Annotated in this window: 61 protein-coding genes and 1 tRNA gene (2 of these 62 cut by a window edge); 17 read left to right on the forward strand and 45 right to left on the reverse strand. The window is 47.4% G+C overall.

Annotated elements, in window-relative coordinates:
• The 9 genes from CP943_RS18995 to CP943_RS19035 all read right to left on the reverse strand — a co-directional run.
• Positions 1-894, reverse strand: partial view of a polysaccharide pyruvyl transferase family protein gene (locus CP943_RS18995; protein WP_020453024.1) — the 5' portion only. 186 nt of this gene lie to the left of the window's left edge; the window shows 894 of its 1080 coding nt (coding positions 1-894); it begins with the start codon at positions 892-894; the stop codon falls past the left edge of the window.
• Positions 895-905: 11 nt separating this feature from the next.
• A complete protein-coding gene (locus CP943_RS19000) occupies positions 906-1937 on the reverse strand; it encodes a glycosyltransferase family 2 protein (RefSeq protein WP_020453025.1) in 1032 nt (343 codons plus the stop codon).
• Between the two features lie 44 nt (positions 1938-1981).
• Entirely contained in the window at positions 1982-3085 is a 1104-nt protein-coding gene (locus tag CP943_RS19005; RefSeq protein WP_020453026.1) for a biofilm exopolysaccharide biosynthesis protein EpsG, read from the reverse strand.
• Positions 3086-3089: 4 nt separating this feature from the next.
• The gene (locus tag CP943_RS19010) at positions 3090-4250 is read right to left on the reverse strand and encodes a glycosyltransferase family 1 protein (protein ID WP_023856331.1); all 1161 of its coding nucleotides are present in this window, start codon (positions 4248-4250) and stop codon (positions 3090-3092) included.
• Complete coding sequence (locus CP943_RS19015) at positions 4243-5085, reverse strand: glycosyltransferase EpsE (RefSeq protein WP_023856332.1); 843 nt, start codon at positions 5083-5085, stop codon at positions 4243-4245. The genes CP943_RS19010 and CP943_RS19015 overlap by 8 nt, the downstream gene beginning before the upstream one ends.
• Positions 5082-6230: a glycosyltransferase family 4 protein gene (locus CP943_RS19020; protein ID WP_025810732.1), complete on the reverse strand. Its 1149-nt coding sequence runs from the start codon at positions 6228-6230 to the stop codon at positions 5082-5084. Before CP943_RS19020 ends, CP943_RS19015 begins: the two co-directional genes overlap by 4 nt.
• Positions 6231-6240: 10 nt before the next feature.
• Positions 6241-8058: a polysaccharide biosynthesis protein gene (locus CP943_RS19025; RefSeq protein WP_105981244.1), complete on the reverse strand. Its 1818-nt coding sequence runs from the start codon at positions 8056-8058 to the stop codon at positions 6241-6243.
• Between the two features lie 259 nt (positions 8059-8317).
• Positions 8318-9010 carry a CpsD/CapB family tyrosine-protein kinase gene (locus CP943_RS19030; RefSeq protein ID WP_020453031.1) on the reverse strand — a complete coding sequence of 231 codons (693 nt, stop codon included), beginning with the start codon at positions 9008-9010 and terminating at the stop codon, positions 8318-8320.
• Positions 9000-9752 carry a YveK family protein gene (locus CP943_RS19035; RefSeq protein ID WP_026580138.1) on the reverse strand — a complete coding sequence of 251 codons (753 nt, stop codon included), beginning with the start codon at positions 9750-9752 and terminating at the stop codon, positions 9000-9002. Before CP943_RS19035 ends, CP943_RS19030 begins: the two co-directional genes overlap by 11 nt.
• A gap of 236 nt (positions 9753-9988) precedes the next feature.
• Here CP943_RS19035 and slrR point away from each other — a divergent pair, with 236 nt between their 5' ends.
• A complete protein-coding gene (slrR, locus tag CP943_RS19040) occupies positions 9989-10447 on the forward strand; it encodes an HTH-type transcriptional regulator SlrR (protein WP_023856335.1) in 459 nt (152 codons plus the stop codon).
• Between the two features lie 412 nt (positions 10448-10859).
• Complete coding sequence (locus tag CP943_RS19045; RefSeq protein WP_026580139.1) at positions 10860-11384, forward strand: NAD(P)H-dependent oxidoreductase; 525 nt, start codon at positions 10860-10862, stop codon at positions 11382-11384.
• Between the two features lie 239 nt (positions 11385-11623).
• On the opposite strand, the gene CP943_RS19050 is transcribed toward CP943_RS19045, so the two are convergent.
• The 8 genes from CP943_RS19050 to CP943_RS19085 form a co-directional block, all read right to left on the reverse strand.
• Complete coding sequence (locus tag CP943_RS19050) at positions 11624-12907, reverse strand: MFS transporter (protein ID WP_105981245.1); 1284 nt, start codon at positions 12905-12907, stop codon at positions 11624-11626.
• 69 nt (positions 12908-12976) lie between these two features.
• Entirely contained in the window at positions 12977-13927 is a 951-nt protein-coding gene (locus tag CP943_RS19055; protein WP_050820772.1) for a phosphoglycerate dehydrogenase, read from the reverse strand.
• Between the two features lie 27 nt (positions 13928-13954).
• Complete coding sequence (pdxA, locus tag CP943_RS19060; protein WP_020453037.1) at positions 13955-14953, reverse strand: 4-hydroxythreonine-4-phosphate dehydrogenase PdxA; 999 nt, start codon at positions 14951-14953, stop codon at positions 13955-13957.
• A 3-nt stretch (positions 14954-14956) separates the two neighbouring features.
• Positions 14957-16228 (reverse strand): four-carbon acid sugar kinase family protein, encoded by a 1272-nt coding sequence (locus CP943_RS19065; RefSeq protein WP_105981246.1) that lies wholly within the window; start codon positions 16226-16228, stop codon positions 14957-14959.
• A 13-nt stretch (positions 16229-16241) separates the two neighbouring features.
• Positions 16242-17408 (reverse strand): iron-containing alcohol dehydrogenase, encoded by a 1167-nt coding sequence (locus CP943_RS19070; RefSeq protein ID WP_020453039.1) that lies wholly within the window; start codon positions 17406-17408, stop codon positions 16242-16244.
• 13 nt (positions 17409-17421) lie between these two features.
• On the reverse strand, positions 17422-18309 hold the full coding sequence (dapA, locus tag CP943_RS19075) for a 4-hydroxy-tetrahydrodipicolinate synthase (RefSeq protein ID WP_105981376.1): 888 nt from the start codon (positions 18307-18309) through the stop codon (positions 17422-17424).
• 145 nt (positions 18310-18454) lie between these two features.
• Entirely contained in the window at positions 18455-20173 is a 1719-nt protein-coding gene (locus CP943_RS19080; RefSeq protein WP_059260914.1) for a PrpR N-terminal domain-containing protein, read from the reverse strand.
• A 99-nt stretch (positions 20174-20272) separates the two neighbouring features.
• The gene (locus CP943_RS19085) at positions 20273-20596 is read right to left on the reverse strand and encodes a winged helix-turn-helix transcriptional regulator (protein ID WP_026580144.1); all 324 of its coding nucleotides are present in this window, start codon (positions 20594-20596) and stop codon (positions 20273-20275) included.
• 172 nt (positions 20597-20768) lie between these two features.
• Between CP943_RS19085 and CP943_RS19090 the strand changes: the two genes are divergently transcribed.
• From CP943_RS19090 to CP943_RS19100, 3 genes are all read left to right on the forward strand, one after another.
• Positions 20769-21863: an NADH-dependent flavin oxidoreductase gene (locus tag CP943_RS19090; RefSeq protein ID WP_026580145.1), complete on the forward strand. Its 1095-nt coding sequence runs from the start codon at positions 20769-20771 to the stop codon at positions 21861-21863.
• 348 nt (positions 21864-22211) lie between these two features.
• Positions 22212-23657 carry a glycoside hydrolase family 68 protein gene (locus CP943_RS19095; RefSeq protein WP_023856345.1) on the forward strand — a complete coding sequence of 482 codons (1446 nt, stop codon included), beginning with the start codon at positions 22212-22214 and terminating at the stop codon, positions 23655-23657.
• 79 nt (positions 23658-23736) lie between these two features.
• Positions 23737-25284 (forward strand): glycoside hydrolase family 32 protein, encoded by a 1548-nt coding sequence (locus CP943_RS19100; protein ID WP_026580146.1) that lies wholly within the window; start codon positions 23737-23739, stop codon positions 25282-25284.
• 64 nt (positions 25285-25348) lie between these two features.
• Here CP943_RS19100 and CP943_RS22525 read toward each other — a convergent pair whose 3' ends face one another.
• The 3 genes from CP943_RS22525 to CP943_RS22745 form a co-directional block, all read right to left on the reverse strand.
• Complete coding sequence (locus CP943_RS22525; RefSeq protein ID WP_164468296.1) at positions 25349-25501, reverse strand: hypothetical protein; 153 nt, start codon at positions 25499-25501, stop codon at positions 25349-25351.
• Between the two features lie 127 nt (positions 25502-25628).
• Positions 25629-25704: transfer RNA gene (locus CP943_RS19105), tRNA-Arg, on the reverse strand.
• A 144-nt stretch (positions 25705-25848) separates the two neighbouring features.
• On the reverse strand, positions 25849-25968 hold the full coding sequence (locus CP943_RS22745; protein WP_075212739.1) for an NINE protein: 120 nt from the start codon (positions 25966-25968) through the stop codon (positions 25849-25851).
• Positions 25969-26251: 283 nt separating this feature from the next.
• Between CP943_RS22745 and clpP the strand changes: the two genes are divergently transcribed.
• Positions 26252-26848: an ATP-dependent Clp endopeptidase proteolytic subunit ClpP gene (clpP, locus tag CP943_RS19115; RefSeq protein ID WP_003185550.1), complete on the forward strand. Its 597-nt coding sequence runs from the start codon at positions 26252-26254 to the stop codon at positions 26846-26848.
• Positions 26849-26922: 74 nt separating this feature from the next.
• Here the strand turns inward: clpP and CP943_RS19120 are convergent, their stop codons facing one another.
• Entirely contained in the window at positions 26923-27498 is a 576-nt protein-coding gene (locus CP943_RS19120) for an LOG family protein (RefSeq protein WP_026580147.1), read from the reverse strand.
• Positions 27499-27608: 110 nt separating this feature from the next.
• Between CP943_RS19120 and CP943_RS19125 the strand changes: the two genes are divergently transcribed.
• A complete protein-coding gene (locus CP943_RS19125; RefSeq protein ID WP_026580148.1) occupies positions 27609-27944 on the forward strand; it encodes a MazG nucleotide pyrophosphohydrolase domain-containing protein in 336 nt (111 codons plus the stop codon).
• Positions 27931-28908 (forward strand): HD domain-containing protein, encoded by a 978-nt coding sequence (locus CP943_RS19130; RefSeq protein WP_105981247.1) that lies wholly within the window; start codon positions 27931-27933, stop codon positions 28906-28908. The genes CP943_RS19125 and CP943_RS19130 overlap by 14 nt, the downstream gene beginning before the upstream one ends.
• 47 nt (positions 28909-28955) lie before the next feature.
• On the opposite strand, the gene CP943_RS19135 is transcribed toward CP943_RS19130, so the two are convergent.
• Positions 28956-30575 carry a SulP family inorganic anion transporter gene (locus CP943_RS19135; protein WP_020453049.1) on the reverse strand — a complete coding sequence of 540 codons (1620 nt, stop codon included), beginning with the start codon at positions 30573-30575 and terminating at the stop codon, positions 28956-28958.
• On the reverse strand, positions 30576-31175 hold the full coding sequence (locus CP943_RS19140) for a beta-class carbonic anhydrase (protein WP_020453050.1): 600 nt from the start codon (positions 31173-31175) through the stop codon (positions 30576-30578).
• A gap of 397 nt (positions 31176-31572) precedes the next feature.
• On the opposite strand from CP943_RS19140, the gene CP943_RS19145 reads away from it, so the two are divergent.
• The gene (locus CP943_RS19145; RefSeq protein WP_020453051.1) at positions 31573-32544 is read left to right on the forward strand and encodes a 2-hydroxyacid dehydrogenase; all 972 of its coding nucleotides are present in this window, start codon (positions 31573-31575) and stop codon (positions 32542-32544) included.
• Positions 32545-32559: 15 nt separating this feature from the next.
• On the opposite strand, the gene CP943_RS19150 is transcribed toward CP943_RS19145, so the two are convergent.
• On the reverse strand, positions 32560-33159 hold the full coding sequence (locus CP943_RS19150) for a flavin reductase family protein (RefSeq protein WP_020453052.1): 600 nt from the start codon (positions 33157-33159) through the stop codon (positions 32560-32562).
• Positions 33160-33247: 88 nt separating this feature from the next.
• On the opposite strand from CP943_RS19150, the gene CP943_RS19155 reads away from it, so the two are divergent.
• The 3 genes from CP943_RS19155 (at position 33248) to CP943_RS19165 (ending at position 34933) form a co-directional block, all read left to right on the forward strand.
• Positions 33248-33943: an ArsR/SmtB family transcription factor gene (locus tag CP943_RS19155; RefSeq protein ID WP_048350579.1), complete on the forward strand. Its 696-nt coding sequence runs from the start codon at positions 33248-33250 to the stop codon at positions 33941-33943.
• A 254-nt stretch (positions 33944-34197) separates the two neighbouring features.
• A complete protein-coding gene (locus CP943_RS19160; protein ID WP_026580150.1) occupies positions 34198-34653 on the forward strand; it encodes a ribonuclease in 456 nt (151 codons plus the stop codon).
• A gap of 4 nt (positions 34654-34657) precedes the next feature.
• Positions 34658-34933, forward strand: a complete 276-nt coding sequence (locus CP943_RS19165; RefSeq protein ID WP_020453055.1) for a barstar family protein — start codon at positions 34658-34660, stop codon at positions 34931-34933.
• 64 nt (positions 34934-34997) lie between these two features.
• Here the strand turns inward: CP943_RS19165 and CP943_RS19170 are convergent, their stop codons facing one another.
• The 8 genes from CP943_RS19170 to CP943_RS19210 form a co-directional block, all read right to left on the reverse strand.
• Positions 34998-35756: an arylamine N-acetyltransferase family protein gene (locus CP943_RS19170; protein WP_075212701.1), complete on the reverse strand. Its 759-nt coding sequence runs from the start codon at positions 35754-35756 to the stop codon at positions 34998-35000.
• Positions 35757-35801: 45 nt separating this feature from the next.
• The gene (locus CP943_RS19175; protein WP_020453057.1) at positions 35802-36071 is read right to left on the reverse strand and encodes an HPr family phosphocarrier protein; all 270 of its coding nucleotides are present in this window, start codon (positions 36069-36071) and stop codon (positions 35802-35804) included.
• Between the two features lie 17 nt (positions 36072-36088).
• The gene (gene whiA, locus CP943_RS19180) at positions 36089-37039 is read right to left on the reverse strand and encodes a DNA-binding protein WhiA (RefSeq protein ID WP_020453058.1); all 951 of its coding nucleotides are present in this window, start codon (positions 37037-37039) and stop codon (positions 36089-36091) included.
• 28 nt (positions 37040-37067) lie between these two features.
• The gene (locus tag CP943_RS19185; protein ID WP_023856351.1) at positions 37068-38021 is read right to left on the reverse strand and encodes a gluconeogenesis factor YvcK family protein; all 954 of its coding nucleotides are present in this window, start codon (positions 38019-38021) and stop codon (positions 37068-37070) included.
• 1 nt (position 38022) lies between these two features.
• Positions 38023-38910 carry an RNase adapter RapZ gene (rapZ, locus tag CP943_RS19190; RefSeq protein WP_020453060.1) on the reverse strand — a complete coding sequence of 296 codons (888 nt, stop codon included), beginning with the start codon at positions 38908-38910 and terminating at the stop codon, positions 38023-38025.
• 21 nt (positions 38911-38931) lie between these two features.
• A complete protein-coding gene (locus CP943_RS19195) occupies positions 38932-39396 on the reverse strand; it encodes an 8-oxo-dGTP diphosphatase (protein WP_026580154.1) in 465 nt (154 codons plus the stop codon).
• Positions 39397-39815: 419 nt separating this feature from the next.
• A complete protein-coding gene (gene trxB, locus CP943_RS19205; protein WP_020453061.1) occupies positions 39816-40766 on the reverse strand; it encodes a thioredoxin-disulfide reductase in 951 nt (316 codons plus the stop codon).
• A 166-nt stretch (positions 40767-40932) separates the two neighbouring features.
• The gene (locus CP943_RS19210; protein WP_105981248.1) at positions 40933-42393 is read right to left on the reverse strand and encodes a tetratricopeptide repeat protein; all 1461 of its coding nucleotides are present in this window, start codon (positions 42391-42393) and stop codon (positions 40933-40935) included.
• Between the two features lie 293 nt (positions 42394-42686).
• Between CP943_RS19210 and CP943_RS19215 the strand changes: the two genes are divergently transcribed.
• On the forward strand, positions 42687-43184 hold the full coding sequence (locus tag CP943_RS19215; RefSeq protein ID WP_105981249.1) for a GNAT family N-acetyltransferase: 498 nt from the start codon (positions 42687-42689) through the stop codon (positions 43182-43184).
• Positions 43185-43207: 23 nt separating this feature from the next.
• Here CP943_RS19215 and hisIE read toward each other — a convergent pair whose 3' ends face one another.
• Genes hisIE through CP943_RS19255 form a run of 8 tightly spaced genes read right to left on the reverse strand, consistent with a single transcriptional unit; the run spans position 43208 to position 49635 of the window.
• Positions 43208-43840 (reverse strand): bifunctional phosphoribosyl-AMP cyclohydrolase/phosphoribosyl-ATP diphosphatase HisIE, encoded by a 633-nt coding sequence (hisIE, locus tag CP943_RS19220; protein WP_095292126.1) that lies wholly within the window; start codon positions 43838-43840, stop codon positions 43208-43210.
• Complete coding sequence (gene hisF, locus CP943_RS19225) at positions 43837-44595, reverse strand: imidazole glycerol phosphate synthase subunit HisF (RefSeq protein WP_095292124.1); 759 nt, start codon at positions 44593-44595, stop codon at positions 43837-43839. Before hisF ends, hisIE begins: the two co-directional genes overlap by 4 nt.
• Positions 44592-45329 carry a 1-(5-phosphoribosyl)-5-[(5-phosphoribosylamino)methylideneamino]imidazole-4-carboxamide isomerase gene (gene hisA / locus CP943_RS19230; RefSeq protein WP_023856357.1) on the reverse strand — a complete coding sequence of 246 codons (738 nt, stop codon included), beginning with the start codon at positions 45327-45329 and terminating at the stop codon, positions 44592-44594. The genes hisF and hisA overlap by 4 nt, the downstream gene beginning before the upstream one ends.
• The gene (gene hisH, locus CP943_RS19235; RefSeq protein ID WP_105981250.1) at positions 45326-45964 is read right to left on the reverse strand and encodes an imidazole glycerol phosphate synthase subunit HisH; all 639 of its coding nucleotides are present in this window, start codon (positions 45962-45964) and stop codon (positions 45326-45328) included. Before hisH ends, hisA begins: the two co-directional genes overlap by 4 nt.
• Complete coding sequence (hisB, locus tag CP943_RS19240; RefSeq protein WP_023856359.1) at positions 45965-46549, reverse strand: imidazoleglycerol-phosphate dehydratase HisB; 585 nt, start codon at positions 46547-46549, stop codon at positions 45965-45967.
• A complete protein-coding gene (gene hisD / locus CP943_RS19245; protein ID WP_023856360.1) occupies positions 46549-47829 on the reverse strand; it encodes a histidinol dehydrogenase in 1281 nt (426 codons plus the stop codon). Before hisD ends, hisB begins: the two co-directional genes overlap by 1 nt.
• Positions 47826-48467: an ATP phosphoribosyltransferase gene (hisG, locus tag CP943_RS19250; RefSeq protein ID WP_095292118.1), complete on the reverse strand. Its 642-nt coding sequence runs from the start codon at positions 48465-48467 to the stop codon at positions 47826-47828. The genes hisD and hisG overlap by 4 nt, the downstream gene beginning before the upstream one ends.
• Positions 48460-49635, reverse strand: a complete 1176-nt coding sequence (locus CP943_RS19255) for an ATP phosphoribosyltransferase regulatory subunit (protein ID WP_023856362.1) — start codon at positions 49633-49635, stop codon at positions 48460-48462. Before CP943_RS19255 ends, hisG begins: the two co-directional genes overlap by 8 nt.
• A 232-nt stretch (positions 49636-49867) precedes the next feature.
• On the opposite strand from CP943_RS19255, the gene CP943_RS19260 reads away from it, so the two are divergent.
• The gene (locus tag CP943_RS19260) at positions 49868-50593 is read left to right on the forward strand and encodes a C39 family peptidase (RefSeq protein ID WP_095292114.1); all 726 of its coding nucleotides are present in this window, start codon (positions 49868-49870) and stop codon (positions 50591-50593) included.
• 278 nt (positions 50594-50871) lie between these two features.
• A complete protein-coding gene (locus tag CP943_RS19265; protein WP_095292111.1) occupies positions 50872-51540 on the forward strand; it encodes a pectate lyase in 669 nt (222 codons plus the stop codon).
• A gap of 29 nt (positions 51541-51569) precedes the next feature.
• Here the strand turns inward: CP943_RS19265 and CP943_RS19270 are convergent, their stop codons facing one another.
• The 5 genes from CP943_RS19270 to hprK are packed head-to-tail and all read right to left on the reverse strand — an operon-like array spanning position 51570 to position 55450.
• Positions 51570-52088, reverse strand: a complete 519-nt coding sequence (locus CP943_RS19270; protein WP_095292106.1) for an acyltransferase — start codon at positions 52086-52088, stop codon at positions 51570-51572.
• A complete protein-coding gene (gene ppaX / locus CP943_RS19275; RefSeq protein ID WP_025810719.1) occupies positions 52085-52732 on the reverse strand; it encodes a pyrophosphatase PpaX in 648 nt (215 codons plus the stop codon). Before ppaX ends, CP943_RS19270 begins: the two co-directional genes overlap by 4 nt.
• Positions 52722-53669, reverse strand: coding sequence for a nucleoside recognition domain-containing protein (locus tag CP943_RS19280; RefSeq protein WP_026580159.1), 948 nt, complete (start codon positions 53667-53669; stop codon positions 52722-52724). Before CP943_RS19280 ends, ppaX begins: the two co-directional genes overlap by 11 nt.
• A 24-nt stretch (positions 53670-53693) precedes the next feature.
• Complete coding sequence (gene lgt, locus CP943_RS19285) at positions 53694-54506, reverse strand: prolipoprotein diacylglyceryl transferase (protein WP_020453077.1); 813 nt, start codon at positions 54504-54506, stop codon at positions 53694-53696.
• 11 nt (positions 54507-54517) lie between these two features.
• Positions 54518-55450: an HPr(Ser) kinase/phosphatase gene (hprK, locus tag CP943_RS19290; protein WP_020453078.1), complete on the reverse strand. Its 933-nt coding sequence runs from the start codon at positions 55448-55450 to the stop codon at positions 54518-54520.
• Between the two features lie 196 nt (positions 55451-55646).
• Between hprK and CP943_RS19295 the strand changes: the two genes are divergently transcribed.
• Positions 55647-56126, forward strand: coding sequence for a MarR family transcriptional regulator (locus tag CP943_RS19295; protein ID WP_020453079.1), 480 nt, complete (start codon positions 55647-55649; stop codon positions 56124-56126).
• A gap of 184 nt (positions 56127-56310) precedes the next feature.
• Positions 56311-57485, forward strand: the 5' portion of a protein-coding gene (locus tag CP943_RS19300; protein ID WP_234026584.1) for an MFS transporter. 340 nt of this gene lie beyond the right edge of the window; 1175 of the gene's 1515 nt are visible here — the first part of the coding sequence; its start codon is at positions 56311-56313; the stop codon falls past the right edge of the window.

Here is a 57485-nt window from a genome sequence, read left to right on the forward strand (position 1 = left end):
CTTATGATCAAAAGAGCGGATCACAACGCACGGAGTCCCTGTAATCGCACAAAAAATCATGCCGTGCAGCCTGTCTGTCACAACGACCTCCGCACCTCTCAGCTGATCCCAAAGCCGATTCAGCTCCTTCTCGCGGGACATGCGGCTGACCCTCCTGCCGATCGTCGTTGTAAAAGTTTGCACGCCGCCGTATTCGTCGCCGACAGCCTTCATCAGTTTTTCACGCTCTTCCGGTCTGAGAAAGCTTTCTTTATCCTCTCTTAAACAAACCAGCACACCGTCTCTTTCAGACTGCTGTTCTTTCTTTAAATAAAGCACCATATCAGGCTGCTTCACAATCGTTTGCTTTGAAAAATGCTGTTTCATAAATTGATAGGTTGTATCATCGCGCGCCATCATAAACAGCCGGCGATGGGAGTTGTAGACTTTTTTCGCTCTTTTCAGCTCCTTTTTGCCGCGGGGCGTCTCGGAAAAGTGCGCGGTGGCTGGGAGCTGGACAATTTTATAATGCTTGAATGTTTTGATAATAAAGCGCCTCGTCCATTCCTCATTGCGGTACAAATCCCCCATGTTTCCTCCGCCGATGATGAACACCATATCCTCGGGGTGGCGGATGCGCATGAGGGCTTTTGCATGTTTGTAAATATCGTTGATGCCGATTTCAATTAATTCAAAATCGGGAAACTCGTTTTCTATGAATGTCCGGCTTGCCAGGGCAATCGCGTGATCTCCCAAATTATCATGGGACGGAATTAAAGTCAGAATGATTTTTTTCTTGCCTTTGTATTGATCAAAACGCTTCAAACCCGGCGTTCCCATCACATATTCAGAAGGATATTTCACCTTGAGCAAAAGCCATTCTGCAAGATTGATCTTCAGTTCCTGAAAGGTCATTTCCTCACCGCCTATTTCTTCATTCTGTGCTCGATCATTTTCTGGTAAATGGCCGCAAATCCATACACTGCCGGCATAAACCGCAAGCGAATCAGCATAAGGAGAAGCTTCTTCTTCGAATCGAATGCCGACATGTCCACCGCGGGAATTTTCCCCCTGAATTCCGGACAGGCGCATATGCTGCGGATATTTTTATATTTTTCTATTGAAGGATTTTGGTTTCGGCTCTTGCATTCATTTAAAATACTGATGCAGCCGTGGTTGACGATAAAGACGTGCAGCGCCTCCTTTAAAGCCGGAAGCTCTCCGTGCTTTGTCAGGCAGTCAAGGTTCGCTTCATAAAGAGCGAGCCCGTCTTCAAACAGCCCCGCCTGATACTTTTGGACGATGGACGACAGGTGGACCCTGTAATGATAAAGCGGCTTAGTCACGAACGCCGCCGTATTCGCATATAGAAGGCATCTGAAGCTGAAGTATTGATCTTCGATGTTTTCCAGCTCGTCGCGCAGCGGGAAAACGAGCTTATGCTGCTCAATCAGGCTCCGCCTGTAGAGCTTGTTCCAGGAAAAGCCGCTTACTTGACCCTTTAATAAAGCTTTTATGAATGCCTCTTTCGGCTTTCCTTCATAGTTTTTCCCGATGTCCGGGCAGACCGTTTTTCCGGTATCCTGAATTTCGACGGCATAATCACAGATGACAAGGTCGGCATCCTCATCCTTTGCTTTTTCATACATAGATTGGCAATAGTCCGGCTCAATCCAGTCGTCGGAGTCGATGAATGCCAAGAACTCGCCTGACGCCGCTTCGATCCCTTTATTGCGGACAGCGCCGAGGCCCTGATTCTCCTGCCGAATCGTTTTGATGCGTCCGTCCTTTCGGGCGTAATGATCAATGATCTTCTGGCTTCCGTCTGTTGAACCGTCATTAACGATAATGATTTCGATATTTTTTAAGGTCTGGCTGATCAGCGATTGCAAACAATTCGGCAAAAAAGCTTCTGTATTATAAACAGCGACCAGTAGACTAACTGCTGGATTTTCCAATGTGATGACTCCTTTGTCGAAATTTTCACAAGATATTCCGCTATTCAACGTTCAAAAATCGTTCTGTAAGGCAATACCGACGAGTCGAACGGCATGAGCATAAAGCTGTATAAGAAGTAACAGATCAAAATCAAAACATACAGAAGCGCGTTCGATTTCGGTTCGAAAATCCGTACAAAATAAGGAACGAGAATCAGCTGATAGAGCCCGAAATAAATGTTGAACCTCGCAAAAATGACATCCTTTGTCGCCAAAATTCCGAACAGGAAACCGATCAGACAAAGGTTGACGATATAATCGACTTCGGGCCAGCGTTTTCTGAGCTGCTCCCTGAAGCAGAATGCAAGTACGAGCGGGAGAAGAAGAACGATGATTTTAATGGCGTTCATGCCGTTCGTATTTTTCATCAGCCATTCTTCGTAATGTCCGTATTGACTGTTTTCAAGCACGACAAGGAATACGGACAAAAATTTTTGATACAGAAAAGTTCCCGCCAAAAATAAGAGCATGAGGCACCAGAGGACAGGCGACCACGCTTTTCTTCTGACGATGAAATAGACAGGAATCATGATCAAAGCCGAAGAATGAAAAAGCGAACAGATCAGCACGACGATCATATAGCGCACCAGCTTCCCATCGATCAGATACCGGACCGCCCAAAACAGAATGGCCGCCGCCATGTATTGGCGAATACCGTTAAACGAAGCGTAATAGTGAAACATGCCGATAAAGAGAAACATGCTCAACTCAAACGGCCTTCCATACACATATAGCGTCTTGACGATATAGATATAGGTAATCGCGGCAACGACGGCAAACATGAGCGCCGGATCGGCTGAAATCTGGTTTAATATCCATAAGAGTGCGGTAAATCCGGGATCTGTCGACGACTTATCTGTTCCGAAACCGAAGATCTCCCAAATGTTGTTGTATTTTCCGGCTAATTCGTAAAGCAGCATATAGGTGTGGTAATCCGTTCCGACCTTGTATCTTAAGCCGGCAACGATAATCAAAGACGCGAGCGGAACGACGGTGAGGATCGCATTCGGACGGTAGCCCGTCGGCAGCCTGTGATCTTCCCTGCCGTACATTTTCGCAAACCATGACCAGATGAAAACAATCCCCATATTCAACATGTAAACAGACATACACTCACTGTCCTTCTGCCGCGGAGATTGAATAGATGTCCATCAGTCTCGCCAAATTTGCTTTTGCATCATAGCCTCTCTCTGCCAGGCTTCTCTCAATCTCCGGCCATGCAGGCTTTTTCGCCTGAGCGGCACGGCTGATATCCTCAGCCCACCGTTCAAAGCCGGCATTTAAGCTGAGACGGGTCAGCAGGCCGAGTCCCAAATCGGTTTCCTCTGTAATATGGTCTGATACAATACAAGGAAGCCCTGACGCCTGCGCTTCGACGAGTACGAGAGGGAGCCCTTCAAACAAAGACGGCATGGCAAATACATCAAACGTCTGCATGAGAGCCGGGATATCTTCGACGACGCCGAGAAACAGAATGTCGTCTTTTACACCGAGAGCGGCGGCTTTTTCTTCCATCTGTCTGCGCAGCGGACCATCACCTGCGAACACCGCTTGAAAAGGCGTGCCCGATTTCTTGAAATGAGCGGCAAGCCCGAGCAGAAACGCGTGGTTTTTCTGTTCAAAAAAACGGCCGACATGTCCGATAACCAATGCGTCTTCCTTGATGCCGAAGCTCTTTTTTGCATCCGTCTTTGAAAAGCCGTTCGCTTCTTTGAAGCGGTCAAGTTCAATCCCGTTTTGCAAAAGATGGACCGCGTTTTCGCCCATCTTTTTTCCGCCGAATAAAAAACGCCCGGCATCTTTGCCGCAAGCGCACAGATCCGTAGCACTGGAGAAAATCAAACGGCGGAATGCGAGGAGCTGCCATGTATCCCAAAACCGGGGGTTAGGCTTCCAGGCCGTGTTGTGGGAATGGCAGACCCTCACCGGAACGCCGGCGAGCTTGGCCGCCAATGCGGCAAACCCCGTCTGAAAATCCGTATGGGCGTGCACGGCGGCATACGGCCCTTTCTCAACCAAAATCCTTCTGATGTTTTTGATGTAGGCGAGAGGCCCCGACCGCCCGATGCTTGGTACATAAAACACCCGGCCGCCGCGCGTGATGATCTCCGGATCATAATCGCACGTTTCTTCCCGGTGGGAAATAAAATCAAATTGAATATGCCGCCTGTCTGTATGGCGGTATATATTCATAATCATCGTCTCCGCTCCGCCGCGGTTCATTCCGCTTACGATGTGAAGCACCCGTTCTGGTCTCACGCTTCCGTCACTCATGTTTTACGACCCCTCCGCCTTCATTCATCAATCTTCTTTTATGGTATTTGTTCATGATAAAAGGAGGCATGAGCCCCCTGATGATGGGTTTCATCATATAAATGTAGTCTGAGAGCGGCAGCTTCAGCCGTCTGCAGGCGGCAAAGACGATAAACGCATTGTCAATCGAGTAGCTGAACTTTCTCCTTTTAAACGCCGATTCGTCTTCCCTTACTTTGTATAAAGCTTCCTGAAGGTTATAGCCCGTGTAGCCCGCTTCAAAAAAACGGAGCCACAAATCGATATCTTCCATCCTTCTTGTTCTCCGGCCGACCCGATAGCCGTCCAGCGCCTCGTACACTTCCGCTCTCATCATGATCGTCGCATGGCAAAACGGCGTTCCTTTCGCCATGATTCTCGGCCCGGGAGAGGGAGGAAGCATTCTGACGCCTCTGATCCCGTTTTCGTCGAAGGCCATCATTCCGCTGCCGACGACATGATAATGAGATTGTGATTCAAGAAACGCGACCTGTTTTTCAAAACGCCTTGGCAAAGAGATGTCATCTCCGTCCTGGCGCGCGATATATTTCCCGCCGGCGTACCGGAGACAGTGGTTTAGCGAAGCAGCCAGCCGCTGATTCTTCTCGTTTTTAATCAGCTTGATCCTATCTGCGTAATGATCGGCATACCGCCTGGCAACAGCATATGTCCCATCTGTTGATGCATCGTCGCATATAATCAGTTCCCAATTTTTATAGGTTTGATTTAAAATCGACTCGATGCTCTCTGCGATCGTGTCCTCACAATTGTAGACTCCCATAATGACAGAAACTTTCGGCTTTTGACCCCCTGTCATCCTTTCAGCCTCCTTTCAACTGTTTCATGATCCATAAAGGAAGAGTAAATGCCCGCCATTTCTTTGACGGTGCGCTGCTGGGAAAAAGCGGCGGCCGTTCGTCTCCCCGCGTCCCCCATCTTTTTTCGCAAAGAAGGCAGACGGTACAGCTGCAAAATTCGGTCGCTGAACGTTCCGGCGTCTCCCTGCGGAATCAAAAATCCGTTCACGCCCTCTTGAATAACTTCCCGGTGTCCGCGGTTGTCCGCTGCAACGGCGGGCTTTCCTGCCGCCATTCCTTCCAGGAGGTTCATGCCGAGCCCTTCCCTGATGCTTGAAGCGACAGACACATCGGCAAGCTGAATCCATTCGTGGATGTTTTTTTGAAAACCTGCAAACGTGACGGTCGAAGAAACGCCTTTTTGTTCAGCGAGACTTCGGTATTTTTCTTCCATCTGCCCTTTTCCTGCAAACACGAGCTTTAAGTTTGGGGCTCTATCTTTTAAAGCAGCCGCCGTTTCGATGAGCAGCGCCTGGTTTTTATTCGCGTTCAGTTCCGCGGGATATATGAGAATAAAGTCGTCTTCTTTGAAACCGTATGTTTTCCTGAGCAGCATTTTCTCTGTTTCGCTGACAGGATGAAAGCGCTCGGTATCGACGCCGATGCCATGAATTTTTTCTGTTCGCAGCGCCTTGCGCAAGCCTTTTGCAAGGACGAAATCTTCTTCATTGATCGTGATTAGGCAATCGGTCAAAGCGGACAGCCCTTTTTCAATCGGATAGTATAGCAGCCAATTCTTTAAAGGTGCACCTTGGCAAAAGTGAAAACCGTGAGCGGTATAGATCACTTTCGTTCCCTCTTTTCTCTGTTTCCGGGCCGCAAGCCTTGCCAGCACGCCTCCCATCGGCGTATGGCAATGAATGATGCTGTACCGGTTTTCGTCAATGATGCGCGCCAGCTCCCGATAGGCTGCGATATTGCTTGCATTCAGAGGAGAACGCCTGATGTCGATATCAAATTTTTTGTCTGTATAAGGCAGTGCCATATCTCCTTTTGCGGCGATATGAACGTTCCACCCCTGCTCTTTAAACCATTTTAAATATGGGAGGTGGAAGGCCTTGAAATGGTAATCCACAGTAGCGCAAAACAAAACCGTTCTTGTCATGTTCTTCCCCCTAGTGCGCTGTCACCAGCTTTTTCTCATGCTGGCCGATCGCTTGGAACAAGCGTTCTCTCAGCTCGCGGTCTGACAAATACATAAATTCCTCCATGAATGTCTTCAGCACCGTTAGCTCGACGTCGACCGCCTTGCCGATATGAATCTTCGGAAAAACCTGCTCTGCCAGCACTTCATTTTGATTCAGCAGCTCTTCGTACATTTTTTCTCCCGGGCGGATGCCTGTAAATTCAATTTTGATCTGGTCTGTCGTATAGCCGGAGAGCTGGATGAGATTTTTGGCGAGATCGACGATTTTGACCGGTTCGCCCATATCGAGCACGAAAATCTGTCTTCCTTTGGCAAGCGCCCCCGCCTGAATAACCAGCCTTGAAGCTTCCGGAATCGTCATAAAGTACCTCGTCATGTCCTGGTGTGTGACAGTGACCGGACCGCCTCTAGCGATTTGTTTTTTGAAAATCGGAATGACGCTTCCCCTGCTGCCGAGAACATTTCCGAAGCGGACGGCGACAAATTTGGTTTTGCTCGTTTTGCCGAGATTCATGATCAGCATTTCTGCGAACCGCTTCGTCGCCCCCATGATATTGGCAGGGTTGACCGCTTTGTCTGACGAGATCAGGACAAAAGTTTCCACTCCGGTTTCGTCGGCGGCTTCAGCGACGTTTTTCGTACCGAGGATATTGTTTTTGACAGCTTCTTTCGGGCATTTTTCCATCAGCGGCACATGCTTGTGTGCAGCTGCATGATAAATGACATTCGGTTTGTAGTGTTCCATCAGCAAAAACATTTTCTCTCTGTCCTGTATGTCGGCGATTTCCGGATAATAGGCGACATGCTTTCCGAACTTCTCCTGCAGTTCCAGCAGAATCGAATGAATGCTGTTTTCTCCGTGCCCGACTAAAACAATCGATTTCGGTTTAAATTTGCTGATTTGCCGGCAGATTTCCGAGCCGATTGAACCTCCGGCTCCCGTCACAAGAACGACGCGGTCCTTGACCGTATTGGAGATTTCGCTTGTATCAAGCTGGACAGGCTCCCTTCCGAGCAAATCTTCCACTTTGACATCGCGAAGCTGGCCGACAGGATGTCTGCCGAGCAAAATTTCGTCTATTTTCGGCATGATTTGCGTTTTGATCCCCGTTTGCGCACACGCCTTGTACATGTCCTGCATCTGAGTGACGCTTAAAGATGGAATGGCGATGATGATCCGGTCAATATTCCACTGCCGAACCGCCTGCATGATCTGCTCTTTTCCGCCTAAAACGGGCAAACCCATGATTTCAAGCCGGTATTTCGTTTTGTCATCATCGATAAATGCGACAGGCTTAATGTTCAATTCCGGCTTTTGCACAAGCTGTTTTGCGATCAAACTGCCGGCAGAGCCGGCTCCGATAATCAGCGCTTTTAAGGATCCTTTGCTTTCTTTGTTCACCTGTTCCCTGATGATGCGCCACATCATCCGCGACCCGCCGATCAAGATCAGCTGGAACAGCCAGCTTAAACATAAAAGGCGAACCGGAACGTTTTGAAAGAAAAACAGTTCGAGGACCGCCGTCACAAGATGGGACAAGGTAATCGATTTAAGCAGCACATATAATTCACCGATGCTTGCGTACTCCCACACTTTTTTGTAAAGGTGGAAGCAATGGGCGAATAAATGCTGAGCCCCAAGCAGTATCAGTGAAGTCATCAGCAGCATTTCCGAAGGGTATAAATCATATGATGGCGAAATCAGCTGATATCCGATAAAGATGGACAGCAAAACCAAGTACGAATCGAGTGCGGTAATAATGGAAAGCCTTCTCCGATATGTCAATTTCCTACCTCCTAATGTATCTTTCTAGCTGATAGGATCTTTTAGGGCAAAATCCCATGAGCTAAAAAGATACGGGCGATTTTCAAATTTAAACCGAGCACGTCAATTAAATAAAAATGGGCATTTAACCCGTCCTCACGCTCCGCCATCGACGACTTGCGTCTAAGGCAGACGGGTAGTCTGCCCACGGTAGAGCCGAGTGCCTCCATCGGTAAAGGCAAGGAGACATCACCTAAAGCGGCGCAGCCGCTTCAAAAGATTACATGGTTGCGTAATTATACTGACGCGCCTTCTTCACTTTCCGCCCGTTCAACACGGCGCCGAGCAGTTCGCTTTTTGAAGAATTCAGCGCGTCCCGCGACTTGATCGCGTTATCAAGCTTTGTTTTTCCGCTGAGGATGACAAGGATGCTTCCATCCACTTGGTTCGCCAATATTTGCGCGTCTGCGACCGGCAATAGCGGCGGTGAATCAAGGATGACTAAATCGTACTGGTTGTACGCTTCAGCAAGCAGATCCTCCATCGCCTGCGACGACAACAACTCGGACGGATTCGGAGGAATCGGACCGCTTGTCAGCACATGGAGATTTTCCGCCGGGCTTTGCTGCACGACATTTTCCAGCGTCGTTTTTTTCATCAATACATTTGTGACGCCAGAATGATTATCGAGCTCAAAAATTTTGTGAATCGTCGGCTTTCTTAAATCCGCGTCGATCAGAAGGACCTTTTTTTCCTGTTGCGAAAATACGACCGCCAAGTTTGAAGCCGAGAATGATTTGCCCTCTCCCGGGAGGCCCGATGTGATGAGCAATGATTTAAACGGCTTCTCAAAGGATGAGAACTCAATGTTGGTCCTGATCGTCCGATATTGTTCGACGATCGGCGCATTAGGCTGATGCAATGCAACAAGCGCCGATTGATATTTGCGAGAGCGTTTTTTTCTAATAGCCAAGCGGCTCACTCCTTCCTGCTTTCACACGGATATTCATATCGGGGTCTCCGCGAAACAGACTTTTTGTATGCTTCATTTGCTCAATACTTCCCAAATAAATAAATCCCGCTTCCTTTTCGACTTGAGACGGCCTTGCAACCGTATCATCGATAAAATCCAAAAAGAACGCCAAAGCGATTCCGGTCATTATTGCGGCGCCGAATGCCAGCAAAATATTCATTTTGTAATTCGGTCTGACAGGAGTCGGCGAATCGACGATGTCGGCTTTTGAAAGGACGGTTATCCGATCGGTGTTCATGATTTTCTTAATCTCTTTTTTGAGCACCGCTGTTAGCGTGTTCGCTATATCGGCTGCCCGTTTCTGATTTTCGTCTTGAACTGTAATGTTAATAATCTCTGATTCGCTTTCACTGCTCGTTGCGATTTTTTCACCCAACCGGCCGGCAGAGTAAGGTAAATCAAGCTCTCTCTTGACTTGCTCCAAAATCACCGGGTTCTTCAGAAGCGCTTGGAATGTCCGCGTGTATTGCAGGTTGATTTGAATATCGCTGTACGTGGCGCTCCCTTTTTTCTCTCCTACTTGATGCACCAAAATCTGCGTCGATGCCTGATAGACAGGTGTCAGCACATAGAACTGAATGATTCCGGTCGTCAATGTTACACCTATTGTCAAAACGAGAATAAGAACCGTTCTTTTTCGCAAGATTGCAATCAGTTCTCTAAAATCAATATTTTCTTTCATGCTTGACTGCCTCCTCAGGAATGCCGTTTGTTAATGATTGGATTATAAAAGAAAAAATTTGAATTGAAAAATGCTGAATTTAGCTATATAGTTCTTTTTAGAGAACAAATCCGTTCGTTTTCTTTTATTTTCTGTCGATATCTTAAATTTTTGAATTTTATAAAGAACAAATTATTTCTTATAATGAACAGGAAAGCGTTTTTATATGAATGGCAAGGGGAAGAGGAGGAATCAGTATGATCGGAAGAGTCATCCGAATGTACAGAAAAAGAAAAGGCTACTCCATTAACCAGCTTGCTGATATAGCAGGCGTATCAAAATCATATTTAAGCAAAATCGAACGCGGCGTTCACAGAAATCCGTCAGTCGAATTCCTAAAAAAAATCTCCCGTGCGCTGAAAGTGGAATTAAAGGAATTGTTTGATACCGAAGTGATCCTTTATCGCCGGACCGAGCATGAAGACGAGTGGAGAACCCACCTTGTACAGGCCGTGCAGGCGGGGATGAACCAGGAAGAACTGTTTCAATTCACACACCGTCTCAAACAGAAAAAGAAAGAACGGACGCTTTATCGAAACAGGGAGCTGACCCAAGCCAATATCGACGAATGGAGAGCCCTTATGTTGGAGGCCAAAGAAATGGGATTAACCGTCAAAGAAGTAGAAGCGTTTTTGATGAGAACAAAAAACCATTAATTCATCCTGCATTCATATTTAATTTTTTAGAAGATAACGGGAGCTTTTGACTTGAACCATTCATCCGGATATAAATCCACATTTCCATTTCAACTTGCCTAAAATTCGGAATAATCGCATTAATAGATATCGCCCGATCATGAAGATCCATGTCTATAGCTCCGTTTTCACCTGTTTGCCTTATTTTTTCATGGCAGTCTTTAAGAGACTTTTTACTTATGTTTATATATAAATGAAGAAACTCGGATTTTGACCTTTCGCATCTTCCTCCAAGGCATGCAAATTCTGTGTCTTGCGGCTTATATCAAGACCTTTGTCACGGCCCGATTCCTTGAATAGGGATGAAGCGTTTTTGTTGAATCCAAGCTGGCTGTTCGTTAAGATGAATAAAATGGAAGAAGGAGATGGAATCATGAAAGTATTGGTACTCGCATTTCATCCGAATATGGAGCAGTCAGTTGTGAACAGAGCATTTGCAGACACATTGAAAGATGTACCCGGCATTACATTCCGCGACCTTTATCAGGAATATCCTGATGAGGCCATTGATGTGGAAAAAGAACAAAAACTTTGTGAAGAACACGATCGGATCGTCTTCCAGTTTCCGCTTTATTGGTACAGCTCGCCGCCACTTTTAAAAAAATGGCTGGACCACGTTTTTCTCTACGGCTGGGCATACGGAACAAACGGCACAGCGCTTCACGGCAAAGAATTCATGGTCGCTGTATCGGCGGGCGCTCCCGAAGAAGCCTATCAGGCCGGCGGGTCAAATCACTATACGATCAGCGAACTGTTACGCCCTTTTCAGGCGACAAGCAACTTCATCGGTACTACATACCTTCCGCCGTACGTCTTCTATCAAGCAGGCACGGCCGGAAAAAGCGAGCTTGCTGAAGGTGCAACACAATACAGGGAACATGTGCTGAAGTCATTTTAAATGAGAAAAGCCCGGCTTATGAGCCGGGCTTGCAGATTGTTGACAAAATCCCAAAACGACTTTTTGTTTTGGGATTTTGTCATCCTTTCAGCGTGATTGAAAACCCTTGCAGTCTAGGAAGACCGAGCATCGGAGCGGAGCGAATGTTGGAATTCGTGAGCACCGACGCGCAGGCCTGACAACGAATGCGAGGGTTTGTCGACACGCTGAAAGCCCGGCTTATGAGCCGGGCTTGTTCCTTATACTTGAATCTGTTTCACTTTTCCCAATAGGAATAAATAATTTAAAATGGCAATGACGATCAAGGCAGCTGAAAAAAGGAGCGCCGGCACGAAAGAACCCGTTGCGCCAACGATGAAGCCGGTAATGATGGGCCCGACCACTCCGCCCATATTAGAGACTGTATTTTGAATACCGGCAACCATCGACGTCATATTTTTCGGAGCCACATCCCCCGGAAGCGCCCAGACTTGGGACGCGGCGACAGTCGTTCCCGATTTCGCTACACAAAGAAGGATGACAGCCAGGATAGCAGAATCTGCAAAAGCGGCAAAACCGATGCACGAAGCCATGGCAAGCCCGATAATTAAAAACAGTTTCCGGACGGCTGTCAGCGACAGTTTTCCCTTTGCATATATCCGGTCGGACATCCACCCGGCTCCGACTTCAACGACCATTGCAGTCAAAAGCGGCAGAGACGCTATAATCCCCATCTCGATTAAATCCATGCCCCTTTCTTTGACAAGGTATGTCGGCAGCCATGTGATAAAGAAGTAAGAATTATAATTGATCATGAAAAATCCGATGCACATCGCCCATATGTTTCGATATTTGAATAGCTGAAACCACTTCAGCGGCTGGCCGCCGCCCGTTTCTTCCATGTGAGCCTGCCCTTCCCGAATATGAGCCAGTTCCGCCTCATTAACGCGCTTATGATCTGCGGGATTCTCCTTAAAGAAAATCATCCAGACAATTCCCCACACGACACCGACAAGTCCGATCAAAAGAAACGTCAGTTTCCAGTCAAAGACCGCTATCATCCAGGCAATCAAAGGCATGGCAACAGCTCCGCCAAACTTTGACCCGCTGTCAAAAATTCCGGCTACTGTCGCCCTTTCTTTTTTCGGAAACCATTTGGCGGCGATCCCCGCATTGCTCGGATATGCAGCAGCCTCTCCGACTCCCAGTGCGACCCGCAGCCCGAGCAGGGATTTGAAGCCTGTCGCAAGACCCGTCAGCGCCGTAGCAACAGACCACCAGACGACCGCAAAACCGAGCGTTTTTTTCTGGCCATACTTGTCGGCCGCCCAGCCTGAAGGCAGCTGCAGCAAAGCGTACGACCAGAAGAAACCGGACATGATGATTCCCATTTGGCCGGCTGTCAAGTTGAATTCCTCGGTAATATAAGGAGCGGCAGCCGAGAGCACTGTCCGGTCAATATAATTGATGGCAATCGCAGCCCACATCATAAACGCGACAACCCAGCGTACATTTGACTTTTTTTGATTCGGGTGATTCAACATGTTATCCACCTCATCCCATTTATAGAAAACGCTTTCAAATCATGATGCAGGGCATGAATGAAAACACATTCACAACCCGTTGACGACAAACTCCGGTTTTTGTTTGTCGATCAGTACACTAGCGATGTTTTTGACGCATATCATCCCAAGGTTCTGTACGGCATCTCGGGTGTACCCCGCGATATGCGGCATGGCGATAAAACGGTCCAGCTCAAAGAGAGGGTGCTGCTTCAGCGGTTCGGTTTGATACACGTCAAGCGCAGCCCCTGCGATGCTCCCGTTCGCCAAGGCATCATATAACGCACACTCAGACACGATGCCTCCCCTTGAAGCATTGATCAGATAAGCCGTTTCTTTCATAGCGGCTAATTCTTTTTCACCGATCATGTTTTCCGTTTCGGCTGTGAGCGGCATATGAAGGGTGATAAAGTCGCTTTCTTTCAAGAGGTGATCAAGCTCCGTAAATTGGATGTGATGATCGGCTGCGAATGCACGATCGGGAAACACATCATAGGCTAAAACAGTCATATTGAAGCCTTGCGCCCGTTTGGCGACTTCTTTTCCGATCATGCCAAGTCCGACGATGCCGAGTGTTTTGCCGTAAACGTCAGATCCAAAAATCCTCGGCCATTTTCCCAGCTTTGTCTCCCTGTCGGCTGCAGGAATCTGTCTTGCAGCCGATAGCATGAGGCCGAATACAAAATCGGCGACTGCATGCTTGTTGGCGTTGGGAGCATTCGTCACCCAGACATTGCGCTCTTTCGCAGCGTGCAGATCAATATTGTCGACACCGACGCCATGTTTGCAGACAATTTTTAAAGAAGGGAGACGATCCAGGACATACGGCGTAATCTGGTTAAACGCCACGATCGCGGCATCCGCTCCGCCTGCTGCTTCTATGAACTGCTCCTCGGTTATATCTGCAGGAAGGCGTTCCAGCGATATGCCTTTTTTCTTCAAAAACAAGACGGGATTGTCTGAGTATTTCGCAAATGACGGTGATGTACATACGACTTTCATAAGATGCACCAACCTTCTTTCATTTTTCTACGATTTGGGCGCCAGCTCAGCGGCTGACCGCAAAGCAGCGAGCATGCTTCTTTCATCGGCTTTGTTCTGCCCCGCAATGTCAAATGCGGTTCCGTGGTCGACAGAGGTGCGTATGATCCCGCCGTTTAATCCGACCGTAATGTTGACGCCCTCTTCCAACCCGAGGACTTTGACCGGTATATGCCCCTGGTCGTGGTAGCAGGCTACGACCAGGTCAACATCTCCTCTGACAGCTTTGTAAAACAGCGTGTCTGCGGGGTATGGGCCGCCGGCATCGATTCCCTCAGCTGCCGCCTGCTCAATCCCCGGAAGCAATTGCCGTTCTTCCTCGCCGCTTCCAAACAGGCCGTTTTCCCCTGCATGGGGGTTGATTCCGCAAACAGCAATTTTCGGCTGTTCGAATCCGGCTCTTGTCAATGTATCATGTGCGAGACGGATGACTTTATAGGTCCGCTCCGGCGTAATCGACTGAATCGCCTCGATCAGCCCTTGATGCGTTGTCAGGTGAATCACCTTCAGCTTTGGCGAAGCCAGCATCATGCTGTAGTCTGTCGTATTCGTTAAATGAGCGAGAATTTCCGTATGCCCCGGGTATCGGTGTCCGCCTTTATGCAGCGCCTCCTTATTTAAAGGCGCTGTGCAAATCGCTTGAATGCAGCCTTTTTTAGCGAGCTCAACCGCTTTTTTCACGAAATGGAAAGCGGCGTTTCCAGCTTCAGCCGATACCTTTCCGACAGGCAGGTTTTCAGGGAGCAGATCGATATCGAGGCAATCGATCTTTCCATGTACAAAACCGCCCTCGTCCGGATGCCCGACCTTGTTAATGACAACCTTTGATCCGATTTGGAAAGCGGCTTTTTTCAGCATTTTCATATCGCCGATGACGAGCGGCCTGCACATGTCATACACTTCACGGGACTTGAGGGCTTTTACGATAATTTCCGGACCGACGCCTGCCGCGTCGCCCATTGTAATGCCGATAACCGGTTTCTTCATTGTTTATCCTCCTTGTAGCTTGATTGCCGCACTTGCCATCACCGAACGCGAGCCAAAATTTCCGGCCTTTGTCACAATGTACAATTCTTCACCGGCTGCTCCCAGCGGAATGCCGGGCTCTACTTCGTCCAGCAATCGTATCTCATGAATCCGAAGCTGATGCAGCACTTGGTATGCCGTGTCACCTCCGGTTAAAAACAGACGTCTCACATGAAAGGCCTGAATCAGCTCGCCCGCCAATTCGCCTAGTGCACCGGACACCGCATTGCTCGTTTGAACCGGGGTGAGTCCGCGGCTTTCACCAATCTTCTGTGTCTCTGCCGCATTGTCCGAGGTGCAGAGGACGATGTGTTTCGAACGGCGGCGGACGTCCGCCGCCCTCTCCTTCAGCCGTTCGAACTCGTTTCTTTTCTCAGCTCCGCCGCACAGCACGCGCTCTGATCTCATTTCAATTTTTTCAGCCGCACGTCCGGCGAATAGTTCGTGAAGCTGTTCCCTCCCCTTCCGACTCATGCTTCCGACGACAAACATGATCGGCTGGTCGGAAAACGGAACGGTTTGACCGAGCTCCCTTTCTTTCAGATTGAACGCTTTGGGCAGGCAGCTCATCAAGCCTGCCGAACCGGCTAAAATGATAGAATACGGCAAACTCTCCAAAATAAGCGCCAGATCCTGCAGATCGGATTCGTGAACCGAATCGGCCGTCACATATGAAATCCCTTCCGTCCGAAAGCGTTCCAGTTTGTTGCGAACATGCCCGTGTCCGCGGCGGATGTCTTCATATGATAAATGCCCGCTCTTATTTCGAGTCTGCTTTTCTATTAATCTTTGAATATTCGACTCGGCTACAGGCGTTTTCGGATCGTTTGCCGCTTCGGTTTCTTCAAGCTTTACGCCGTTCACATAATGGACGCCGCCGATAACCTGACGTCCGTTTTGAGGGTAGCCGGGAGCGATCAGCACAAAATCCGGCTGAAACACTTCGTGCATCGCTTGAAGCTCGGCTCCGATATTTCCCCTCATCGTGCTGTCGATTTTTTTGTAGACGATATCAAACGATTGCCGGGAGATGTGTTCACTGATGTTTTTCACTGTCGCCTTCGCCTCTGCGGCTGACAGCGATCTGCTGTCCGTATTGAAAATAACGACGCCTTCCGTTTCCCGTCTGGTGAATTCGGCGTCGAGTTTGACGGAAACATCCATCCCGTAATGAACAAGCTGACCGCCGCAGTCGTTCGCTCCCGTCAAATCATCCGCGATGATTGCAATTTTCAAATGTCTTCATCCTTTAGTTGATTAGTTTTCGATAGATGTCTTTTATATTTTCCAGACTGAGCGGTTTCGGATTGTTATGAAGCAGGCGCGTCACTTTTGAAGCTGAGTCGGCTAAATCGTCCACGTCGCTCGCGGTTACGCCGAACGCTTTCAAATCCTGAGGAATATTCAGCCGCTTCGTCCACTCTCTTATTTTCTGCACAACGGCCTCAGCCGCTTGTTCGGCGGTCAAATCAGATGCAGCGATTCCCATCGTTTCTGCCGCAAGAGACAGCCGTTTTGTAATGGCATCCATATTAAACTCCATCACATGCGGAAGGAGCATCGAATTGGCGACACCGTGGGGAATTCGGTATTTCCCCCCAAGCGGATAGGCGAGGGCATGAACGGCAGCAGTACCGGCAGCCGTCAGCGCCATTCCGCCATACGTCGAACCGAGCAGCATGTTTTCTCTCGCTTGTATCGATGAACCGTTTTCATACGCTTCCACAATACTTGCCGAAATCAATCTGATGGATTCTAAAGCGAACATATCGCTGATCGGGTTTGCTTTCGTCGAAATGAACGATTCAAGCGAATGGGTGAATGCATCCATTCCGGTAGCCGCCGTAATTGATTTTGGCAATCCAAGGGTGATGATCGGGTCAAGAATGACAAGTTTCGGCAAAAGAAGCGGACTGACGATGCCGACTTTCAATTCCTCTTCGGGAAGCGTAACGATCGCGTTCGGCGTCACCTCTGCGCCTGTCCCCGAGGTACTCGGAATCAGCACGGTCGGGATTCCCGGCTTTTCGACCAAATCTGTCCCGAGCAGCTCCTCGACCTTTTTTGAATTCGTTTGCAGCACGGACAATATTTTCGTTCCGTCCAGCACGCTGCCTCCGCCGATTCCGATGAGAATGTCGTATCGTTTATCACGGATCCCCCTAAATACGTCTTCAATATTTTGTGCGGTCGGTTCCGGCAATATGGCTGTGCAAACATCTGACTGAATGCCAATCTCTGTAAGCTGAGCCTGTACTTCTCCGATCGCGCCAAGTTTGACAATCGACGGCTGGGTAATAATCAGCGCCCTGTCCGCCTTCGGTACAATCGTTCGTACATGATCTTTGAGCCTGCGGATGGAATGTTCGCCCGCAACGATATGATCGGCTGTCCGAAATTGATAATTCGCTGGCATTCTTGAAACCTCCCTATTTTGATTGATAGTAAGCGACCATTTTTTCGACCTCCAAGAGCGCCGAACCGGCCAGCTCTTGGACGGGCGCTTTCGGCGGGCCTACAGGGATTGAATAAAGCCCAACCGCTTTTTTCAGTGCCGACGGGATCGTACCTAAACGAAATGTATCGCGAAGCGGCTGAAGCTCCATCTGGGCAGCCTCCGCCTTTTCAGTCTCACCCTCTGACCAATGGTGGTAAATCGATGTTACGATATCAGGGAGCATATTTGCTGTTGCTGCGACTGCTCCCGCTCCTCCCGCTTGAAGCGTTTTAAATATGAGCGAATCGGTGCCTGCAAAAACGGAAAAGTCCTCATTTTTCGTCTGCTCGATATACTGCTGTATGTTTTCAAAGTTTCCGCTGCTGTCCTTAATTCCAACGATATTATCCACTTTCGCAAGCTCTGCCACTGTTTCTGGATCTAAATGGAAACCTGTTTTTGAAGGGATATTGTACAAAAGGACCGGAAGTGAAACGGATGCCGCGATTGTTTTATAATGCACCGCCGCTTCTTCCTGTGTCGGTGGAATAAAGAATGGCGTGATGACCGACAGTGCATCTGCGCCAAGTCTCTCCATTTCCTTAGAAAGCCAGATCGCTTCTTCTGTGCTGTTTCCTCCGCTCCCTACCATGACGGGAACGCGTCCTGCCGTCTCTTGAATGATGATTTCTGCAACTTTCAGCTTGTCTTCGGTGTTGAACATATGAAATTCCCCGTTGGTACCCAACGCAAAAAGCCCGTGTACATGAGCATCGATCAAATGGTTTGTCAGCTGTTTCAACGCCGATTCATCAATGCTTTGATCTTCTGTGAGCGGTGTCAGCATAGCAGGATAAATCCCCTTTGGTACGAATCCCATGATTGCCTCCCCTTCCTGTAAAGCGTTTTCAAAAATGATTATATACATAAATGTTTCAATAATCAACGGTATTTATCTAAATTATTTTTATTTACTGTTGCATATTAAAACAAAAAAATAAGACACCGGTTTAGCCGGTGTCTTATCAATGTGACGATTTCAATTTTCTCCAAAGCGTCGTTCTGTTGATGCCGAGCCTTTCCGCTGTTCTTGTTTGATTGTTCCCTTCTTCGGCATAGATTTTTTGAATGATCCTTTTTTCGATCTCTTCGAGCGTTCCGGATAAATCGATGTCTTCTCTTTCTTCCTCGTTCAAGCGGCTCAGGACCCGTTCGGCGTCAGCCTTCTCGATATAAACGCCCTGCGCTTCAAGGACACAGTTTTGGACTGTTTTTCTCAATTGGCTGAGGTTGCCCGGCCATTTCGCTTCTTCAAGCAGAACACCAGCTTCGCTTCGAAAGCCGACGATTTGTTTGCCGAATGCCTCATTGCTTTCCGCAATAAACAGATAAGCCAGATGCAAAATATCCTCTTTTCTTTCGGAAAGAGGGGGAACGTCCAGCTCCAAATGACAAAGCGCATCATATAAATCGCTTAAAAATTCCCCGGCGCGCCTGCGGGAAGAAGAAACGATCAGCCTCGGCCCGTCATACGGTTCGCTGATCCGCCTGAGTAAAAGCCGTTGCGAGGACGGCGGCATGCGATCGACTTGTTTGATGTATAGCGTTCCTCTCCCTGAAAAGAATTCTTCGCTTTCACACGCCTGTTCCCATTCTGCTTCAGACAGCAAACCGGCATCGATTTTTCGAAACGGCTCATGCTTGTCCTCCCCCTTCATATGGATCAGCCCGGCCAAGCTCTCTTTCCCTGAGCCGGGCGCTCCGTTGATCCATATGGGTTCCCGCCTTGCCGCGAACAACTCCGCTTTTTTCAGCACCTGCTGCATCGTTTCGTTCCTCGATGTTTCCATATAACTCATCCGTAAAGGAGAAAGAATCGCTGCTCCAGGCAAAGAAGAAACGTGAACATCTTTTGCATTTTCCGCGGTAAATACGGTCAATGCCTCGTCTGATGCGAAAAACCTGCGTCCCGTGATATTCCATGTCCGCCCATGCTTTCGGAATCTAAAATGGATGACTCCCTTCTTTTCCGCTTCCCCGATCAGCTCTTCCAGATGATCCATTAAGCCGATTTGTTCGGCAAATACGCCGTTTTGAAAAACCGGCCGCAATGTCTTGTTGTATACTGCATAACCGGTCTCGGCCTTTTGTAAAATGTGATACGGCACAGCGTACTTCTGCTTGATGCTCTCTAAAAAGGAATACAGTTTTTTAGCGTATGCAAAAGCTTTGGCAATGCTTTCTTTTCCGGATGTCAAAAGCAGTCCGTTTAAACCGAGCTGCTCTGCTTTCTCAATTGTGATCACATCGCCGATAATGATCTGATAGCCCTGTTCTTTGAGCTGAAGAAGCACCGGTTCAACATCGCGTTCGTCTGATACGGTGCAGGCGTCGATCCGGATATCCAAAATTTCGCACACTGCTGACGCGCCGTCGGCAATCATCGGAAATCCGACAATTGCCGCTTTGCCGGGATAGCCCTTGGCAAGCGTAAGCACACGCAGCATATCGTATCCCGACACTTCGATATCCACCACCGGAATGGAAACTTCTTGCTGGATCAGCTCAGCGGTTCCACCTCTGCTGATAATCAAATCAGTCCCGTTTGCTTCCGCTTGTTTCGCCAGCTCCACGCCCTTCTCTAAATCTCCGGAAGCCGCCTCGAATTCAAAATCCTCGCCGCCTGCCACTTGAATCATCAGCTCTTTTAATCCTTCATATGGAGCAATTGCCATCACTTTCATATTCGATCACCTTTTGTTGCAAATTTAAACACATTATCACTATACCAAAAGGCAGAAATATTTGGAACCGCAAAACGAAGGCAAAATAAAAAGGCTCCATTACGGAAGCCATTTTTCCCCCCACGCGGCCATCTCTTTAAAAATGCCGTGGAACTCTTTACCTTTTTCTGTTAATTCATATTCTACAGTAACAGGAACCGTCGGGAACACCTTCCGGGAAATCATACCGCTTTCTTCAAGATGTCTTAATGTGTCAGTTAATCCTTTAGTGTTGACGTTTCCCAAGTTCCTTCTGAGCTCGTTGAATCGCCGCTTGCCCTGAATGAGCTCGGCGAGAACCAAAAATGACCATTTACCGGAGAAAATTTTCAATACACCCTGTATTAAAGAAGAGCATTGTTTATGATCGACAGCTGAATTCATAGCAATTCCTCCATTGCCTCATTCGCCAATTTTGACTTGATCCTACCATATGGACACCAGAGCATTCAAGAGAACGATCTTACGGTTTATTTTTATAAAGCATATATAAAAAAATTGCGTTCTTGTGGAGCCTCACGGTGGTTGCTATGGTTATATCAAAAGGAGGAAAAACATGAAAAAACAATACGATTCTTTATTCACACCCTTTACTTTTAAAAACGGCATCCAATTGAAAAATAGAATCATCATGCCGCCAATGGGGCATTCATCCTCTATGCCGGGAGGATTCATTTCTGACGACGAACTCGTCTATTATGCCGCGCGGGCGACAGATGTCGGGATGGTCATCACATCTGCGACAACCGTACAGCCCGGAACCGGATTTCCCGGCATTCCCGGAGCTGAGAACGATGATCAAATCCCGGGACTAACCCGGCTTGCAGCCACTTTAAAGAAACATGGAGCAAAAGCAATCCTGCAGCTCTTTCATCCTGGAGCCAAAGGTATAGAGCAGACGGTCAGTGCCAGCGCCGTCGCTCCGAATCAACCGAATGCACCGGTGCCAAGGGCACTGTCTGAGCAAGACATTCAAGACCTTATCCATTCTTTCGGCCAGGCGGCGCGAAGAGCGATAGAGGCCGGGTTTGACGGAGTCGAAATTCACGGCGCAAACGGGTTTCTCATCCATCAGTTCTTCTCTCCTTATTACAACCGGCGCAATGACAGCTGGGGCGGCACTTTAGAGAAACGGATGAGATTTCCGCTTCAGATTATAGAAGAAATCAGACGCGTAGCGGATAGCTACCATAAACCATCTTTTATCATCGGCTACAAATTTTCGCCCGAAGAGCCGGAAACGCCCGGAATCACAATGGCTGAAACGTTGCCTTTCGTCAATGTACTGCGGGAACAAGCATTGGATTACCTGCACGTTTCTCTCATTGATTTCCGGTCCTTGCCGCGCCGTGGTGCAGACAAATCCCGCACGCGGATGGAACTGATCAAAGAAGCGGTCGGGGACCGTCTTCCTCTGATCGGAGCCGGGAAAGTACACACACCGGAAGATGCCGTTCAAGCGCTGAAAACAGGTGCCGATCTCGTCGGAATCGGTCGGGGACTTCTGATGGATCCGGAATGGCTTCAAAAAGTTCAAGCCGGAAAAGAGGACGATATTCAAACAACCCTGTCAAGACATGATCAACGAAAGCTCGCAATTCCAGATGCCTTTTGGGAAAGTATACCGATGTATATTGATTTCAACGATTGACGATTCCTCCTTATACGGACTATAGATTCATTAAAAAAGGTGCCTTTTAGCTTAAAATTGATGTCATTTGCAAAAAAATGTATGAGAAAAGAGGAACTTAGACCAGTTGAGTCCCGGAGATGAGTATATTAGAATGATGGTAATTCAATATTGTCGGGATTGTTACTGTCTAAGCAGGCAAGACCTAAAATGTGTGAAGGGCGAAGTCTATCTTTTGCCTATATGACCTTGCACATTTTAGGTCTTTTTTCTGTTCTTCAGGACAATGCCGCAGTTAGGAGGGATGATTGGAAACGTTCATGTTGTCAGGAGCAATCTGTTACATATTGAAAAAGGGAGGAAATATTGATGAACATCAAAAACATCGCTAAAAAAGCGTCAGCCTTAACCGTCGCAGCAGCTCTGCTTGCGGGAGGCGCGCCGCAAACCTTTGCAAAAGAAACGCAAGATTACAAGAAGAGTTACGGATTTTCTCATATCACAAGACATGACATGCTGAAAATTCCCGAACAGCAAAAGAGCGAACAATTTAAAGTTCCTCAATTCGATCCGAAAACCATCAAAAACATCCCTTCAGCAAAAGGTTATAACAAAAATGGAGAACTGATCGATTTAGACGTATGGGACAGCTGGCCGCTGCAAAATGCCGACGGAACAGTCGCTACATACCACGGCTACAATCTTGTTTTCGCGTTGGCGGGCGACCCGAAAGACGTCGATGACACATCCATCTACTTGTTCTATCAAAAGAAAGGCGAAACTTCCATCGACAGCTGGAAAAACGCCGGCAGAGTGTTTAAAGACAGCGACAAATTCACTCCTGACGATCCGTACCTTAAGTATCAAACACAAGAGTGGTCAGGTTCCGCCACGCTGACAAAAGACGGAAAAGTCCGACTGTTTTACACAGCTTTCTCCGGCACGCAATACGGCAAACAGACGCTGACAACGGCTCAGGTCAACTTCACTCAGCCGGATTCGGACACACTGAAAATTGATGGTGTAGAAGATCATAAATCGGTCTTTGACGGCGCCGACGGTTCAGTGTACCAAAATGTTCAGCAATTCATTGACGAAGGAAACTACAGCTCCGGCGACAACCATACGCTGAGAGACCCGCATTATGTGGAAGATCACGGCCGCAAATATCTCGTATTTGAAGCCAATACGGGAACAAAAACCGGCTATCAGGGAGAAGACTCTCTATTCAACAGAGCTTACTACGGAGGCAGCAAGCAGTTCTTTAGAGGAGAAAGCAGCAAGCTGCTTCAAGGAGCGAACAAAAAGAACGCTTCATTGGCTAACGGCGCACTCGGAATCATCGAATTAAATAAAGATTATACGCTGAAAAAAGTCATGAAGCCTTTGATCGCCTCCAATACGGTGACTGATGAAATCGAACGGGCCAACCTCTTCAAAATGAACGGAAAATGGTATCTGTTCACAGATTCAAGAGGATCAAAAATGACAATTGACGGCATTGGTGCAAAAGACATTTATATGCTCGGCTATGTATCAGATTCACTAACCGGGCCATTCAAGCCTTTAAACAAATCCGGACTTGTTTTGCACATGGACCTTGATTACAATGACATCACATTTACTTATTCACACTTTGCCGTACCGCAGAAAAAAGGCGACAAAGTCGTCATCACGAGCTACATCACAAACAGAGGAATTTCAAACGAGCATCACGCCACATTTGCACCAAGCTTTTTGCTGAAAGTCAAAGGATCAAAAACATCCGTTGTCAAAAACAGCATTCTTGAACAGGGACAATTAACGGTAAACTAATAAAACGAACGAAAGAAAATGCCGGTGAACATCGGCATTTTCTTTCGTGTGTCATCTTAGAATAAAGCGGGGAATTTTCTTGAAGAAGACAGTATATAAGCGGATTAGCATTTTAACTGTTTGTCTTGGAATCTTCATCATGATATTGGTTTCAGACCGGGAAACAGAAAAAAAGGGAGAATCCCCGGAAACACCGGAATATCGCGCGGCTTTCCATTTGACAACCCCTGACAAGTGGAAAAACGACCCTCAAAAGCCCGTCTATTTCAATGGAAAATATCATTACTACTATCTCTATAACCGGGACTATCCGGACGGCAATGGGACAGAGTGGCGCCACGCGGTGTCAGATGATCTCGTCCACTGGCAGGATCAAGGGGTTGCCATTCCGAAATATACGAATAAAAACGGCGATCCTTGGTCCGGTTCTGTCGTTGTCGACTCACAAAACACAGCCGGCTTCGGCAAAGGGGCGATCGTGGCGATAATGACGCAGCCTTCGGCCAATGACGGGAAGGAAGAACAATTTTTATGGTACAGCCAAAATGGTGGAAAAACATTTAAACCTTACGGTGAAGAGCCGGTATTGCCTAATCCGGACACCGTCGATTTCAGAGACCCGAAAGTGATCTGGGATGAAGAGGATGATAAATGGGTGATGGCGCTGGCTGAAGGAACGAAAATCGGCTTTTACGAATCACAAAATCTGAAGGAATGGCGTTATACAAGTAGTTTTCAAACAGAAAATATCGGCATCATCGAATGTCCGGATCTATTCAAAATGCGGGCGGATGACGGAACATATAAATGGGTTCTCGGAGCAAGCGCAAATGGAAAAGGTGCCGGCAAGCCGAATACTTATGCATACTGGACAGGCAGCTTCAACGGCAACGAATTTACCGCGGACGAAGCGGAACCTCAGTGGCTTGATCACGGCTTTGACTGGTATGCGGGCGTGACATTTGAGGACGGCGAAACAGACGATTCGTACGAGAAACGCTATGCTTTGGCGTGGATGAATAACTGGGATTATGCAAACCGGACGCCGACATGGAAAGACGGCTTTAACGGAACCGATTCGATCGTCCGGCAAATTCAGCTTAAACATAAAGGCGGAAATCAATACAGCCTTGCCTCTCATCCAATCGATCAATTGGATGAATTAACCGAATCGACAGATGAGTTTGAGCGCATCGAAGTAAACGGATCAAAAACGCTTCAGATTAAGGCAAATACCTATCAGCTTGAGGCGGATATCTCGTGGGCCGATCTTAAAAACGTGGGATTCAGGCTAAGAGAATCCGCGGATCGAAAACGCCATATCGATGTAGGAATTTCGGCTGAAGGCGGTTATTCTTTTGTGAACAGAGGATTTACGGGACAGCCTGACAGCACCCGCACCTATTTGGAAAGCAAAGCACCGTTTGATCCGGAAAAAAAGCGGGTGCATTTCACAATCATCGTAGATCAAAACACTGTCGAAGCGTTTATTGATGACGGCGAAACGACGCACTCAAACCTTGCATTTCCAGACCTGAATGATACGGGTATCACGCTCTTTACCGAAAATGGAACGGCCGTCTTTGAAAATCTAAAGATCAAACATATGCGTTCAATCCACGATTAAACAACAACGGGCGGCCAAGCGGCCGCCCGTTGTTGTAAAAGCGCAAAAAAGCGAGCCTTCCAGCTCACTTTCCGTTTCGTTTCGGCACAACAGCAGACAACAAAATCCCCGCCCCGAGGCCGATCAAAAGCCCCGGTGCCGGATGGTCGAATACTATCCCGATGCCTAATCCAATCAACAGTCCTGACGGTATAAAATAATTGTGTTTTTTGTCCATTTAACCCCGCCCCTTCGTCTAGTCATCACGAGTAACCCCAATTGATATATGCTTCCGGGGAGTCAAATACGACTAAAAGTGCACAAAAAAAACAAGGGCGGCTAATGCCAAACCCTTGTCTTGAAAACGCGCTCGGAGGGATTCGAACCCCCGGCAGACGTGGTACCGGAAACCACCGCTCTATCCAGCTGAGCTACGAGCGCACAATATAATTTTTTAACGTCAGCAATTTATATTATAAGGTCTGTCCTTTAAAAAGTCAATCACAATCTCTTGCTCGAAACAATGCAGGTTTAGATTATACTCGATTTCTTTATTTAATTCGTCCGTTGTTTTCACAAGGCAGATCATACCGTCAATAAAAGACCAAATCTAATCCAGTTGAGAAGCAGCATGGCTACAGCGTAGCCTGTTCTCTCGTCGAGATAAAATCTATGAGCGGCAACAACGCCGAGAAACCCGATCAGCTTTGGTTTCTTCTTATTTGAAGCTCTGAGCGCTCTTGTCTGCGTTCACATATATAACCGGCTTCCTTTTTTCCTATAAATTAAATTGAAGATCAATGGACTTAGACCCCATTTTTCTATACTTTCCTCTGTAAAGTTGATCTTTTGTTTGAATGTCCTTTAAAATGGGAAAAATAAACCCCAGTATGTCTTTTTAATGAAGGCGGCTTTTTGTTTGACCTTTATTGACCAAAAATGTATGATTAAACTACATACTTACCTTTTAAGGTGAAGGAGGAGCATTATGAATTTAATACCTACAGTCATTGAACAGACGAACCGCGGGGAAAGAGCGTATGACATTTACTCACGCTTGTTGAAAGACCGTATCATTATGCTGGGATCAGCAATCGATGACAATGTTGCGAACTCCATCGTATCTCAGCTTCTATTCCTTGAAGCCGAAGATCCAGAAAAAGATATCAGCATCTATATTAACAGCCCTGGCGGCTCTATCACAGCCGGCATGGCGATTTATGACACCATGCAGTTCATTAAACCTCAAGTCTCTACGATTTGTACGGGAATGGCGGCATCTATGGGTGCGTTCCTTCTCGCAGCCGGCGAGAAAGGGAAGCGCTACGCTCTTCCAAACAGTGAAGTCATGATCCACCAGCCGCTTGGCGGAGCGCAAGGTCAGGCAACAGAAATCGAAATTGCCGCGAAGCGCATTCTTTCATTGCGTGACAAACTGAACAAAATTCTTGCAGAGCGCACTGGACAACCGCTTGAAGTGATCGAGCGCGATACAGACCGTGACAACTTCAAAACGGCTGAAGAAGCAAAAGAATACGGCCTGATTGATAAAGTGCTCACACGCAATATCGACGCACAGAAGTAAACAGCAAAAAAAGCTGCCGAAGTCATCGGCAGCTTTTTTATGTTACCGTACCTCCGCTCATTATGTAAGAGTTTCTATAAATCCTTCCACTTTTTCTCGAGGACAGGGTAGCGATAATCATACATGTTCCCGATCAATTCCGCGGGGCTCGCCGAAGCATGAATCAGCTGAAGGTGCGATTCATTCGAAAAGCCCTCTTGAACGCTGTATTCGAGCATTTTAAGAAGTGGGTCAAAATAGCCGTTCACATTGTAAAGTCCGATCGGCTTTTGATGAATGCCGATCTGGGCCCAGCAAAGCACTTCAAACAGCTCTTCAAACGTACCGAAGCCTCCGGGCATCGCGATAAAGCCGTCAGCTAATTCACTCATTTTCGCTTTGCGCTCATGCATGCCGCTCACTTCGATCAGCTCTGTCAGCTGCTGATGAACGATTTCCCCTGTAAAAAGTCCTTTCGGCATAACGCCGACAACTTCCCCGCCGTTTTTCAATACGGTATCCGCAATCACGCCCATCAATCCCATTCTCGATCCTCCATAAACAAGGCGAAGCCCCTTCTCGGCAATATAAACACCAAGCTCTGCAGCTTTCTTCTTGTACGCCGGGTCCGTCCCCATATTTGATCCTGAATATACGCATACCGTTTTCACTTTCGCTCACTCCAACTCCATATATTGATAAAAGCAATTAACATTGTACTATATATTGTTTGTTCCGTGTGCGATAATATAATTGAATTTCTAAATGGGAGTGTAGACTTATGACAATCACAGACGCGGAGCAATGGACAAAGACATTTTATCGGAAAAGGGGATGGAGCGAATACGGACCTTTCATCCGGATGGGATTTTTAATGGAAGAGGCCGGTGAACTGGCGAGAGCGGTCAGGGCATACGAAATCGGAAGAGACCGTCCTGATGAAGCCAAACGGCCGGCTGCTGAACTGAAAAAGGAACTGCTCGAAGAAATGGGCGATGTGATGGGGAATTTGATTATGCTTGCTGGCATATACGATGTTTCATTGGAAGACATGATGGATGCCCACCGCCGCAAACTGACGAAAAGATTTGCAGGAGAGCATCATGAAGATCAATGACCGCCTTTACGGCGAGGCAGATTTGGAGCCTGTGCTGACAGACCTCATTCATTCAAAAGCCGTTCAGCGTCTAAATGGGATTCACCAAGGCGGAGCATGCTTTCTCGTCAATCCCGCATGGAACATCAGCCGCTGCGAACACAGCATCGGGGTTATGCTTTTGATCCGCAGGCTTGGCGGAAGCCTTGAAGAACAAATTGCAGGTTTGCTTCACGATGTTTCCCATACGGCATTTTCCCATGTGGCTGATGATGTATTTAACATGGAAAACGAAGATTACCATGAACAGATGTTTCGGCAATGGGTCAAGCAATCTGATATCCCCTGGATTCTGGATACATACGGATTCAAAGATGAAGATATCTTATACGATGAAAAAAAATGGACGCTGCTGGAGCAGCCGGCTCCTTCATTATGTGCGGATCGCATCGATTACACGCTTCGCGACTCTTTAGCCTACGGGTTTGGCGACCAAGAAGAGATTCGACGATTTTTAGAAACCGGACTGACCGTTGTCGAAGGCGAAATCTGCTGCACTTCGACAGAGCACGCCGAATGGTTCACCCGCCTTTACTATCAAGAGGTGATTGACTTCTTTATGAATCCCCTCAATGTATATGCGCTCTGTACACTCAGCCAAATGCTGAAAAAGGCGCTTGACATGCGTATCATCACGGGACGCGATTTTTTCAAAACCGACACGGAACTGCTTGCGATGCTAAAGCAAAAAGCGTGCTTCCGGGAAACGCTTGAAAGGCTCAGTACAGCGAGCCAGAGCGTTAAGCAAGGAGACGAAGACGATTTTACTTTTCATCAAACTTTAAAGGTAAGATGGATCGATCCAAAAGTCGCCGTTAACGGAAGAAAAGTCCCCGCCTCCACACTTTCAAAAGACGTCCTTTTGATGAAAGAAACGGCAATAGCCGCAATGAAAAACGGCACATATGTAAAAGCCGCCGAATAAAAGCAACCGCCTGCTTCGGTCAGCCCGGAACAGGCGGTTTTCTTCAGTTATGTCACGTCAAATATTTGTTCAGGCCTGTCGACAAAATGCTTTTTGCCGATTTTATGAAACAGCCCTGTTTTATGAAGAAGCTCACGCGGCTGCTGCTGCAGCCCGACAATCATCACTTTGCCGTTTTGCTGGTGGACACGGTTGACGATCGTCATCAAGCTGCCTTCTGCGGAAGAATCCATATAGTCTACTTTGTTCATAAGCAGGATGAGGAGTTTTGGCGGGTGGCCTTTGTCCAAAATTGAATCCTCCAATGAATTCGATGAGCCGAAAAACAGCGGGCCTTCAACAGAATAGATGCTGACAGAGCGGTGGAATTTCTTTTCTTCCGCTGCAGCAGCCGACTGGACGATCGATTCAGACACATCCTTTTTAATGCGGAACGATTTGCTCATTCTGACGATAAAGGTGATGATCGCCAGCAGGATCCCGGCCGCCACCCCAAATACAAGGTCCTGCCAAACCGTTAAAAGAAATGTGACGACAAGCACGGCAGAGTCGGAATTCTTAATTTTCAAAATGTTTACAAACTCTTTCCGCTCACTCATATTCCAAGCGACCACCATTAAAATCGGCGACATGCTTGCAAGCGGGATAAGGGAAGCGTATGGCGCAAACAAAAGCAGGACCAATAAAACAAACACGCCGTGCACGATCCCTGAAATCGGAGAAGCAGCACCCGTTTTAATATTGGTTGCCGTACGGGCAATCGCGCCTGTCGCCGGAATTCCGCCGAACAGCGGTGCGGCAATGTTCGCAATCCCCTGGCCGACAAGCTCTTTATTGCTGTCATGCCTTGTTCCCTTCATATTGTCTGCCACCATCGCGGAAAGCAGCGATTCGATTCCGCCGAGCATCGCAATCGCAAGAGCGGGAGGCAGCAGGTAAATGATTTTTTCCAATGACAATTCTGGAAATTGAAAGCTCGGCAAGCTGCGCGGAATTTCGCCGTAAGCTGAGCCGATCGTTACCACCTGTTCAGGAAACAGCATCGTGGCCATGACCGTCGATACAAGCAAGCCTGCAAGCGCTCCCGGCACTTTCGGCAGAATCTTTGGCGTAAACAGCACAAAGAAGAGCGATACGACAGCCGTCAAAATGCTGTAGAAGCTGAGCGTGTTCAGGTTGATGACAACCTCTCGCATATTCATATAAAAACTCTCATGCTTCTCAACATTCCTCAAACCTAAAAACTTGGCGATTTCTCCGGTGAAAATAATCACTGCGATGCCGGCCGTAAATCCGATGATCACCGGCCGCGGAATAAACTTGATAATCTTGCCGAGTTTTAGCAGCCCTAATATGACGAGAATCACTCCGGCCATAAAACCGGCAATCAGCAGATTCTCAAATCCGTATTGGAGCACAATAGCGAACAGGATCGGAACAAAGGCGCCTGTCGGTCCGCCAATCTGGTATTTCGACCCGCCGAGAAGCGAAATCAAAATACCGGCGACAATCACTGTGTAAAGACCGTGTTCCGGTTTCACCCCCGAGGCTATGGCAAAAGCCATGCCAAGCGGAATTGCGACGACTCCAACGACCATTCCTGCTACAATATCTTTTTGAAACCGTTTAAGGCTGTATCCTTCAAATCTGCCTGAAAAACGTAACATTCAATCTATCCTCCCCATTTCCGAAAGCAAAACGTCTTCACGTGAATAACCATCTTCCACAACATCCAAACGGCCGGTCTTTGGATCAATCACCAATCCGTGCACCGGAACGTCTGAAGGCATCAGCGGATGATTCCGAACCATGTTCACGCTGTGGCTGACGCTGTCTTCAACGCTGTCAAAGCCCGTCATCCATGTGTCCAAGTCGATGCCTGAATGCTGCAGGAGTTCGAGACAGCCATCATCAATCCCCCGCTGTTTGGCCTTTTGAAGGATAGATGAAGCGTTCAGGCTTGCCATACCGCACTCATGGTGGCCGATCACGCAGACTTCTTCAGCCTGCAGCTCATAGACAGCCACAAGAATGCTGCGCATGACGCTTCCAAAAGGGTGAGAAACAACGGCCCCCGCATTCTTAATGATTTTTGCGTCTCCATTTCTTAACCCCATTGCATGATGGAGCAGTTCTAATAAACGCGTGTCCATACATGTCAAAATCACAAGTTTCTTCTCCGGAAATTTTGTCGTTTCATAAAACTCGTACCCCTTTTCCTCTACAAAAGACTGATTTCGCTTCAAAATGGAAGTTAAAATCGCCATTTCTCTCTCACTCCTTTTCATAGTCATATGACCTTGATATTGTTACAGCCGAATTATAGCACATGGTTTTTCGATTTGGATTCGAATCAAAAAATTCACTATAAATGTACTGAATATTTTAAAAAGTCTAATTTTATATCTTTCTAAAATAATAAAATCTACACTGTTCTTCACCTATAAAAATAGAACTGGAAGCAAAATAGAACATCTAATATTTGGATTTATAGTTATAAAAATGCATTAAAATAAATTAAAAAACTGAAATAAGTATCTATGATTTTCTAAACAACAATAATTGAGCTGATAGTCCTGCGTTTATTCGGAACAGACTTTGATTTTTATAGAAGCCGTTTTTCCTCTATAATAGAAGCAGATGATACGCGGAAGGAGAATGCAGATGAAACCGTTTGTATATGTCACAAAACCGGTCCCAAAAGAAATCGAAGAGATGCTCGCCGAACACTGCACATATGAAATTTGGACTTCGCGCGAGCGCATTCCCAGATCAACCCTGCTCGAAAAAATCAAGGAAGCAGACGGTCTTTTGACCTCAGGGACAAAAATCAACCGTGAATTATTATGCAATGCGCCGAAGTTAAAAATCGTCAGCAACAACTCCGTCGGCTATGACAACTTTGACATTGAAGCAATGAAAGAAAAATCGGTTATCGGCACTCACACACCATACATTCTTGACGGCACAGTCGCAGACCTCGCTTTCGGTCTGATCCTTTCCTCAGCGCGGCGAATCGCCGAGCTCGACCGCTACATCCGCGATGGAAAATGGACCAAATCAGAGGATGATGAAAGCTTGTTCGGATGCGATGTCCATCACCGGACGCTCGGCATCATCGGAATGGGACGAATCGGAGAACAAGTCGCCAAACGGGCGGCCTTGGGTTTTGATATGGAAGTGCTCTATTACAGCCGCAGCCGCAAACCCGACACAGAGAAAAAAACCGGCGCGGTTTATACGGGCTTTCATGAATTGTTAGAACGCTCGGATTTCATTGTTCTGATCACACCGCTCACAGATGAGACATACCGCCTTATCGGCGAAGCTGAATTCAAAAAAATGAAACCGTCATCCATTTTCATCAACATCTCCCGCGGCAAAACCGTTGACGAACAAGCGTTGATTCAAGCGCTGAAAGAAGGATGGATTAAAGGAGCCGGACTTGATGTATTTGAAAAGGAGCCGATTGAAAAAGACAATCCGCTCCTAAGCCTTTCCAATGTGACCCTCGTTCCCCACATTGGATCATCCACTCTTGTCACACACGTCAACATGCTGAAAAGCGCCGTCCAAAACCTGATTGACGGTCTTCAGGGCAGACAGCCAAAAGATATAGTCAAAGAACTGAGATGACGCACATTCTTACATTCAGGCCCGGAATGTTTTGCCGAGCTCGCGTCCTAAACCAAAATAGTGTCTAAAAAGATAAATTAAAGGCCCCCATTTTTGAGGATCGATGTGGTGTTCCCCTTTTATAATCGCTTCATGTGCGTGCACATGAAGCACTTTTGTTTCAATGACGGCAAAATACGGTGAATGTTCCGGAATGCGGATATTGACGGCTTCCGCTTCAATTTGAAGCGGACAATCGGCGACTCTGTCAGGTTTCACCGCCAGGGAATCTGCTGCCGTAAATCCGCCGGCTGCAAACTTTTCTTTAAGGTATGTAAAGCCGAGCCGCTTTTTTTCTTCCGGAACGCATCGTTTGCCGGTATAGGAAGCGAGCCGTTCTACATTGCTCCATAAAGATGAATCCGGCACATTGATGACACATCCGGCTTGTCTCTCTAAATTCTCCAATGCTTTGCCGCCGGTGCCGACGCCGAGTACGATCGAATCCCCAAGCGCCCAAGAAGAGGAAAGCGGGCTGAGATTCGTGGAACCGTCTTCGTTCAGCGTGCTGAGCAAAATGACGGGTGTTCCGTAGTATAAAATGCTTGGCTGAATAATTTTGCTGTTTTGATGCATATCGGTCTCCTCCTTTTATGCTTTTATTGTAATTCTCCAATATTTCAATTAACATCGAAGTATCGATTACATTTTAGGAGGAAGTGTCATGACCGTGAATCCGAATATCGCCGAGGTCGCCAAGCTTGTCACCGATCCGTCACGAGCAGCGATTTTAACCGCATTGCTTGATGACCGGTTTTATACAGCTACCGAGCTGGCCGGGTATGCGGGAATCAAACAGCAGACAGCAAGCTTTCACCTTTCCAAACTGCTTGACGCCGAAATGCTGACATGCCGGAAGCAAGGACGGCACCGCTATTACCGGCTCAAAGATGGCAAGGTTGCACAATCGCTGGAAACTCTGCTCAACATAGCCCCCCCTGCTGAAATTCGCTCTTTCCGGCAGTCAGCCGAAGATCGGGCGGTCAGAAAAGCGCGGACATGCTATGATCACTTGGCTGGATCGCTCGGCGTCACACTTGCGGAGCGGCTCGTGGAGATGGGCGTGTTGAAAGAAGAAGAGACGGCTTTTACCGTGACTGAAGCAGGAGAATTATTTTTGAAGGAACTTGGCATCGATGTTGGGGAAGTCAAAAAGAAACGGCGCTCTTTTTGCCATAAATGCCTGGATTGGAGTGAAAGGCGGCATCACATTGCCGGTGCCCTGGGCTCCGCACTGCTCGACGCTTTTATCCGCATGGGCTGGATCGAGCGGCGCCCGCGCACACGGGCCGTTGCAGTCACGCCCGCGGGCGCAAAGGAACTTTACCGCCTATTTCACATTTCCATTGAAAAGAACTGATGAAAAGCAGTTGGTTTTTTCTTCAAATCTTGACTAACATTCCGGGAGTCAAATAGGAAACCGCGGCGATCCGTTCCCGTCCTCGGGTTTCATGGAAAATTTACAATACTATAATGATTTCTGAGCATGTTTTGAGGTACAATTCAATATGATTACAGACGGAATGGAAATGAGGAAATGCGGCTGTTCAATCCCATGAAGGCACATTCTTCATGTTTATGCTATAAAGTCTAAAGATGGGGAGGACTTTATCCGTGAAAAAAATATTATCCACACTTGCGCTTGGGATTGTTCTCGCGCTCGGCTTTCTGGCGGGGAACCTTTTTACAAGCTCAGCTGAAGGGCCGCATGCAGAAAAAGGCAGCACCGTTCAGTCAAATGAGGTCATTAATACGTTTGAAGGTGTTGCCGACTATATCGTGAAATACGGCAGGCTGCCTGACAACTTCATCACAAAAGCCGAAGCGGCAAAATTAGGGTGGGACCCGCAAAAAGGCAATCTCGCAGAAGTAGCGCCTGGAAAAAGCATCGGCGGCGATATCTTTCAAAACAGAGAAAAATTGCTTCCAGATGCGGCCGGACGCGTATGGAGAGAAGCCGACATCAACTATACATCGGGATTCCGGGGGTCAGACCGGATCGTCTATTCCAACGACAGACTGGTTTATAAAACAACTGACCACTATAAAACGTTTACGAGAATGAGATGATCATATGAAACAAGTCACTTTAAACGGAGACAAGATCACGAGCGTATCAGACCTTCACCAAACATTAAAAGAACAGCTGGAGCTTCCGGACTACTATGGCGAAAACCTTGACGCGCTGTGGGATTGTCTGACCGGCTGGGTCGGCATGCCTTTGCTGATCGAGTGGAAGAATATCGAAAAAAGCCGGATTTACTTGGGCGATCAAGCCGAAGCATATTTGCAGCTTTTTCGCGAAGCCGAAGAAACACTGGACGGCTTTCAGCTGAAAACAGAAGGATAAAACAGAAAACGAGCGGGCGCTGCAGACAGGCGTCCGCTTATTTTAATTGATGCACAGTGGTGCTTCAGTCAAAAAAGGCTTGAACGAAAATGGTCTGGAAATCTCCGGCGTTCACATCTTCTTTCGTCAAACCGCTTCCGGTTTGCTTTGTGAAGTGATCCTTCGACAAAATTAACTTTCCGTCCTTTGTCAGCTTGGAAGCGAGCGGGTTTTTATTAAAGGGAGACGCTTCCTCATCGAAAATCGCATCCCGCACGCACGCAAGCGCCGCTTCATCGATTGGCGTCAGCGAAAATGCGTAGCCGGTCTGCCACCCCTCTCCCTTATCCATTTCAAGAAGGTAATCTCCTTTATCTGTCTTTGTTTTCCTGATACGGTAAGCTCCTGTTTTTGAGGTGATGGGTTCACCTGAGAACGGAACGGGGGCAAGCGGCAGGTTGATGCCGAATCCAGTATCAAGCAAATAGGTTTCATCGCTTTCCCGCAGAATAACGGCGACATGCGTTCCCGTCAGCGCCCACGCCTGTTCTTTTGGATTAAAAACCGTCCCGCGAACCATGTGTACGGAAAAGCCGAGCTCAGTCAGCACATGGTAAAGAAAGGCGTTCAAATCATAGCATAAACCGCCCCTTTTATTGTTCAGCAAGGCTTCCGTCAGCCCTGTTTTCGTCATCGAAATCCGTTCGTTTCTTAAAACCGCGCCATTTTCAAAAGGAAACTGTAAAGCCAGCAGCGATAAAAATTCGGGCAAGTCAGCAAATGTCACCTGCTGACCGGGCTTGTATCCAATCCTTTTAAACAGCGAATCAAGCATCGTCGTCATCGGTTATTCTCCTTCCGCTTTGAATCGATGAGAAAAAGCCAAACCTCATAAAGGTTTAGCTTTTTTCTCTTGAACATATGCAGTCAATGCAGCAAGAGCATCTTGCTCATCGGAACCGTCGGCGATCAGCGTGACTTCCGATCCGGAGCTGACAGCTAGGCTCATCAGCCCCATGATGCTTTTGGCATTCACTTTTTTATCTCCCTTTTCCAGAAAAATATCTGATTGAAAACGGTTGGCTTCTTGAACAAACAATGCCGCCGGGCGCGCTTGAAGCCCCGTTTTCAAAAGAATTTCCACTTTTTGTTGAACCATACGATCTCCCCCATTCCCTATTTTAAAGAGACAGATTGTCCTGAACGCAGCTGCTCAGCTATTTCATCCAGTTTCCTAAGCCTGTGATTGATGCCCGATTTGCTGATTTTTCCGCTCGACACCATTTCCCCGAGTTCCTTTAAGGTTACTTCCTGATAATCGATGCGGAGCTGGGCGATTTCCCTCAGCTTTTCCGGTAGCGCATCAAGCCCGATTCTTTCGTCGATCAGCTTAATGTTTTCCACCTGCCGCAGAGAAGCGCCGATCGTTTTGTTTAGATTGGCTGTCTCGCAATTGACGAGCCGGTTAACCGAGTTTCTCATATCGCGCACGATCCGGACGTCTTCAAAGCGGAGCAGCGAATTATGCGCGCCGATCACATTCAAAAACTCGGTAATTTTTTCAGCTTCCTTCAGATACGTGATGTATCCTTTTTTCCGCTCAAGCGTTTTGCTGTTTAAATGAAACTGATTCATGAGCCTGCACAATGAATCATTATGCTCTTTATACAGCGAAAAAATTTCGAGGTGGTAAGAAGATGTCTCGGGATTATTGACAGAACCCCCGGCTAAAAAAGCCCCTCTCATATAAGAACGTTTGCAGCAACGTTTTTTGACCAAGTCTTCCGAGATGTTTCTGGCAATGACAAAGTTGTCTCCGAGTATTTTCAGGTCCTCAAGAATCAGCTTGGCATTTTCGATCAGGCGTACGATGTAGACATTGTTTTTTTTCAGTCTCATTTTCTTTCGAACGAGCAGTTCAACGGAAACATCGTATTGTTTCTTCAGCAATGTGTAAATTCTTCTGGCGATGGCCGCGTTCTCGGTCTGGACGTCGAGAACCACTTTTCGGTTTGAGAAAGACAATGAACCGTTCATCCGAATGAGGGCAGAGAGCTCTGCTTTCGCGCAGCAATCTTTTACTTCAAGGTTTGTAAGTTCTTTTTTCGTTTCCGATGCAAATGACATATTATGGACACCCCCATTCCCAGGCCTGCTATTCTTTTAACAAATCAACAAGTAGCGAAGCGACTTTATGTGTATCATGACGGATCACGCCATTCTCGTATGTCACAATCTGATCTTTGATGACCTCAAGCCCCATCGCAGACAGATCATCAATGTTAAACTGGACGGGCTGTGCCTGCTCCTTCGCATAGCGTTCCCGGATATCGTCCGGGATTTCCTCATTGTTGACGAGGATCGTATCGATAAACGGACCGCCCATATGCTGGTTAAGCGCTTTTACATGATCAGCTGCACTGTAGTACAGCGTTTCTCCCGGCTGGGTCATCACATTGCAAATATAAACTTTTTTTGCCGGGGCGTTTAATATTTCTTCCCTTATCTTCGGAACGAGAAGATTCGGCAAGATGCTCGTATACAGGCTTCCCGGGCCGAGAAGAATCAGGTCGGCGCCGCGGATTACATCAATCGTTTCCGGAACGGGTTCGATTTTTTCAGGTGTTAAAAACACCCGTTTAATCCGCTTACCGTAAGACGGTATCGTCGATTCCCCTGATATGATCTGTCCGTCATCCATTTCCGCATGAAGGACAACACTGGTATTGGCCGCGGGCAGAACCCTTCCCCTCACATTTAAAACTTTGCTCATTTCAGTGACGGCGTGAAAGAAATCACCGGTTATATTCGTCATCGCCGCCAAAATCAAATTTCCCAATGAATGGCCGATTAAATCGCCGCCTTTAGAGAAGCGGTGCTGGAACAGATCTTCAACAAGCGGTTCAACATCAGACAGTGCAGCGAGCACATTTCTGATGTCCCCCGGAGGGGGAATTTTAAGCTCATCGCGCAGCCTCCCCGAGCTTCCGCCGTCATCTGCGACCGTCACAATCGCCGTAATGTCAACCGGATGTTGCTTCAATCCTCTGAGCAATACCGAAAGGCCTGTTCCTCCGCCAAAAATTGCGATTTTTTTCTGATCTGCCATGCTATTTTCTGCTTTTCTTCTCGATGTCCCGGTGAGTAACATGAGTATAGTAGTCCTTTTTATAATAATCGGCAAGGTATTCAGCAAGCGTCACCGAGCGATGCTGTCCGCCTGTGCAGCCAATCGCGATGACTAGCTGGCTTTTACCTTCGCGCTTATATGACGGAAGCATAAAGCTCAGCAGCTCGGTCAGTTTTTCAAGAAACTTTTGTGTTTCGTTCCATTTCATCACATACGAAGATACTTCCTGATCTTTTCCCGTCAACGGCCTCATGCTGTCGATATAGTACGGATTCGGAAGAAACCTTACGTCGAACACTAGATCCGCATCGATCGGTAATCCGTATTTAAACCCGAATGACATTACATTCACTGTAAAGGTATGTCCATGATCTGCCGCAAAATGCTGGACAATTTTTTCGCGCAAGTCCCTCGGTTTCATATCGGATGTATCATAAATGATTTGAGAGCGGCCTTTCAACTCTTCGAGAAGCTCCCGTTCCGTTCGGATACCCTCAAGCGGCAGGCCAGTTGTCGCAAGGGGGTGGGACCTTCTTGTCTCTTTATATCTTGAAACGAGAACCAAATCCTTGGCATCTAAAAATAAAATTCGCGGGGTAATCCAGGATGTTTCCCCAATCTCGTCAAGCGCTTCAATCAAGCTGTCAAAAAACTCGCGGCCGCGCAAATCCATAACAAGGGCAACTTTGCTCATTTTTGAACTTGATTCCTTCATCAGCTCCAAAAATTTCGGCAGCAAAGATGGCGGCAGATTATCGACACAGAAAAAACCGAGATCCTCAAAGCTTTGAATCGCCACTGTTTTTCCTGCCCCTGACATTCCGGTTATGATCACAAGCTGTATATCATGGCCTCCATTCGCATTCATGCTTCTCTCCCCCTCTTATGTTTATTCGCCTTGCGGGTCGAGGCGATAGGACAGCAATTCAAAGTCAGGCGTATACGTAAAGGTGCCGTGAAGCAGTCCTTTGCCTTTCAGCATAAAATCCAGAATATGGACGTCTCCCGGCGCCATCGGCAGGCTCCCGACGTCTGCCGCCTGATGCCACTCGATGATGCCTTCTTCCGATTCTTCTACATGTTTGCCTGTATAATGATCGGCGACGAATGTGAACATCATCCATTCAGATACGACCTGATCATTTTCTTTTATGATAAAGGTGAATATCCCTTTCAGCTGCGGGTTCAGCACATACAAGCCCGTCTCTTCGCGGTATTCCCTGATGACGGCGTCCCTGACGGTTTCCCCGCTTTCCATTTTGCCGCCGGGGGCTACCCACCAGCCTCGTCTGGGCTTTTGCAGCAACAGGACTTTATCACCTGAAGTCAGCACACAATTCGTCACTCTTTGCAAAGTCTGTCACCCATCCTTTTAGTCCTTCAATTCTTTTTTCTATTATACCGCTTCCTGTCCCGGCTCACAATGAACATGCAGTTCCGCCGCGAAAATCGCTTTTTTCCGGACTGCTTTAAAGCTTTTCCCGGGTAAAACTTAAAGAAACGGCTTTTCAGCGAATGGAAGCGCTTGCGAAAACCGTTCTTTCATTCTATTTTACAGCAAAAATAGACGTTTCAATATTGAAATTTGAACAACTTGTGAAATTTGCAAAAATTTATCTTCGTGGAAAAATAAAACAAAAAAAGGACACGGATAAGATCATCCGTGCCAATAAAATTCATTATAAAAGGGGGTCAATTACTATACCCATCATAACGAATAATTGTTTCACTGGTGTTACAGGGCGGTTAAATCATGATGACGATAAAAATACGTTATTTTACAGCCTTTTCTTTCTCTTTCAGCTCTTCGATATAGTGCTGAACGCTCTGTGCGGCAATGCTTCCGTCGCCTGTTGCCGTTACGATTTGGCGAAGGGTTTTCTCGCGGATATCGCCCGCTGCAAAAATACCTTCGACTTTTGTTTCCATCTGTTCATTTGTCACGATGTAGCCCTCTTCATTTGTAATGCCGAGGTTTTTGAACGGCTCTGAAAGCGGCAGCATGCCGATGTAGATAAAGACGCCGTCAGTCCGGAACTCTTCTTCTTCGCCTGTGACCGTATCGACCAGCGTTACTTTACCGACCTTTCCGTCTTTTTCATGAATTTCCTTGACCGTCTTGTTCCAGAGAAAGTCGACTTTTTCGTTGTCAAACGCGCGCGCCTGTAGGATGCTTTGCGCTCTCAGCTTATCGCGGCGGTGGACGATCGTGACTTTCGAAGCGAAACGGGTTAAGTACACGCCTTCTTCAACAGCGGAGTCCCCTCCTCCGACAACGACGAGCTCTTTGTTTTTAAAGAATGCGCCGTCACAAACCGCACAATAAGATACACCGCGGCCGCCAAGCTCTTTTTCGCCAGGTACGCCGAGCTTCTTATATTCGGCGCCTGCTGTGATGATGACCGCACGCGCTTTAAATTCTTTTGATCCCGCTTTGACGATCTTGTAGTCTCCTTCATCGACGACTTCTTTTATATCGCCATACGCATACTCAGCGCCGAACTTTTTCGCATGTTCAAACATTTTATTTGAAAGCTCTGGTCCCAGAATGCTTTCAAATCCCGGATAGTTTTCGACATCCTCCGTATTGGCCATCTGTCCGCCCGGAACGCCTCTTTCAACCATCAAAGTCGACAGGTTCGCCCTTGACGTATAAACGGCTGCCGTCATTCCCGCAGGACCTGCTCCGATAATAATGACGTCATACATCTTTTCTTCTGACACAATGTTCACTCCTTCATGAATCTTATGCTGTCAAGCAGTCCATTTCTGTTAAATAAGATTCCCTTCTTATATCTTCCTTACCCATATCCTATAAAATATCATGAATAATCGCTATTTTTTTGCTCACATAATAAAACAGGCTGAACAGTGAAGTTCACACCTGTTTCTATAGATGTTCTTTTAATGTACGTTCATACTTTGAAAGCGTTCCGGGCGAGATATGGAAGATTTTTGCGGTTTCAGCTTTTGTCAGCCGCTCCTGATGCTCGGTCTTCCAAATGTAATAGATCGCCGCGGCAAGCCCGCCGGCATTTTTCAGCTGAAGGCCGTAAGCCCTGATCTGCTGAATGACATGAAAAATCCAAAAGCACATGGCCTCCTGTTCCATCGCTGACTGATCCGCTTGTTCAATCGCTTTCGCAGTTCTGTAAGCAAGAAGTGCGTCTTTTGAATCAACGGCTGCACTGCTTTCCCCGTAAAGCACAAGCCTGACAAACTGATCTTCAAACGGCGTTTTTGCCATCTGTGAATCAAGCACCGCTTTCAGCTGGGCTTTTTCCCCTTTTCTTCCGCTGATATAGTACGCGGCAAGGCGCTCCTCAAGCGGCCGCTGGACAGGTTTCTTTTCCTTCCGTTCTTTCCACGGCTCCATGCGGGCGTCATCCGGATACTCTTCCTGCATCTTTTTCCATACAGACCGGGCAAATTGAGCGCGGCCGGTGTAGTAAGCTGAGCAGGCGAGCCAGTAATAAAAGGTCTCATCCCCTTCAAATCCCATGCGGTAGAGTGATTTCAGCCATTTATAGCCGAGATCGTATCTGCCGACGAGGGACAGCGTGGCGCCGAGCTTATACCTTTGCTCAAACAGCATCGGATAAACATTGGAAAGCTGTTCGGAAAGCGCCTCGACCTTATCGTCCCGTCGTTCATAGTGATAAAAAATAAGAAGATTGCAAAGCGCATGCAGGTTTCCATGGCTTTTTTCCAAGACCGTAAAAATCGTCGTTTTGGCTTTCTGAATGTCTCCGGCATAAAAATATGCCAGTGCAAGGTTGTTGTAAGCTGACCAAAACTCTGGGTAATCGGAAGTGATTTCTTCAAGCATCACGATCGATTCTTGAAGCTGTCCATTTTCCAGCAGTGATTTCGCCCGATCCTGTTTCAGAATCAAGTCGTCCTGATCGAACTGCGAATAGCCCTCATCTTCCTCTCCCATATCCAATAAATCAAGGAGCTCCGCATTTTCCTCGCTGAACTCGCCGTCCGGGTCTTCTTTTAAATAAGTCTCCGCTGCTTTATAGGCTTCGTGAAAAAGGCCGAGGTGCGCATAGTTGTTGGCTTTAAAATAATAACATTCAGTCATTTTTTCGTTGATGTTCGTCAGGATAAAGTCCAAAAGTTCATTTGATTGCTGGTAAAATCCCATTTCAGTGTAAATAACAGCAAGTTGGGACAGCATTCCTGTGTTTTCCGGTTCAAGAAAAATCGCTCTCTGAATGAGCTTGCTTGCGCGGGATAAATTGCGTTCTCTATATGCTTTGAGCCCTTTATGATAAAAATATTGCCCATCTTGGAACAGTTGGACAATTCTCGAATCTTTATGGTGTTCAGAAGTGTACTTTCCCACAGATACCCTCCATTTCAAACTATATACCGTGAGTAGTATAACATAGTTTCCAGCAGGCTTAATAGGCCAAAAACAAGTTTCGAGAAAATTCTCTTCATTTTCCACATATGGTTTTTTCACCATTTTATTCCTGACGTTTGGAGCACTGGAGCGCATAGGGCTTTCAGAAGGTTCAAGGTAGGTTTTATATCGGAAGTAGCTTTTTATTTTAACCAGGGCAAAATCTTTTTTTAGCACTAGATAGTGACGAATATACGTTCCCATTGTATGATCATAGAAAGGGGGTTCATCATGTGAAAAAAAGCGGATCAATACAATTGAAGCATTTCTCGGAAGAACATTCAGCTGCGCTTCTCGAATTCAAGCTTCCTGAAGAACAGCATCGATTTACCGCGTTGCCGAAAGAGGTTTTAAAACAGACGGACGGTCAGTTTCCAATCGTAATTTTAAGCGAAGGCGAACCCGTCGGATTTTTTATCCTGCATGCGACCGAGAGGGTAAAAGACTATGCGGACAACCCGGACGCCATGCTGTTAACGGCGCTATCCATCGACAGAAAGCACCAGGGAAAAGGTTTTGCAAAAGAAGGAATGCTCAAGCTTCCTGAGTTTGTCGCCAAGGAGTTCACCCATTGTCATGAAATCGTGCTGGTTGTGAACGTGAAAAACACCGCGGCCCAGCACCTGTATGTGAAAGCCGGATTTGCAGACACAGGGGAAAGAAAAATGGGGCCGATCGGAGAGCAAATCGTAATGAAATTAAATACGGGAAAACACCCAAAAGGCAGTTAGCTTTTTGGGTGTAAGCAATGCGCTTATGATTCAGAGCCTTCATGGCGCTCTTTCAGGACGCCAAGCACATCATCAAGCGGCAGGGACTGCTCCCTCAACAAAACGAGCAGATGGTAAAGAAGGTCAGCCGCTTCCCATCTCAGCTCTTCAGAATCCCGGTTTTTTGCAGCGATAATGACTTCCGCCGCTTCTTCGCCAACCTTCTTCAAAATCTTGTCAACGCCTTCACGGAACAAATATGTCGTATATGCGCCTTCAGGCATTTCAGCCTGCCGTTTAGCAATCACCGTTTCAAGTTCATTGATGATGTCAAAGCGGCCGCCATCAGTCTGTCTGATATGTTCGCCGGGCGAAAAACAGCTGTAGCTTCCTGTATGACAGGCCGGTCCCGCCGGTTCGACCAGCACGATGAGCGCATCCTGATCACAGTCAAGCCTGATGTCTATCACACGCTGAATGTTTCCTGACGTCGCTCCCTTAAGCCAGAGCTCTCCTCGCGATCTGCTGAAAAACCATGTCTCCTTCGTTTCCAGCGTTTTTTCAAACGATTCTTTGTTCATATAAGCAAGTGTCAGCACTTCCTTGCTCGCTGCATCCTGGACAATCGCCGGGATCAAGCCGGCTTCATTAAATGTCAACTCGTCTGCCTTGATCATCTTACATTCACCCCGCGCTCTTTTAAATAAGCTTTTACTTCTTTTACAGATGTTTCTTTGTAATGAAAGATAGATGCGGCAAGAGCCGCGTCCGCCCGCCCTTCTGCAAATGTATCATACATGTGGCCCGCATGACCTGCGCCTCCGGATGCAATGACGGGGACTGAAACAGCTTCTGACACAAGCTTTGTGAGCCTGCAGTCAAATCCGTTCTTTTCTCCGTCTGCATCCATGCTTGTCAGCAGGATTTCACCGGCTCCCCGCTGAACGGCTTCCTTCGCCCATGAGACGGTCTCAAGGTCCGTCTTTTTACGTCCGCCGTGTGTATAAACATAATACTGATCAGCTTCCGGATCGAATTTTGCATCAATCGCGACGACAATGCATTGAGAACCGAAAAAGTCAGCGCCTTCCGTTATCAGCTCCGGACGGAGAACGGCAGCCGTATTAACGGAAACTTTGTCGGCGCCGGCCCGCAGGATCGTTTTCATATCATCCAAACGATTGATGCCGCCGCCGACGGTAAATGGGATCGCCAGCTTGGCCGCCACTCTTTCAACGACGTCAACCATCGTTTTTCTCCCCTCGTGGGATGCCGAGATATCGAGAAAAACAAGCTCATCGGCGCCTTCACGATCATATACTTCAGCCAGCTCAACGGGATCGCCGGCATCTTTCAATTCAACAAACTGCACACCTTTGACAACGCGGCCGTCTTTTACGTCCAAACACGGGATAATTCGTTTTGTGATCACTTTGCCGCCACCCTTTCAAGCGCTTCAGCCACGGTAAATTGATTGGTATACAGCGCTTTTCCGACAATGGCGCCAGAGACGCCTTCCACAGTCCGGGAAGCGAGCGCCTCAAGATCGGCGAGAGAGCTGACACCGCCGGAGGCAATGACTTGTTTGCCGGTTGCCCTGGCAAGCTCCACTGTACTGCTGATATTCGGTCCTGACAGCATTCCGTCAGTCGCAATGTCGGTAAAGATAAAAACTTCCGCACCTTCATTCGCAAGCTCGCGGCCAAGCTCTTCCGCTCTAACGGAGGAGGTCTCAAGCCATCCTTCAGTCGAAACAAATCCGTCTCTTGCGTCAAGACCGATTGCGATATGCCGGCCGTAAGCTTTCAGCATGTTTTTGACAAACTCGGGATTTGATACGGCCGAGCTGCCTAGGATCACCCTTTCAACACCTTGCGACAAGTAGTCATACACGTCTTTTTCGGTCCTGATGCCGCCGCCGACTTGCACTTTAACGTTGAGCTCATCAGCAATGCTTATGACGTGTCTGTCGTTCACTTTTTTGCCTTCTCTTGCCCCGTCCAAATCGACAAGATGAATCCAGTCTGCCCCCGCTTCAGCAAACCGGGAGGCCATATCCAGAGGGGAATGACCGTAAATCGTTTCTTTTTCATAATCTCCCTGGATGAGCCTGACGCATTTGCCGTTTCTCATGTCAATGGCAGGGTATACAGTAAACTCGCTCATTTTTTCACCTTCTGTTCTTGTGTAAGCTGCTTGAAACGCTTTAAGATCGACATGCCGACCGCACTGCTTTTTTCCGGATGAAACTGGGCGCCGTATACATTGCCAAAACCGACGACAGCAGGCACACGCACACCGTATTCGGCGCTGGCAAGCAAAGCTTCCTCTTCGATTCCGCAGACATAATACGAATGAACGAAATACGCATACCCTTCTTTCGTCTTTGGTAAAAGCGGAGAGTGGCGGTGGACCGTGAGAAGATTCCAGCCCATGTGAGGCACTTTTAAGCGATCTCCCGCTTGGTCACGGTCTTTCAGTTTAACGATTTTTCCTTTCAAAAGGCCGAGTCCTTTTGACGCCCCGCGTTCTTCGCTTTCTTCAAATAACAGCTGCATACCGAGGCATATGCCGAGAAGAGGTTTTCCTTCACTTACGGCATTTTGAATAAATGTTTTCAGGCCGGTCTGGCTTAAAGTCTCCATCGCATCCCGAAAAGCGCCGACTCCCGGAAGGATATAGCTATCCGCTTTCTTAAGTTCATCCGGATGCTCGGAGACGAAATAAGGGGCATCAATCCGTTCAATCGCTTTAGAGACGCTGTACAGGTTTCCCATTCCGTAATCTATGACACCGATCATTTACAGCATTCCTTTCGTTGACGGAATTCCTTTAACCCGCGGATCGATCAATGTCGCTTCATCAAGCGCACGTCCCAGCGCTTTAAAAATCGCCTCGATCATGTGGTGAGTATTCGTACCGTAATGAACGATGACATGAAGATTCATTCGCGCTTCCAGCGCAAACTTCCACAAAAATTCATGGACAAGCTCTGTATCAAAGGTTCCGACTTTCCGGCTCGGGAATTCGGCTCTGAACTCGAGGTGCGGCCTGTTGCTCAGATCAATCGCAACCTGGGCGAGAGCTTCATCCATCGGCACTATGCTCGAACCGTAGCGTTTGATTCCTTGTTTATCTCCGAGCGCTTCCAAAAGCGCCTGTCCGAGACAAATTCCGATATCTTCCGTCGTATGGTGGTCGTCGATTTCAACATCGCCTTTCGCTTCAACTGAAAGGTCAAACTGCCCGTGTTTTGTAAATAAATCGAGCATATGCGTCATAAACGGGACATCCGTTTGAATATCCGCTTTCCCTTCTCCGTCAATATGAAAGGATAATTTAATATCAGTTTCATTGGTTTTTCTTGCCCGTTCGGCTTTTCTCATCAGTCTTCCTCCCGGTTTCTGGATTCAATTGCTCTTGCATGGGCTTCAAGCCCTTCCAATCTAGCAAAGGCCGCAATGCTCTCGGCATTTTCGCGGAATGCATCCCTGCTGTAGGAAATGATGCTGGAGCGCTTTTGGAAGTCGTTCACATTTAGCGGGCTTGAAAATCTGGCTGTGCCGTTAGTCGGCAGAACATGATTAGGGCCCGCAAAATAATCTCCCACCGGCTCTGAACTGTAGCGGCCCAGGAAAATGGCGCCCGCGTGTTTGATTTGTCCGAGCAGGGCGTCAGGCTGAGCTGTTAAAATTTCCAAATGTTCAGGAGCGAGCTCATTGATGACGGAAACAGCTTCATGCATCGTCTTTGTAACATAGATCAAACCGTGGTTGTCAATCGACTGCCGTGTAATCTCTTTTCTTGGAAGATGTTCGAGCTGTTCGTAAACCTCTTTTAAAACAGATTCGGCAAGCGGCTTTGAGTCGGTGACAAGAATGCTCGCTGCCATCGCATCATGCTCAGCCTGTGAAAGTAGATCAGCAGCGATTTCCCGGTAGTTTGCCGTACTATCAGCGAGAATGGCGATTTCACTTGGGCCCGCGATCATATCAATATCAACCTGGCCGAATACTTCCCGTTTAGCCAAGGCGACATAAATATTTCCAGGTCCTGTGATTTTATCGACGGGGGAAATGGTTTCTGTTCCGTAAGCCAATGCGGCAATCGCCTGAGCGCCGCCCATTTTGTAAATCTCTGTGACGCCAAGCTCAGCCGCAGCCGCCAGTACTCCCGCCGACAATTTGCCGTCTTTTCCCGGAGGTGAGGCAAGGGCGATGCGATCGACACCGGCAACAAGCGCCGGAATAACATTCATCAGAACGGATGATGGGTAAGCAGCCGTTCCGCCGGGCACGTACACTCCCGCTGAATCCAGGGGCGTAATTTTCTGGCCGAGCATCGTTCCGTCCTTGCGGTGGTAAAACCATGATGATGCGAGCTGCCGCTCATGATATTCTTTAATGTTAAAAATCGCCGCCCGAATAATCTCGAGATCACGTTCATTGAGCGTGATGTATGCTTCCTTGATTTCCTCTTCAGAAACGCGAAAGTCGGCCACATCCGCTCCGTCAAATTGTCTTGTAAATGCGGAAACAGCTGAATTCCCGCACTTTTTCACTTCATCGATAATGCCGCGGACCGCTTTTCTTTGCTCTTCCGTTCCGGCGTCAATAGTGCGCTTTAGGGAAACCGACGTATTTCCGCTGATGGTTTTGATCTTCATTTTACTTTTTCCCCTTCCACAATAAGAGAAAGTTTTGAAGCCATTTCATCGATGATTGCGTCTTTCATTCGGTAGCTGACAGGATTTACGATGAAACGTGACGTGATGTCGCAAATTTTTTCGGTTTCAACCAGCCCGTTTTCCCTTAAAGTCTGTCCTGTTGATACGATATCAACGATTCGGCCGGCAAGTCCGATTAAGGGAGCGAGTTCAATCGAACCGTTGAGCTTGATGATTTCCACTTGTTCTCCCTGCTCCCTGAAGTAGCTTGACGCGACATTTGGATACTTGGTCGCAACCCGGGGCGCAACGTTGTCGGCCGCCGTCTCTGGCAGGCCGGCTACGGCAAGACGGCATTTGCTGATGTTTAAATCAAGAACCTCGTAGACATCGCGTTCTTCTTCCAGCAGCACATCTTTGCCGGCGATTCCGACATCGGCCACCCCGTGCTCGACATATGTTGTGACATCCATCGGCTTGGCGAGGATAAAGCGAAGGTTCTCTTCAGGCACCTGAATGATCAGTTTTCTCGAATCATCGAATTCTTCAGGGAGCTGATAGCCTGCTTTTCGAAGCATATCGGCAGCTTCTTCAAATATCCGCCCTTTCGGCATCGCAATCGTCAATTCCTTACCCATGCTTCTCTTCCTTTCTGGCCCCGATAAAATAGGTCACGTTTTGAAAAGACTTTGTCATTTGGTCAATATCTCCGATTCCCGCTAAGTCCTGTATAACGACTTTTTTGCCCTTTCTTCGCTCTTCTTCGGCAAATTTGATCGCCTCTTTTCTTTGTTCCGTGCTGAAGATGACGACATCGATTTTTTCTTGCTCTTCCGCCGGCTTCAATGCTTCTAGCAGCCTGTCAGTCCTGATGCCGAAACCGGTTGCCGGAGCGGGTGAGTCGAAGCGGCCGAGAAGCTGGTCGTATCTGCCACCGTTTCCGATCGGAAAGCCGACGTTTTCAGCATAGATTTCAAACAAAACACCCGTATAGTAGCTCATATGGCTGACCATGCCTAAATCAAGTTTAATGTCGTCCGTGCAACCATAGTCGCCGAGTGTCTCCCAAAGCGTCTTCAGTTCTGAAACCGCGCGTTTTCCTTTTTCAGAATCGATGATCGATGCCGCCTTGCCGCACGTTTCAATACCGCCTCTCAGCTCCAAAAGCTCGAGCAGCCTGCTTTTATCAATTGAGGATAAATTGAGGGATTTTACATGCTCCCGGTAGCCGACATAGTTCTTTTCGTATAAATAGCGCCGCAGGACATGAGCCCTTTCTTCATTTCCTAAAACCTCCACAAACAAAGCATCTGAAATTCCGACATGGCCGATCGAGATTTTAAATGAAGTCAGGCCGGCATTTTTAAGCGAAAAAATGACGAGTGCAATCACTTCTGCGTCAGCGCTTGTAGATCCATCGCCGATCAGTTCGACGCCGACTTGCTCAAATTCGGCGGCACGTCCGCCTTCACGTTCCTGTGCCCTGAACACATTTGCAGCATAGCCCACTCTAAGCGGGTGATCATCTTTATGAAGCTTTGAGGCCGCCACCCTTGCGATCGGGGCCGTCATATCAGGTCTTAACACGAGCGTCTGCCCCTCCTGATCAAGGAGTTTAAATAACTGCTGATCCAATATGGCCGACTGCACACCGACCGTATCATAAAATTCAAGGGCCGGTGTCTCCATGAACTGATACCCCCACAAAGCCATCACCTCTGTTAATGAAGAGCGCACCTTTTTCTTTGTTTCGTAAAGCACAGGCAGCGTATCCCGCATGCCATGCGGTTTTTCAAACATAAACATCTACACTTGCACCCCCATAACTGTTTGAAGGAAAATTCCGAATCCTTTAGTTCGCTAATATGATAATATGCTAACAGATAAAAGAATCAAAATCAACAGCCGCTCTTAAAATAGACTACGGACCGTATGGGAAATGATAACTTTTATGTAATGAACATCTTGATGTTATAATATAAACAATTGCAAATCTTTGCCTTAACCAAACCAGCAAAGGGAAGACAGGAGACTCAGAATGAAATTTTTCAAAACTCTTTTTTTAATTTTTTTCGTAGCAGCTCTTATAACCGCCGTTCTTATACTGTTTTCTAAAGATGCGTTAAGCCCGTTAGCCGAAATGCTGAACAGCAGCCATAAGAATGCTGCTGACAATAAAGAAGTACATCAGCCGCTTGACGTCCCGCTGATCAACCAAATGGACTCGCCGAAGCTTTATAACGGCTGTGAAGTCGCCAGCCTGGCGATGATCTTAAACTACAGCGGATATCATGTCACAAAAAATGAGCTTGCCAATGAGGTGAAAAGAGTGCCTCTGCACTATGAAAGCGGCTTAAAGGGAAATCCTAACGACGGCTTTGTGGGAGATATGGAAAACGGACCCGGACTGAGTGTCTACCATGGCCCGATTTACGATTTGGCCTATTCATACGCAGGTACTAAAGCTGTCGATTTGACGGGAAGTGAGCCGGAGAAAATATATGAACAGCTGAATCAAGGAAGACCGGTTTGGGTTATCACCACTGTTCATTTCAGTCCAGTCAACGATATGGAAACATGGAATACACCGTCAGGTAAAATCGATGTGACGTACAGCGTTCACAGTGTTGCCGTGACAGGCTATGATGAGGATTACGTTTATTTGAATGATCCGTACGGATATAAAAACAGAAAAACAGACAGAGAAAATTTTGAGAAATCATGGACACAAATGGGCAGTCAGGCGATCGTGATCGCCGCTTAAAAAGGCAGATTAACCCCTGCCTTTTTTAGTTCTTTCAACCCCTATTAAAATAAGCCTCTTTACCCTTTCATCACATCCAAAATACAGAAAACAACCTCATTGCACGTGTTCATTTACTGTTTTTTCATAATATTCAAATTTTTTGTTTACATTTTAGCAAGCTCGCATATATGATAGTACCGAAATAGGTGTCTCATCTTATTGCAAAAGGACCAGAAATTGTTTTCATCTAAGGGAGACAAATCTGTTTTGAACAATATTTCATGAGGAGGATGAAAATGATGAAGAGATTAGCAGGTACGGTTATTTTGTCAGGTTTGCTCGTCTGCGGGTTTGGACAGGCTCTGCCCGAAAAAGCCTCGGCCGCCGAGGTCGTTCACAAAACGATCGTGGTCGAAAAAGGACAAACGTATGACGGGAAAGGCAAGCGGTTGATTGCAGGTCCGGAGCTGGGGGACGGAAGCCAGCGCGAAGATCAAAAACCGATTTTCAAAGTGGAGAATGGTGCAACGCTCAAAAATGTCGTGCTTGGCGCTCCTGCTGCTGACGGTGTTCACACTTATGGTAACGCTTCTATAAGCAATGTTGTTTGGGAAGATGTCGGCGAAGATGCCCTGACTGTCAAAAGCGAAGGAAATGTCACGATTAACGGAGGATCAGCCCGGCTTGCCGCGGACAAAATCTTTCAGATTAATAAAGCGAGTACATTTACCGTGAAAAATTTCACTGCGGATCAAGGAGGCAAATTCATTCGCCAGCTCGGAGGCTCGACATTTAAGGCAGTGGTCAATATTGATAACTGCACGATTACAAATATGAAAGAGGCCATCTTCAGAACCGACAGCAGTACAAGTTCCGTTACGATGACAAATACAAGGTACTCAAAAGTCGGAAAGAAGTGGATCGGTGTGAAGCATATTACGGAAAGGAACAATTATGAATTTTAACTTTGATTGCAAATAAAGGCCCCCGTTCTTTATTCAGCGGGGGGCTCCAACCTTTTTTCCATTTCTTCTTTTGTATAGATCAGCCGCATCGGATTGCCGCCGACAAAAGCGCCCGGAGGCACATCTTTATGAACGAGCGTACCGGCGGAAATGACGGCGCCGTCTCCGATTTCGACGCCTGGAAGGATCGTCGTATTGGCTCCGATCATGACTTCATCGCCGATGACAACCTCGCCGAGCCGATATTCTTTTATTAAATACTCGTGCGCCAAAATGGTCGTATTGTAGCCGATCACGGTGTTACGCCCGACGGAGATCTTTTCAGGAAACATGATATCCGGCATGACCATTAAAGCAAATGAGCATTTCTCTCCGATTTTCATCCGCAAAAACGTCCGGTACATCCAATTTTTCATCCCAAGAAACGGCGTATAGCGCGCTGCCTGAATGACGATAAAGTTTTTGACCACTTTAAAAAATGGAACCGTCTGATAGATGTGCCATAAGGAATTGGAGCCGGACACCGGATAGCGCTTCGTTTTTCTCAAGCTTTCTCCACCTCAAGAATGCGAAGGAGATCGCTCATTTGCTGGAGCATAAAATCAGGCTCGTGTTTAGCCAGGCTTTCTTCTCCTTTAATCGTCCACGCAACGCCTGCTGTTTTCGTTCCGGCGTTCTTCCCTGCTAATATATCGTGGTAATTATCACCGATCATGATGGCTTCTTCCGGACGGCTGCCAAGCTTGGAAAGGGCGAGCAAAACAGGCTCGGGATCTGGCTTCGGCCGCTTGACGTCATCCAGCGTCACAACCGTCTCGAAAAAGGCATCAAGCCCCGTCAGTTTAAGCCCCATGATAACGGTGTCCCGCAGCTTTGTCGTGACAATCCCGAGCTTATACCCTTCTTCCGCGAGGCGTTCCAGCGTCTCGTAAACCGTCTCATACTCGGTTACCAGTTCATCATGCATCTGATGATTAAATGTCCGGTACATGGTGATCATTTCTTCAGCCTTATCCTTTTGAATGCTTGAGAACGTTTCATAAAGGGAAGGTCCGATGAAAGCAAGGACATCCTCCCGTTTATAGCGTCCCGGTGCATAATGGTCGAGCGTGTGCAAAAATGAGGCGATGATCAGCTCATTTGTATTGATTAGCGTTCCATCCAAATCAAATAAAACCGTATTAACTTTCATACAAAGCTTCCTTTCTGCGAACGGAATAACCCGGCTTTCTCCAGATGCGCGAAATCGCGATCGTCAGCAGAATCGCGGTTACAAGCCTGATCAACAAAAGAGGCCAGACCGGAATGCCGAGCGGGATAAATACCAATGTGTCTTCCACAACCGCGTGACAGGCAACGAGAAAAATAAACGCGATCGTTACATCTCTTTTGCTGACGCCGTCTTCTTCGACCGCTTTGATCATAACGCCGGCCCCATATGCAAGGCCGATCGTCAGCCCGGCAACCATCGTCATTGAGGTGTTCTCTTTCATGCCGAGCATTCTCGTCAGCGGTGCAAACCACTTTGAAAAAGTATGCAGCCAGCCGAGGTCTCTCATATATTGAATGATGATCATCAGCGGTATCACGATGGCTGCAAGCTGAAGGACACCAAGACCCGCCTTGGTGACGGCTTCAAGCGCAATTTCAAGCCAGCCGGAAGGAGCGGCGCTTTTCGCAGAGATCAAGCCGTATTTAGCCGCATCCTGACCGCCGTGCCAGACAAGGTTAATGATAAAGGCCGAAAAAACGGCGAGGCCGATGCGCACAAGCAAAATAAGCCATATTTTAATTCCAACCCTTGATGCAACGGTCGATTCGATAATCAAATTGTGGCAAAACGACAGCATCACCGCTAAAATAAACACTTCTTTAACTGTCAAATCAAGCGTTAAAATCCCCGCAATTCCGGCATACAAGTTCAGCATGTTGCCGAGCACAAGCGGTATCGCCGCTTCCCCTGACAACCCGAAAATTCCCATCGCCGGCGTGATCAGTTTGATCAACCAGTCCATCACCGGTGTGTGCTGAAGCATGCTGACAATCAGCGTGACAGGAAAAATCACTTTTCCGAGTGTCCACGTCGTTTTCAGTCCCGCCACAGCGCCGGCTTTTAAAGTTCCCTTCATTGCTGTCTCCCCTTTGTAAAATCGCTACATCTCCTGATACCGTTTAATCTCTCGCCCTTTGAAACGTCTGTAGGCTATCAGCGCAGCCGCACTGAGGATCAGGACGATTGAAATCACCTGGGCGATGCGAAGGTTCGCCGTCAGCATCAGACTGTCCGTTCTCAGGCCTTCGATATAGTAGCGTCCCATCGAATACCAAATGACATAGATTAAGAACAGCTCGCCTCGCTTTAAATTCGCTTTTCTTAAAAGAAGCAGAACGACGACTCCCGTGAAGCTCCACAGCGATTCATACAAAAAGGTAGGCTGGTAGTACTGCCCGTCGATGTACATTTGATTGATGATAAAATCAGGCAGGTGGAGGTTTTCTAAAAACGCTCTTGACACCGCCTCACCGTGCGCTTCCTGGTTCATAAAGTTTCCCCAGCGGCCGATCGCCTGACCGAGCAGGATGCTTGGAGCAGCAATATCAGCCAGCTTCCAAAACGAAAGCCCTTTGACCTTCGCATAAATGATTCCCGTCAGTACGGCGCCGATCAGTCCGCCGTGGATCGCAAGGCCGCCGTTCCATATTTGAATAATCTGGTCCGGGTGTTCACTGTAATAGCCCCATTGAAAAATGACATAGTATGCCCTTGCACATAAAATCGCAATCGGGATCGCAAAAAGCACCAAATCGACAAAGGTGTCCTTATGCAGCCCCCTCCGTTCGCCTTCCCTGACCGCCAGCCACAAGCCCAGCAAAGCGCCAAGGCCGATGATAATGCCGTACCAATGGACAGCAATCGGCCCCAGGTGAAAAGCAATCGGATTTAAAGGTTCAATCGTTTCATTCATATTGTCAGCTCCTATTCTTCAAGCTCACCATCTTCAATCACATCCGCAAGCTTATGGGTAAATTGCTCAGCGGCATTCAGACCCATTCTCTTTAGTCTGAAGTTCATTGCGGCCACTTCGATGATGACGGCAAGATTTCTTCCCGGACGAACCGGAATTGTCAGCTTCGGAACGTCTGTATCAATAATTTTCATTGTATCTTCTTCAAGCCCTAAGCGGTCATACTGCTTTCCTTGCTCCCAAAGCTCCAGACTCATGACAAGAGTAATCCGCTTAAAGCTTCTGACCGCCCCCGCGCCAAATAACGTCATGACATTGATAATGCCAAGGCCTCTGATTTCCAGGAGATGCTCAATTAATTCAGGCGCGCTTCCGATCAATGTATCCTGGTCTTCCTGTCTGATCTCAACGCAGTCATCCGCCACAAGGCGATGGCCTCTTTTGACAAGCTCCAAAGCCGTTTCGCTTTTTCCAACGCCGCTCTTTCCGATAATGAGCACCCCGACGCCGTAAACATCGACGAGGACGCCGTGAATCGCAGTTGTCGGAGCCAGCTGGCTTTCAAGAAAATTCGTCAGACGGCTTGTCAGGCGCGTCGTCTTTAACGGGGATCGAAGCACAGGCACGCCGTTTTCTTCGGAAGCCTCGATGAGTTCAGGCGGAATCGGCAAATCACGGGAAAGGATGATCGCCGGTGTAATTTCCGTGCATAACGACAGCATCCGCTGCTTTTTTTCTTCCTCTGGAAGCTTTTCAAAAAAGGTAATCTCGGTCTTCCCAAGCAGCTGAACCCTCTCTTTTGGATAGTATGTAAAATAACCAGCCATTTCAAGGCCCGGTCTTGATAAATCGCTCATCGTAATCGGGCGGTTGATCCCTTCTTCTCCGCTGATGAGCTCAAGCTTAAATTTATCCATCACATCTTTTGTTCGAACTTTCGGCACGATTGATGCACCCTCCTCTTCTCAGATGAAGAACTAGACATTCAGCTTTATTCTATCACTTTCAAAATGAACCTAAAACATTTTTTGAAAATGGCCCCCCTTGACACTTCGGTGAAGTCTTCTTTTCCCGGGCTTTCTTTCAAAGCGAAAAATCAGTAGTATGTAAAGAGGAACGCGAAAAGGAAGTGAATAACCGTTGAAATACAATATCCATGATACCACCGTGCTGAACGAAGACATTTTGACCCCGGAAGAAAAAGAGACATGGGTTCTTTATATGAAAGTACTGACCGCTGCCGGCCTGGGGGATGTCTCCGAATGGATGAAGCTCGATCTCAGCATGCCGCAAATGAAAGTTTTAATGCTTCTGAACAACCACGGCACACTGAAAGTCTCTGAAATCGCTGAAAAAATGGGCGCTTCCCTTTCAAATATGACCGGACTGCTGAGCCGCCTTGAACAAGCGAACTTCATCAAAAGAACACATTCCGAGCAAGACCGGAGAACGATTGTTGTTGAACTAACCGAAGATGCAAAGGGGATTTTTCGAAGCCTTTACAAAAAGGGCCACGAAAAGCTCAAAAAGGCGCTCCAGAAACTGAACGAACAGGAAAAAACCAAAGTGAATGAAGGCCTTACCATTCTTGAAAAAGCGTTAAAAGCTGACGATGAATAGACAAGCTGCCCGGAAAACGGCGCAGCTTTTTTTGTTGAAAAATTTCTTTTGACAAAATGTGTTTTTTTAAGGATGATTAAAATAGTTCACTCAAAGTGTATTATTCATTTTAAATTAACAAAAAAGGAGGATATATGGTGTGAACCAAAAGTGGGCCGTATTATTATTTACGATCGGCGTGTTTATGGCTGCTTTAGACAATGGCATCATTTCAGCCGCGCTGACGACAATCAACGATTCTTTTCAAGTATCCCCCTCATGGGGAGCTTGGGGCATCACACTTTATACGCTCGGTTTGGCAGTCAGCGTCCCGATCGTCGGAAAGCTGTCTGACCGGTATGGACGCAAAAAGCTGTTTATCATCGAAGTCTTGCTGTTTGGCGCCGGTTCGCTGCTGGTTGCATTGAGCCAAAACTTCCCGATGTTTTTATTGGCAAGGCTGATTCAGTCGCTTGGCGGCGGCGGAATCTTTATTATCGGAAGCTCGCATATTCTCACTGCGCTGCCTAAAGAAAAACAGGGAACCGCACTGGGGCTTTTAGGTGCGATGAACGGCATCGCGGCAGTGCTCGGTCCAAATATCGGCAGCTTTATTTTGGATATGACCGGAAGCTGGCACTGGCTGTTTTTGATCAACCTTCCGATTGCCGCAGTCCTGATCATTCTCAGCATTCCATTGATGAAAGAAACAAAAGGCGGAACACAGAAGCCGCTCGATCTGGCCGGAACTGTGCTGCTGTCTCTTGCGATTTTAGCTGTGATGTACGGAATAACGAATATAAACGGACAGCACATGTCTGCCGTCCTGTCCGATCCAAAGGTTTATTGTTTTCTTCTGATCGGCTGCGGGCTGTTTGCAGGACTCATCTTTTATGAAAAACGCATAGAACTGAAAGGCGGCGACCCGATACTTGCCTACAGCTTATTAAAAAACAAGGTGTTTCAATGGACGCTTTTTATCGGATTTTTATCCGGCGGACTCTTGGCAGCCGTTATTTTCATTCCTGCATATGCGGAACAATATTTGCATGTCGCTCCTGAAAAAGCGGGGTATTGGATGACGCCTCTGGCGCTGGCTTCAGGAATAGGAGCAGGGCTCGGCGGAATGCTCGCCGATCGGAAAGGACCGGTAAAGGCAGCATGGCTCTCGGGAATCATTTCGTTCGCCGGGTTTTTACTCTTATCCGTCTGGGTGACAGAGAAGTGGGAATTTGTTTTGGCAAGCATTATCGCAGGGGTCGGTTTTGGTTTTCTGTTAGGCGCGCCGTTAAATATGCTTGTATCAGAGGCAGCAAAACAGGATTACGGGACAGCGCTCGGCACATTATCACTCGTCAGGCAGATGGGAATGACCTTGGC

The organism is Bacillus paralicheniformis (genome assembly GCF_002993925.1).
In the GTDB taxonomy this organism is placed as follows: domain Bacteria; phylum Bacillota; class Bacilli; order Bacillales; family Bacillaceae; genus Bacillus; species Bacillus paralicheniformis.

What these genes read in the sequence shown, in the direction of transcription:
- CP943_RS19005 (WP_020453026.1), bottom strand. Translation starts at nt 3,085, where the DNA reads ATGTCTGTTTACATGTTGAATATGGGGATTGTTTTCATCTGGTCATGG.
- CP943_RS19010 (WP_023856331.1), bottom strand. Translation starts at nt 4,250, where the DNA reads ATGAGTGACGGAAGCGTGAGACCAGAACGGGTGCTTCACATCGTAAGC.
- CP943_RS19015 (WP_023856332.1), bottom strand. Translation starts at nt 5,085, where the DNA reads ATGACAGGGGGTCAAAAGCCGAAAGTTTCTGTCATTATGGGAGTCTAC.
- CP943_RS19020 (WP_025810732.1), bottom strand. Translation starts at nt 6,230, where the DNA reads ATGACAAGAACGGTTTTGTTTTGCGCTACTGTGGATTACCATTTCAAG.
- CP943_RS19035 (WP_026580138.1), bottom strand. Translation starts at nt 9,752, where the DNA reads ATGAAAGAAAATATTGATTTTAGAGAACTGATTGCAATCTTGCGAAAA.
- slrR (WP_023856335.1), top strand. Translation starts at nt 9,989, where the DNA reads ATGATCGGAAGAGTCATCCGAATGTACAGAAAAAGAAAAGGCTACTCC.
- CP943_RS19045 (WP_026580139.1), top strand. Translation starts at nt 10,860, where the DNA reads ATGAAAGTATTGGTACTCGCATTTCATCCGAATATGGAGCAGTCAGTT.
- CP943_RS19050 (WP_105981245.1), bottom strand. Translation starts at nt 12,907, where the DNA reads ATGTTGAATCACCCGAATCAAAAAAAGTCAAATGTACGCTGGGTTGTC.
- CP943_RS19055 (WP_050820772.1), bottom strand. Translation starts at nt 13,927, where the DNA reads ATGAAAGTCGTATGTACATCACCGTCATTTGCGAAATACTCAGACAAT.
- pdxA (WP_020453037.1), bottom strand. Translation starts at nt 14,953, where the DNA reads ATGAAGAAACCGGTTATCGGCATTACAATGGGCGACGCGGCAGGCGTC.
- CP943_RS19070 (WP_020453039.1), bottom strand. Translation starts at nt 17,408, where the DNA reads ATGCCAGCGAATTATCAATTTCGGACAGCCGATCATATCGTTGCGGGC.
- dapA (WP_105981376.1), bottom strand. Translation starts at nt 18,309, where the DNA reads ATGGGATTCGTACCAAAGGGGATTTATCCTGCTATGCTGACACCGCTC.
- CP943_RS19080 (WP_059260914.1), bottom strand. Translation starts at nt 20,173, where the DNA reads ATGAAAGTGATGGCAATTGCTCCATATGAAGGATTAAAAGAGCTGATG.
- CP943_RS19085 (WP_026580144.1), bottom strand. Translation starts at nt 20,596, where the DNA reads ATGAATTCAGCTGTCGATCATAAACAATGCTCTTCTTTAATACAGGGT.
- CP943_RS19090 (WP_026580145.1), top strand. Translation starts at nt 20,769, where the DNA reads ATGAAAAAACAATACGATTCTTTATTCACACCCTTTACTTTTAAAAAC.
- CP943_RS19095 (WP_023856345.1), top strand. Translation starts at nt 22,212, where the DNA reads ATGAACATCAAAAACATCGCTAAAAAAGCGTCAGCCTTAACCGTCGCA.
- CP943_RS22525 (WP_164468296.1), bottom strand. Translation starts at nt 25,501, where the DNA reads ATGGACAAAAAACACAATTATTTTATACCGTCAGGACTGTTGATTGGA.
- clpP (WP_003185550.1), top strand. Translation starts at nt 26,252, where the DNA reads ATGAATTTAATACCTACAGTCATTGAACAGACGAACCGCGGGGAAAGA.
- CP943_RS19125 (WP_026580148.1), top strand. Translation starts at nt 27,609, where the DNA reads ATGACAATCACAGACGCGGAGCAATGGACAAAGACATTTTATCGGAAA.
- CP943_RS19130 (WP_105981247.1), top strand. Translation starts at nt 27,931, where the DNA reads ATGAAGATCAATGACCGCCTTTACGGCGAGGCAGATTTGGAGCCTGTG.
- CP943_RS19135 (WP_020453049.1), bottom strand. Translation starts at nt 30,575, where the DNA reads ATGTTACGTTTTTCAGGCAGATTTGAAGGATACAGCCTTAAACGGTTT.
- CP943_RS19140 (WP_020453050.1), bottom strand. Translation starts at nt 31,175, where the DNA reads ATGGCGATTTTAACTTCCATTTTGAAGCGAAATCAGTCTTTTGTAGAG.
- CP943_RS19145 (WP_020453051.1), top strand. Translation starts at nt 31,573, where the DNA reads ATGAAACCGTTTGTATATGTCACAAAACCGGTCCCAAAAGAAATCGAA.
- CP943_RS19150 (WP_020453052.1), bottom strand. Translation starts at nt 33,159, where the DNA reads ATGCATCAAAACAGCAAAATTATTCAGCCAAGCATTTTATACTACGGA.
- CP943_RS19155 (WP_048350579.1), top strand. Translation starts at nt 33,248, where the DNA reads ATGACCGTGAATCCGAATATCGCCGAGGTCGCCAAGCTTGTCACCGAT.
- CP943_RS19165 (WP_020453055.1), top strand. Translation starts at nt 34,658, where the DNA reads ATGAAACAAGTCACTTTAAACGGAGACAAGATCACGAGCGTATCAGAC.
- CP943_RS19170 (WP_075212701.1), bottom strand. Translation starts at nt 35,756, where the DNA reads ATGACGACGATGCTTGATTCGCTGTTTAAAAGGATTGGATACAAGCCC.
- CP943_RS19175 (WP_020453057.1), bottom strand. Translation starts at nt 36,071, where the DNA reads ATGGTTCAACAAAAAGTGGAAATTCTTTTGAAAACGGGGCTTCAAGCG.
- whiA (WP_020453058.1), bottom strand. Translation starts at nt 37,039, where the DNA reads ATGTCATTTGCATCGGAAACGAAAAAAGAACTTACAAACCTTGAAGTA.
- CP943_RS19185 (WP_023856351.1), bottom strand. Translation starts at nt 38,021, where the DNA reads ATGGCAGATCAGAAAAAAATCGCAATTTTTGGCGGAGGAACAGGCCTT.
- rapZ (WP_020453060.1), bottom strand. Translation starts at nt 38,910, where the DNA reads ATGAATGCGAATGGAGGCCATGATATACAGCTTGTGATCATAACCGGA.
- hisIE (WP_095292126.1), bottom strand. Translation starts at nt 43,840, where the DNA reads ATGATCAAGGCAGACGAGTTGACATTTAATGAAGCCGGCTTGATCCCG.
- hisA (WP_023856357.1), bottom strand. Translation starts at nt 45,329, where the DNA reads ATGAGCGAGTTTACTGTATACCCTGCCATTGACATGAGAAACGGCAAA.
- hisH (WP_105981250.1), bottom strand. Translation starts at nt 45,964, where the DNA reads ATGATCGGTGTCATAGATTACGGAATGGGAAACCTGTACAGCGTCTCT.
- hisB (WP_023856359.1), bottom strand. Translation starts at nt 46,549, where the DNA reads ATGAGAAAAGCCGAACGGGCAAGAAAAACCAATGAAACTGATATTAAA.
- hisD (WP_023856360.1), bottom strand. Translation starts at nt 47,829, where the DNA reads ATGAAGATCAAAACCATCAGCGGAAATACGTCGGTTTCCCTAAAGCGC.
- hisG (WP_095292118.1), bottom strand. Translation starts at nt 48,467, where the DNA reads ATGGGTAAGGAATTGACGATTGCGATGCCGAAAGGGCGGATATTTGAA.
- CP943_RS19255 (WP_023856362.1), bottom strand. Translation starts at nt 49,635, where the DNA reads ATGTTTATGTTTGAAAAACCGCATGGCATGCGGGATACGCTGCCTGTG.
- CP943_RS19260 (WP_095292114.1), top strand. Translation starts at nt 49,868, where the DNA reads ATGAAATTTTTCAAAACTCTTTTTTTAATTTTTTTCGTAGCAGCTCTT.
- CP943_RS19265 (WP_095292111.1), top strand. Translation starts at nt 50,872, where the DNA reads ATGATGAAGAGATTAGCAGGTACGGTTATTTTGTCAGGTTTGCTCGTC.
- ppaX (WP_025810719.1), bottom strand. Translation starts at nt 52,732, where the DNA reads ATGAAAGTTAATACGGTTTTATTTGATTTGGATGGAACGCTAATCAAT.
- CP943_RS19280 (WP_026580159.1), bottom strand. Translation starts at nt 53,669, where the DNA reads ATGAAGGGAACTTTAAAAGCCGGCGCTGTGGCGGGACTGAAAACGACG.
- lgt (WP_020453077.1), bottom strand. Translation starts at nt 54,506, where the DNA reads ATGAATGAAACGATTGAACCTTTAAATCCGATTGCTTTTCACCTGGGG.